The 57,671-nt window shown below is 53.8% G+C and carries 54 protein-coding genes, 1 pseudogene and 1 riboswitch (1 of these 56 running past the window's edge); of the genes and pseudogenes, 33 read left to right on the forward strand and 22 right to left on the reverse strand.

What is annotated here, in order from left to right:
- On the reverse strand, positions 1-219 hold a 219-nt coding region (locus J2Z70_RS18875; RefSeq protein ID WP_209875852.1), incomplete at its 3' end, for a hypothetical protein.
- Between the two features lie 17 nt (positions 220-236).
- Between J2Z70_RS18875 and J2Z70_RS18880 the strand changes: the two genes are divergently transcribed.
- Positions 237-410: a hypothetical protein gene (locus tag J2Z70_RS18880; protein ID WP_209875854.1), complete on the forward strand. Its 174-nt coding sequence runs from the start codon at positions 237-239 to the stop codon at positions 408-410.
- Between the two features lie 32 nt (positions 411-442).
- On the opposite strand, the gene J2Z70_RS18885 is transcribed toward J2Z70_RS18880, so the two are convergent.
- The 4 genes from J2Z70_RS18885 to J2Z70_RS33345 form a co-directional block, all read right to left on the reverse strand.
- Positions 443-2,602, reverse strand: a complete 2,160-nt coding sequence (locus J2Z70_RS18885) for a glycosyltransferase (RefSeq protein WP_209875856.1) — start codon at positions 2,600-2,602, stop codon at positions 443-445.
- 517 nt (positions 2,603-3,119) lie between these two features.
- Positions 3,120-4,937 (reverse strand): glycosyltransferase, encoded by a 1,818-nt coding sequence (locus J2Z70_RS18890; protein WP_209875857.1) that lies wholly within the window; start codon positions 4,935-4,937, stop codon positions 3,120-3,122.
- Entirely contained in the window at positions 4,937-7,006 is a 2,070-nt protein-coding gene (locus tag J2Z70_RS18895) for a glycosyltransferase family 2 protein (RefSeq protein WP_209875858.1), read from the reverse strand. Before J2Z70_RS18895 ends, J2Z70_RS18890 begins: the two co-directional genes overlap by 1 nt.
- Before the next feature lie 162 nt (positions 7,007-7,168).
- Complete coding sequence (locus J2Z70_RS33345; RefSeq protein WP_245368357.1) at positions 7,169-8,752, reverse strand: DUF6385 domain-containing protein; 1,584 nt, start codon at positions 8,750-8,752, stop codon at positions 7,169-7,171.
- A 272-nt stretch (positions 8,753-9,024) separates the two neighbouring features.
- Here J2Z70_RS33345 and J2Z70_RS18905 point away from each other — a divergent pair, with 272 nt between their 5' ends.
- The 3 genes from J2Z70_RS18905 to J2Z70_RS18915 all read left to right on the forward strand — a co-directional run bounded on the left by J2Z70_RS18905 (position 9,025) and on the right by J2Z70_RS18915 (position 11,010).
- Positions 9,025-9,561 carry a hypothetical protein gene (locus J2Z70_RS18905; protein ID WP_209875859.1) on the forward strand — a complete coding sequence of 179 codons (537 nt, stop codon included), beginning with the start codon at positions 9,025-9,027 and terminating at the stop codon, positions 9,559-9,561.
- Between the two features lie 23 nt (positions 9,562-9,584).
- Positions 9,585-10,163 (forward strand): hypothetical protein, encoded by a 579-nt coding sequence (locus tag J2Z70_RS18910; protein ID WP_209875860.1) that lies wholly within the window; start codon positions 9,585-9,587, stop codon positions 10,161-10,163.
- A 175-nt stretch (positions 10,164-10,338) separates the two neighbouring features.
- Positions 10,339-11,010, forward strand: a complete 672-nt coding sequence (locus J2Z70_RS18915) for an alpha/beta hydrolase (protein WP_209875861.1) — start codon at positions 10,339-10,341, stop codon at positions 11,008-11,010.
- Positions 11,011-11,189: 179 nt separating this feature from the next.
- Here the strand turns inward: J2Z70_RS18915 and J2Z70_RS18920 are convergent, their stop codons facing one another.
- On the reverse strand, positions 11,190-12,218 hold the full coding sequence (locus J2Z70_RS18920) for a LacI family DNA-binding transcriptional regulator (RefSeq protein ID WP_209875862.1): 1,029 nt from the start codon (positions 12,216-12,218) through the stop codon (positions 11,190-11,192).
- Positions 12,219-12,334: 116 nt separating this feature from the next.
- Between J2Z70_RS18920 and J2Z70_RS18925 the strand changes: the two genes are divergently transcribed.
- Complete coding sequence (locus tag J2Z70_RS18925) at positions 12,335-14,035, forward strand: alpha amylase N-terminal ig-like domain-containing protein (protein WP_209875864.1); 1,701 nt, start codon at positions 12,335-12,337, stop codon at positions 14,033-14,035.
- Positions 14,036-14,094: 59 nt separating this feature from the next.
- Here the strand turns inward: J2Z70_RS18925 and J2Z70_RS18930 are convergent, their stop codons facing one another.
- A complete protein-coding gene (locus tag J2Z70_RS18930; protein ID WP_209875866.1) occupies positions 14,095-15,204 on the reverse strand; it encodes a M23 family metallopeptidase in 1,110 nt (369 codons plus the stop codon).
- 233 nt (positions 15,205-15,437) lie between these two features.
- On the opposite strand from J2Z70_RS18930, the gene lipA reads away from it, so the two are divergent.
- Both lipA and J2Z70_RS18940 read left to right on the forward strand, forming a co-directional pair.
- On the forward strand, positions 15,438-16,343 hold the full coding sequence (gene lipA, locus J2Z70_RS18935; RefSeq protein WP_209875868.1) for a lipoyl synthase: 906 nt from the start codon (positions 15,438-15,440) through the stop codon (positions 16,341-16,343).
- Positions 16,344-16,681: 338 nt separating this feature from the next.
- Positions 16,682-17,359 carry a YutD family protein gene (locus J2Z70_RS18940; protein ID WP_209875870.1) on the forward strand — a complete coding sequence of 226 codons (678 nt, stop codon included), beginning with the start codon at positions 16,682-16,684 and terminating at the stop codon, positions 17,357-17,359.
- Between the two features lie 148 nt (positions 17,360-17,507).
- On the opposite strand, the gene J2Z70_RS18945 is transcribed toward J2Z70_RS18940, so the two are convergent.
- From J2Z70_RS18945 to ylbJ, 4 genes are all read right to left on the reverse strand, one after another.
- The gene (locus tag J2Z70_RS18945) at positions 17,508-18,959 is read right to left on the reverse strand and encodes a S41 family peptidase (protein WP_209875872.1); all 1,452 of its coding nucleotides are present in this window, start codon (positions 18,957-18,959) and stop codon (positions 17,508-17,510) included.
- A gap of 34 nt (positions 18,960-18,993) precedes the next feature.
- A complete protein-coding gene (locus J2Z70_RS18950) occupies positions 18,994-20,172 on the reverse strand; it encodes a stalk domain-containing protein (protein ID WP_051477765.1) in 1,179 nt (392 codons plus the stop codon).
- A gap of 172 nt (positions 20,173-20,344) precedes the next feature.
- Positions 20,345-21,142: an NAD kinase gene (locus J2Z70_RS18955; RefSeq protein WP_036722084.1), complete on the reverse strand. Its 798-nt coding sequence runs from the start codon at positions 21,140-21,142 to the stop codon at positions 20,345-20,347.
- 132 nt (positions 21,143-21,274) lie between these two features.
- On the reverse strand, positions 21,275-22,546 hold the full coding sequence (ylbJ, locus tag J2Z70_RS18960) for a sporulation integral membrane protein YlbJ (protein WP_209875875.1): 1,272 nt from the start codon (positions 22,544-22,546) through the stop codon (positions 21,275-21,277).
- 439 nt (positions 22,547-22,985) lie between these two features.
- On the opposite strand from ylbJ, the gene J2Z70_RS18965 reads away from it, so the two are divergent.
- Both J2Z70_RS18965 and J2Z70_RS18970 read left to right on the forward strand, forming a co-directional pair.
- On the forward strand, positions 22,986-23,369 hold the full coding sequence (locus J2Z70_RS18965) for a globin domain-containing protein (protein ID WP_036722077.1): 384 nt from the start codon (positions 22,986-22,988) through the stop codon (positions 23,367-23,369).
- Positions 23,370-23,386: 17 nt separating this feature from the next.
- Positions 23,387-24,103 (forward strand): DUF2225 domain-containing protein, encoded by a 717-nt coding sequence (locus J2Z70_RS18970; RefSeq protein ID WP_036722075.1) that lies wholly within the window; start codon positions 23,387-23,389, stop codon positions 24,101-24,103.
- A gap of 120 nt (positions 24,104-24,223) precedes the next feature.
- Here the strand turns inward: J2Z70_RS18970 and J2Z70_RS18975 are convergent, their stop codons facing one another.
- Positions 24,224-24,454: a hypothetical protein gene (locus tag J2Z70_RS18975; RefSeq protein ID WP_036722073.1), complete on the reverse strand. Its 231-nt coding sequence runs from the start codon at positions 24,452-24,454 to the stop codon at positions 24,224-24,226.
- Positions 24,451-24,642, reverse strand: a complete 192-nt coding sequence (locus tag J2Z70_RS18980) for a YycC family protein (protein ID WP_036722071.1) — start codon at positions 24,640-24,642, stop codon at positions 24,451-24,453. Before J2Z70_RS18980 ends, J2Z70_RS18975 begins: the two co-directional genes overlap by 4 nt.
- Before the next feature lie 105 nt (positions 24,643-24,747).
- On the opposite strand from J2Z70_RS18980, the gene J2Z70_RS18985 reads away from it, so the two are divergent.
- Both J2Z70_RS18985 and J2Z70_RS18990 read left to right on the forward strand, forming a co-directional pair.
- Positions 24,748-26,547, forward strand: a complete 1,800-nt coding sequence (locus J2Z70_RS18985; protein ID WP_209875877.1) for a M3 family oligoendopeptidase — start codon at positions 24,748-24,750, stop codon at positions 26,545-26,547.
- 353 nt (positions 26,548-26,900) lie between these two features.
- Entirely contained in the window at positions 26,901-27,314 is a 414-nt protein-coding gene (locus tag J2Z70_RS18990; protein ID WP_036722066.1) for a hypothetical protein, read from the forward strand.
- Positions 27,315-27,428: 114 nt separating this feature from the next.
- On the opposite strand, the gene J2Z70_RS18995 is transcribed toward J2Z70_RS18990, so the two are convergent.
- Both J2Z70_RS18995 and J2Z70_RS19000 read right to left on the reverse strand, forming a co-directional pair.
- Positions 27,429-27,662 carry an alpha/beta-type small acid-soluble spore protein gene (locus tag J2Z70_RS18995; protein WP_036701727.1) on the reverse strand — a complete coding sequence of 78 codons (234 nt, stop codon included), beginning with the start codon at positions 27,660-27,662 and terminating at the stop codon, positions 27,429-27,431.
- A gap of 102 nt (positions 27,663-27,764) precedes the next feature.
- Positions 27,765-28,736 (reverse strand): aldose 1-epimerase, encoded by a 972-nt coding sequence (locus tag J2Z70_RS19000; protein ID WP_209875880.1) that lies wholly within the window; start codon positions 28,734-28,736, stop codon positions 27,765-27,767.
- Positions 28,737-29,183: 447 nt separating this feature from the next.
- Here J2Z70_RS19000 and trpS point away from each other — a divergent pair, with 447 nt between their 5' ends.
- On the forward strand, positions 29,184-30,173 hold the full coding sequence (gene trpS / locus J2Z70_RS19005) for a tryptophan--tRNA ligase (protein WP_036722062.1): 990 nt from the start codon (positions 29,184-29,186) through the stop codon (positions 30,171-30,173).
- A gap of 1 nt (position 30,174) precedes the next feature.
- Here trpS and J2Z70_RS19010 read toward each other — a convergent pair whose 3' ends face one another.
- Together J2Z70_RS19010 and J2Z70_RS19015 are read right to left on the reverse strand one after the other, a co-directional pair.
- Positions 30,175-30,366, reverse strand: coding sequence for a hypothetical protein (locus J2Z70_RS19010; protein WP_036701722.1), 192 nt, complete (start codon positions 30,364-30,366; stop codon positions 30,175-30,177).
- A 230-nt stretch (positions 30,367-30,596) separates the two neighbouring features.
- On the reverse strand, positions 30,597-31,601 hold the full coding sequence (locus tag J2Z70_RS19015; RefSeq protein ID WP_209875881.1) for a metal-dependent hydrolase: 1,005 nt from the start codon (positions 31,599-31,601) through the stop codon (positions 30,597-30,599).
- Between the two features lie 206 nt (positions 31,602-31,807).
- Between J2Z70_RS19015 and cyoE the strand changes: the two genes are divergently transcribed.
- Positions 31,808-32,740 carry a heme o synthase gene (cyoE, locus tag J2Z70_RS19020; protein ID WP_036722057.1) on the forward strand — a complete coding sequence of 311 codons (933 nt, stop codon included), beginning with the start codon at positions 31,808-31,810 and terminating at the stop codon, positions 32,738-32,740.
- Between the two features lie 31 nt (positions 32,741-32,771).
- The gene (locus J2Z70_RS19025; protein WP_036722056.1) at positions 32,772-33,389 is read left to right on the forward strand and encodes an SCO family protein; all 618 of its coding nucleotides are present in this window, start codon (positions 32,772-32,774) and stop codon (positions 33,387-33,389) included.
- 107 nt (positions 33,390-33,496) lie between these two features.
- Here the strand turns inward: J2Z70_RS19025 and J2Z70_RS19030 are convergent, their stop codons facing one another.
- A complete protein-coding gene (locus J2Z70_RS19030) occupies positions 33,497-33,856 on the reverse strand; it encodes a DNA primase (protein ID WP_036722053.1) in 360 nt (119 codons plus the stop codon).
- A gap of 110 nt (positions 33,857-33,966) precedes the next feature.
- A complete protein-coding gene (locus J2Z70_RS19035; RefSeq protein ID WP_209875883.1) occupies positions 33,967-35,145 on the reverse strand; it encodes an MFS transporter in 1,179 nt (392 codons plus the stop codon).
- 253 nt (positions 35,146-35,398) lie between these two features.
- Between J2Z70_RS19035 and J2Z70_RS19040 the strand changes: the two genes are divergently transcribed.
- The 14 genes from J2Z70_RS19040 (at position 35,399) to J2Z70_RS19105 (ending at position 51,451) form a co-directional block, all read left to right on the forward strand.
- Entirely contained in the window at positions 35,399-35,842 is a 444-nt protein-coding gene (locus tag J2Z70_RS19040; protein WP_036722049.1) for a hypothetical protein, read from the forward strand.
- 51 nt (positions 35,843-35,893) lie between these two features.
- On the forward strand, positions 35,894-37,033 hold the full coding sequence (locus J2Z70_RS19045) for a transglutaminase domain-containing protein (RefSeq protein ID WP_209875885.1): 1,140 nt from the start codon (positions 35,894-35,896) through the stop codon (positions 37,031-37,033).
- Between the two features lie 150 nt (positions 37,034-37,183).
- Positions 37,184-39,250 carry a peptidoglycan D,D-transpeptidase FtsI family protein gene (locus J2Z70_RS19050; protein ID WP_342593031.1) on the forward strand — a complete coding sequence of 689 codons (2,067 nt, stop codon included), beginning with the start codon at positions 37,184-37,186 and terminating at the stop codon, positions 39,248-39,250.
- Positions 39,251-39,283: 33 nt separating this feature from the next.
- Positions 39,284-41,398: a peptidoglycan D,D-transpeptidase FtsI family protein gene (locus J2Z70_RS19055; RefSeq protein ID WP_209875887.1), complete on the forward strand. Its 2,115-nt coding sequence runs from the start codon at positions 39,284-39,286 to the stop codon at positions 41,396-41,398.
- Between the two features lie 93 nt (positions 41,399-41,491).
- The gene (locus J2Z70_RS19060; protein WP_209875892.1) at positions 41,492-42,271 is read left to right on the forward strand and encodes a Cof-type HAD-IIB family hydrolase; all 780 of its coding nucleotides are present in this window, start codon (positions 41,492-41,494) and stop codon (positions 42,269-42,271) included.
- Between the two features lie 19 nt (positions 42,272-42,290).
- Entirely contained in the window at positions 42,291-42,776 is a 486-nt protein-coding gene (locus J2Z70_RS19065) for a DUF456 domain-containing protein (RefSeq protein ID WP_209875894.1), read from the forward strand.
- Positions 42,777-42,802: 26 nt separating this feature from the next.
- Positions 42,803-44,431, forward strand: coding sequence for a putative polysaccharide biosynthesis protein (locus J2Z70_RS19070; protein ID WP_209875896.1), 1,629 nt, complete (start codon positions 42,803-42,805; stop codon positions 44,429-44,431).
- An 86-nt stretch (positions 44,432-44,517) separates the two neighbouring features.
- On the forward strand, positions 44,518-44,862 hold the full coding sequence (locus tag J2Z70_RS19075) for a thioredoxin family protein (protein WP_036722030.1): 345 nt from the start codon (positions 44,518-44,520) through the stop codon (positions 44,860-44,862).
- A gap of 108 nt (positions 44,863-44,970) precedes the next feature.
- On the forward strand, positions 44,971-45,906 hold the full coding sequence (locus J2Z70_RS19080) for a COX15/CtaA family protein (protein ID WP_209875898.1): 936 nt from the start codon (positions 44,971-44,973) through the stop codon (positions 45,904-45,906).
- A gap of 61 nt (positions 45,907-45,967) precedes the next feature.
- On the forward strand, positions 45,968-47,740 hold the full coding sequence (locus J2Z70_RS19085; protein WP_209875900.1) for a UbiD family decarboxylase: 1,773 nt from the start codon (positions 45,968-45,970) through the stop codon (positions 47,738-47,740).
- Positions 47,741-47,766: 26 nt separating this feature from the next.
- Positions 47,767-48,513: a Cthe_2314 family HEPN domain-containing protein gene (locus J2Z70_RS19090; protein WP_036722024.1), complete on the forward strand. Its 747-nt coding sequence runs from the start codon at positions 47,767-47,769 to the stop codon at positions 48,511-48,513.
- Positions 48,514-48,605: 92 nt separating this feature from the next.
- A riboswitch (SAM riboswitch) is annotated at positions 48,606-48,741 on the forward strand.
- 100 nt (positions 48,742-48,841) lie between these two features.
- A complete protein-coding gene (locus tag J2Z70_RS19095; protein WP_209875902.1) occupies positions 48,842-49,858 on the forward strand; it encodes a methionine ABC transporter ATP-binding protein in 1,017 nt (338 codons plus the stop codon).
- Positions 49,858-50,517: a methionine ABC transporter permease gene (locus J2Z70_RS19100; RefSeq protein WP_036722016.1), complete on the forward strand. Its 660-nt coding sequence runs from the start codon at positions 49,858-49,860 to the stop codon at positions 50,515-50,517. Before J2Z70_RS19095 ends, J2Z70_RS19100 begins: the two co-directional genes overlap by 1 nt.
- Before the next feature lie 58 nt (positions 50,518-50,575).
- Positions 50,576-51,451: a MetQ/NlpA family ABC transporter substrate-binding protein gene (locus tag J2Z70_RS19105; RefSeq protein ID WP_036722014.1), complete on the forward strand. Its 876-nt coding sequence runs from the start codon at positions 50,576-50,578 to the stop codon at positions 51,449-51,451.
- A 182-nt stretch (positions 51,452-51,633) separates the two neighbouring features.
- Here J2Z70_RS19105 and J2Z70_RS19110 read toward each other — a convergent pair whose 3' ends face one another.
- A complete protein-coding gene (locus J2Z70_RS19110) occupies positions 51,634-51,882 on the reverse strand; it encodes a NifU family protein (protein ID WP_036701687.1) in 249 nt (82 codons plus the stop codon).
- A gap of 82 nt (positions 51,883-51,964) precedes the next feature.
- Here J2Z70_RS19110 and J2Z70_RS19115 point away from each other — a divergent pair, with 82 nt between their 5' ends.
- On the forward strand, positions 51,965-52,219 hold the full coding sequence (locus J2Z70_RS19115; protein WP_209875904.1) for a YuzB family protein: 255 nt from the start codon (positions 51,965-51,967) through the stop codon (positions 52,217-52,219).
- A gap of 26 nt (positions 52,220-52,245) precedes the next feature.
- Here J2Z70_RS19115 and J2Z70_RS19120 read toward each other — a convergent pair whose 3' ends face one another.
- Positions 52,246-53,307: an NAD(P)/FAD-dependent oxidoreductase gene (locus J2Z70_RS19120; RefSeq protein ID WP_209875906.1), complete on the reverse strand. Its 1,062-nt coding sequence runs from the start codon at positions 53,305-53,307 to the stop codon at positions 52,246-52,248.
- 78 nt (positions 53,308-53,385) lie between these two features.
- Entirely contained in the window at positions 53,386-54,492 is a 1,107-nt protein-coding gene (gene mqnE / locus J2Z70_RS19125) for an aminofutalosine synthase MqnE (protein WP_209875907.1), read from the reverse strand.
- 380 nt (positions 54,493-54,872) lie between these two features.
- Here mqnE and J2Z70_RS19130 point away from each other — a divergent pair, with 380 nt between their 5' ends.
- The 4 genes and pseudogenes from J2Z70_RS19130 to J2Z70_RS19145 all read left to right on the forward strand — a co-directional run.
- Positions 54,873-55,232: a HesB/IscA family protein gene (locus J2Z70_RS19130; RefSeq protein WP_036722005.1), complete on the forward strand. Its 360-nt coding sequence runs from the start codon at positions 54,873-54,875 to the stop codon at positions 55,230-55,232.
- 171 nt (positions 55,233-55,403) lie between these two features.
- On the forward strand, positions 55,404-56,003 hold the full coding sequence (locus J2Z70_RS19135; RefSeq protein WP_209875909.1) for a hypothetical protein: 600 nt from the start codon (positions 55,404-55,406) through the stop codon (positions 56,001-56,003).
- Between the two features lie 260 nt (positions 56,004-56,263).
- The gene (locus tag J2Z70_RS19140) at positions 56,264-56,926 is read left to right on the forward strand and encodes a GntR family transcriptional regulator (protein ID WP_036722000.1); all 663 of its coding nucleotides are present in this window, start codon (positions 56,264-56,266) and stop codon (positions 56,924-56,926) included.
- Between the two features lie 21 nt (positions 56,927-56,947).
- A pseudogene (locus J2Z70_RS19145) lies at positions 56,948-57,671 on the forward strand (amidohydrolase); it runs 436 nt beyond the window's last position.

Below are 57,671 nucleotides of genomic sequence, written 5' to 3' on the forward strand. Positions count from 1 at the left end.
TGAGGTCGCCTCATTTCGGTTTGGTTTGGTCGTACTTACCATTACCCGAAATGGCGGCCTTTTTTGTCCCTTTTTTTGGGAAATCAACACGCTTATATAAAATGCAAGAATTGCCCCCGCTAAGCGTTTGGAGGATGAAAAATCCTGCTTTTTATGCAGTAACTTTGAAATGTAGCCGGGATGAGCAGGGTAATGTTGTATTTTGAGCAGGATTTTCACTGGGAGGTTGGAGACGAATGCAAAATATTCATGATAATGAAATTATTTCTTATAAGGTTGATTTGCAAAAGTCAAAAATTACATTCCAAACATTGGGCGGCAAAGACAATTCAGTTCCCGTCATGATTGAGTTCATTGATGTCTTGGCGCATATGTTTGAAACGCAGTTGCAAGGGAGTATTAATGAGTAAAGCTTTGAAACCAAGCGGAGCTTCAGACATTGTTACCTCCCGTCATCCCCACCCTGAAGCACCGACTTCACAAGCAGCAGCCACGGAATGCTGCCAGTAGCGGCGATGCTCCCCTCCGTGTGAACCTCCGCTGCAAGCAGCAGCATGTAATAACTGAGGCCAGTGATTGCGGCAGCGCTGCCGGATTGCAGTAGCGTCTGTTCATCGTCTGACGTAAGCTGTGGAGCTTGCCCGCAGGATTGAGCTATGGCTGCATAGAGCAGCCATTCGGCAGCATCCCCGGACAATCTATGGTGCTGAGATTGCCCGGTATATTCCGCACACCACTGTAATCTAAATGAAGCAGGTGCATGCAGAATTCCTTGCAGCAGCGGCAGGGGAAGTCTGCTCCAGAGAAAGTGTGCAGCGCCAAAGGGCTTGCCAAGCAGGAGCAATGTGTCCCAAGCGCCTGCTTGAAGCAGCAGTTGTGCTGCGTAAGAAAAATCTGTAGAGCTAAGCGGTGTGTCTGCGCGGTGTTCCGAATCGGCTAAGCTGCCGATATCGGGGGCCGGGAAGGAACATTCTGCCGGAACAGAAGGGTCTTCTTGTTCTTCGGCTTGGCATTGTGGCAGCCTGGAATGGCTGGTTTCAGCATGGAGGGAGGCGACTTGGTGCTCCTGCATGCTGTTAGAGCCTGCCCGATGCTCCGCCGGGCAGGGCTGCTGCCCCGCCAGCCGGCGGTGCACGGCTGCAAGCCCGGGCGGCAGCTCCGCCAGCCGCCCCAGGCCTTGTCCTGCCGCGGCGATCCCGCCGCTGCGGCAGGACAAGGCCCACAGATAGCCGGATACCCACGGGTTATCCGGCGCGCCTCTCTGCATCCGCGCAAGCTCAGCGGATGCGGCCCCGGGCTGTTCCGGGTCGCGGAACAGCGTCCACAGCAGCACCTGAAGCACCTGCCGGATATCCTCCGGCAGATGCGGTGCTGCGAGAAGCGCCGCCAGCCACGGGGCGGCGCGGGCATTGAGTGCGGCGGGCACCAGCCGGATCAGCACTCGCCGGGGCAGGGCAGGGAGCAACTGACGCGTGAACACCGTCAGCTGCTCCGTTTGCCCGGACAGCAGGCACAACGTGGCCAGCTGCTCCCAGGCGGTTACGTCATCAGGCGCGTAGCCGATCGCCTGTCTGTAATGCTCCATTGCTTCCTTGTAGAGGAACAGCCGCTCGCAGACCCGCCCGGCGGAAAGGCGGGTGCGGTAGGTTCCGCTGCCGGAGGAGGAAGGGTATTTATGTGCGGTATCCCCGCTGTCCAGCGCCTGCTGGAGCAGAGGGTATGCCCGCCATACCTGCCCTTGCTCCAGCAGCAGACCCGCATAGCTCTCCAGCAGATCAGTGAAATCGGCGTACAGCCCAATCCCGGCCTGATAGACAGACTCCGCGTCCGCAGGCCGCCCGCCCGCTTGGAGGGCAAAGGCTGTTTTGAGATACAGGTCGGCGGTATAGCCGGAGTCGGGCTGAGCTTCTTCCAGCAGTGGCAACAGCAGGTCCGCCGCAGCCTGATATTGCCCCTGCTGGTAATATTCCGTGCCCAGTGCGTACCGCAGAGGAACGCTATCCGGTTCAAGCCGCAGAGCAGCGTGGATCAGCTGCAGATTGCGGCTGGCTTTATTTTTGCGCTGAAGCTCATCATCCAGATAGCCGTAATGGTGGACAGGCAGACGGGCATAAGCAATATGTCCTCCGGGGAGGCTCCAGATGCTGGAGGCTACCTCTTCATGAATGCTGCCGCGAAAACAGATACGTACATCGTTTCGGAAGAGTCTGCACACATTGTCTGTCACGTATTCGCGCCCGGAGGCATCACCTACATAATGAATAAAAGGCAGGAAATACCCGTACGCATGCTCCGATTCCAGCAGAAGCTTTAACTCCTCTGGCTTCCAGTCAGCAAGGGCTTCATCTGCATCCAGCACCAGAATCCACCCATAGGAGGCCAGCTGTAGGGTATGATTACGGGCTTTGGAGAAATCGTGTTCCCAGGGCAGCCTGATTACCCGGGCACCGAACCTGCCGGCGATAGCCATACTGTTATCCTCTGATCCGGTATCCGCGATAATAATCTCCGAGACCATACCCTGAACAGACAGGAGGCATTGCTCCAGATGTTGCGCCTCATTCCTTACGATCATGCAGAGCGAGATCCCGGGAGTATCCATGGTCTATACGCTCCTTTCTAACAGTATCTGATTGAAAAAGCGGGAGTGCAAAGCAAGCGGGTATACCCCTTATGGACTGGAGAGCCGTTTTTTCAAAAAAACAGCACTTTTTACGGAGTTGCGGACTCAGAGGAACCTATTATCACTCTAACCGATGATTTAAGGCAGCATATCCGCCTTTAAGCGCCGTGGAGTCCGTAACTCTTCCCAGTCATGCGTTTTCTGCAAAATAAACGCTCCTCAGTCCGCAACGCCCAGGCAACTGACACTCTGCTGAATAAAAACGGACTATGCAGGGATAGTTGCAGAACGTACACCTAAAACGAGCGATAAGGCACACTTTCATTGGATAACTGTAGTCTGTACAACTAAATCTGCCCAAAAGGGGAGAGGGAAGAATCAACGGATGTTTAAATGTACGAAGTACAACAAAACCGGAAATTGGCGAGCAAACAGGCGTTTTAGTTGTACCAAATACAATTAAGGCTTATCGCAACTCCGATCATCTGATGACATACTAATCGCTTGATCTGGGAAGCGGAAGAGTGAGACGCGCAGCCGCAGCAGCCGGTGAATATATGGCCGAAGTTACGAGCGCAGCCAGAACCTTGTCAGCCAAAAGAATCAAGGGCTGCACAGCCGCAGCAATAGCAGATAAGGGGAGTGAGGTGTTCCCGTCCGCCGGGTTAACTGCAGGATGATTTAGCAGCCCGGTGATATCATCGTAGCCCAGCTCAGCTGCGGAAGCTGCTTCCGCCCGCTGCAACAGCTTCAACAAATCAGCGCTAGGCGGCACCTCAAGCGCTGCATCATCTACCGCTCCAGCACCTACCCCAGCATCGATCTCACCCGCACTCTGCGCCGTAGCATCCACCGCTCCCGCATCTTGCAACACGCTATCGATCTCACCCGCACTCTGCGCCGTAGCATCCACCGCTCCCGCATCTTGCAACACGCCATCGATCTCACCCGCACTCTGCGCCGTAGCATCCACCACTCCCGCATCTTGCATCACGCCATCGATCTCACCCGCACTCTGTATCGCCGCATCCAGCTCTCCCGCCGCCACACCAGACCCCACACCGCCCTCAAGCATATCAGCCGCCGCTGTGTAACAGCCATCCCTTACCAGCAGGCGCAGTAGCTCCTGGCGCTGCTCCGTCAGGATGCCGGGCAGCTGCCCGGCCAGCCAGCCGTGAAGCTCAGGTTCGCGGCCCGTGCATTTGAACAGGCGCGTGAGCCGGGGAATCAGCAGCCAGGGCTCCGGCTGGAGCTGGGCTGCCCTGGTGAAGCAGGCTGCCGCTTCATGGTCTTCGCCGATCTGCTGGCAGACCTGCCCCAGCAGCGTGTGGGTGAGATAGGTGCCTAACCCGGATTCTGTATGATAGAGGGGAGGGGAGGCTCCGATCTGCAGTGCCCTGCATAGCGCAGCCTTGGCTTCGGCTAAGGCTGATACCTGCAGCAGCAGCGCACCTTTGAGATGGTGAAGATCGGGATAGTCCGGGAAGAGCGAGCTTCCCTGCCCGCAGGCTTCCAGCGCAGCCGGGTAATCACCGGTTACCGCCAGGCAGCGGACTTTGTATTTATAGAGCAGATGAATATAGCTGGTGCCCGGCTCGGCCAGGTTCAGCGAGGTGCCGATATGCTCCAGCGCCTGCCCGTAATCGCCAAGCCGCATATATTCAACCGCCAGATTGAAATGCTGAAAAGCATCTCCGGGACTCTCCTCCAACTGCTGCTTCAGCAATCCGAGATTACGGCTGATTTTATCTTTTCGCTCCACAACTCCGTCGGCATAGCCGTAGTGATGAACAATCACGGTGCTCATATGCATCGCGGCCGCCGGGGTCTCCTGCACAATGGAAGCCGCAATCTGCTCATGAATAATGCCGCTGAAGCGATAATTCGGGCGGTTCTTGAACATACGGAGGATCGGGTTAACCGTAAGGGTCTGCGAAGCGCGCTCCATCCCCTGATGATTATGAATCCGCACAAAAAAAGCCTCATACTCCGTATGCTTCGCGCACACCAGCAGCTCATCCCGGCTCCCAGGCTCCAGTTCCTCGTCTGCATCCAGCACCAGAATCCAGGTACCCTGTGCCAGGGCCAGCCCGGCATTGCGTGCGGCGGCAAAATCCCCGTTCCACGGGTAATCGATGATCCGGGCACCGAAGCTGCGGGCAATGGATCGGGTGGCGTCGGTGGAGCCGGTGTCCACAATGATGATTTCATCCGCAGCCCCGCGCGCACTCCGCAGACAGCGGGCCAGGTTGTCGGCTTCATTTTTGACAATCATGCATAAGGAAATCAGCGGTTGGTGTGGTTTCGTGGTCATTAGCTCAGACCTGCTCCTCTCTGCCGTTGGGTGTAATTCCACTTCGTATGCCAAGGGGTGCGGCGCAGCACCGCGATGGATTGAGCCACCGCTGCACTGTCCTCCTGAAGCGGGCCATGAGGCGGTTGCCCCTTCCCCTGTAGTCGTTCTACAGCTTCTGCGAGACGCTGCTCCGCCAGATGAAGATAACAGAGCGCCAGTCCGGTGCTAACTGCATCGTCTGCAGGGGATTCCCCCAAGGCCAGCCGGTACCAGCTGGCAGCTTCCGCATAATGCCCTTTATCTATGAGAAGTTCTCCGAGATATCGCAGGGTTGCCCCTGAAGCTTCCTTGCTGCCTGCAAGGCCAATGAACAGTTCCCCCGCCTCTGCACGCCAGCCTTCCTCATAGAGCGCCTCTGCCAGAATGCTTGTATGCGCTGGGAAGTGTTCAACGAGCCGCTTGCCCAGCGCGATGAACTGGTGCTTCACAGCAAGCCGGATGACCTCGGCAAGCAGAGGGGATTCCCCGAAGGCGGCGAACTCCGCTTGCTGCACGGCAGCATCTGACGACAACCTTGCATCGATCTCAAGCAATTCGGAACGCACTTCCGCAGGTGATTGCAGCCAGAGCTCCTCTTGCAGCTTCTCGCCCAGTTCCCATGTCACCATGGCTTCAAGGAGCCATAGCTGCCGCACCGTTTCTGTGTTCAATCCTCCGGCTGAGAGCTGTAGAGTGCCGGCCCGCAGCTTGTCGGCTGTCTTCCTGAACGAATGATATTTTCCGGTAATAATCCAGGAAGACAGCAGGAACAGCAAGGTGTCCTCCTCCAGCGGGCAGACCGCAGGCGGCAGCTCTGCAATTGCCTTATAAGCGCCCAGCCGATATAAAGTACCGATAATTGCGGTTCTGGCAGCACGCTGTGCTGTGCCGGTCAGCTGTATCAAGAGTGCGGCGATCTCTCCCTCAGGCACCTCCAGCTCCTGAAAAGCAGCAGCGATCCCCTCCAAAGTGGGGAGATACAGGGAGTGCTGTTGAAGCGCACGATGGTACAGCTGCGCGGCCTCCTTTTGCTTCCCGAGCTGCTGGAAAATGGCCCCCATCCGGTGCAGCGGGCGGAAGCTGTCCATGCCCTGTTCAGTGACGTATGCTCTGCCCGGAGCCGGGGCAGAGGAGGTATCTATGGCGTGCTGGTAAGACTGGACGGCGCGCTCATAGAATCCTTGGCTCTCCCAGGACTGGCCCTGCATGTAATGCAGGTCGGGATAATCTCCATAACGTGTCAGCTCGCGGGTCAGCAGGCTGTCGACCGCTTTCACATGACCGGTGGCCAGATCGATTTTGCACAGATCGCGAATGATCGAGGGACGGTAAGAAGCCTGAAGCGGAGCGAGGGTAAGACTCTGGCGCAGCAGTTCTCCGGCTTCCTCCAGCCGTCCGTCCTGACAGCAGGTGACTGCCAGATTATAACGGCTGAACACATCGTCAGGCTCTTCCGCAAGCGCAAGCCGCAGCAGGTGCTCGTTGCGGCTGATTTTATGCTTGGCGCTCATGACCAGGGGCAGGTAGCCGAAGTGAAGAATCTCTATTGGACTGGCCTCGATGGCGGCGGACCCATGTTTTGTGAGAATAGAGGACTCTACACTTTCATGAATTCTCCCGCAGAAAAGATAGCCCTGCCCACCCCGGAACAGCCGCACAGGATGGTGATACAGACGATCCTCGGGCCTGCTTCCCAGCAGGTTCTCTATGCGCACCGTGTACGCTTCGGCTGTGCTGCCTCCGAGAATCTCCTTGATTGAATCTATGGAAGTCTGAAGGATTTCATCTGCATCCAGGACCAGTATCCAACTGCTGGCCGCATGGGAGAGACCGGTATTGCGTGCGTCTGAGAAATGGTGGTTCCACTGGGCTTCAATGACCGTTGCCCCGTATCTCCGGGCGATTTCCACGGACTGGTCAGTGGAGCCGGTATCGACCACGATGATTTCATCGGCGCCCTGCAGACTAGCTAGGCAACGTGGGAGCAGCTCGGCTTCATTGTTGACTATGAGCTGTACTCCTAGTGTAGGTTTGGCAGATTGATTCAAGATCGTTCCTCCTTCGCGGGCCTTAATTCCTCCGGGTATTTTGCAAAATTAAGAATGTATATGCGTTGCTGCCGTCTTATGTAGATGCGGAATAACGCACAGCCAAGAGTACATGGGTATCCATGCACTCTTGGCTCCTGCATCGTATGACGGAAATTATGCTTACGTTCCTTGTGCATCAAAAATAACATTAAGCGTAGAAGCCGCACCCGGCGTGGCGGATTGATAGGAGAGGCGGGTGTATTTCAGGAACCGGGCAGGCACAATAACGTCTACAGAACCTGCTGGCAGCGGATTGTCTCCGGTCGTATCGACGAAATAGTTGGTTCCGTCTGCACTGATCTCGACCCGTGTATTCACCGGATTGGCTCCGGTATTCACAATGAAGTAGGAATAGGTGCCAAGGACACTGGTATTGTTGGCCGGCAGCGGCGTATAGGTATCCGAGGTTGCAATTGCCGTTGTAGGAAGCTCAATGAAGCTGCGCTGGGAAATAGACGTTACGCTGCTCAGCGTACCGGCAGTGATAGTCGCACCAAGCACGCTAGTAATCGTACCGTCTAAGAGGTTGGTCACCGTACCAGCAGATGATAGAGTACCGGCGGTGATAGTCGCGCCAAGCACGCTAGTAATGGTACCATCCAACAGGTTAGTCACCGTACCAGCAGATGTTAAAGTACCAGCAGTGATAGTCGCGCCAAGCACGCTAGTAATCGTACCGTCTAACAGGTTAGTCACCGTACCAGCAGATGATAGAGTACCAGCAGTGATCGTCGCACCAAGCACGCTAGTAATCGTACCGTCTAACAGGTTAGTCACCGTACCAGCAGATGATAGAGTACCAGCAGTGATGGTCGCGCCAAGCACGCTAGTAATCGTACCGTCTAACAGGTTAGTCACCGTACCAGCAGATGATAGCGTACCAGCAGTGATAGTCGCGCCAAGCACACTAGTAATCGTACCGTCTAACAGGTTAGTCACCGTACCAGCAGATGATAGCGTACCAGCAGTGATAGTCGCACCAAGCACGCTAGTAATCGTACCGTCTAACAGGTTAGTCACCGTACCAGCAGATGATAGAGTACCAGCAGTGATAGTCGCGCCAAGCACACTAGTAATCGTACCGTCTAGCAGGTTAGTCACTGTACCAGCGGATGTTAATGTACCAGCAGTGATAGTCGCACCAAGCACGCTAGTAATCGTACCGTCTAACAGGTTAGTCACCGTACCAGCAGATGATAGAGTACCAGCAGTGATCGTCGCACCAAGCACGCTAGTAATCGTACCGTCTAACAGGTTAGTCACCGTACCAGCAGATGATAGAGTACCAGCAGTGATGGTCGCGCCGAGCACGCTAGTAATCGTACCGTCTAACAGGTTAGTCACTGTACCAGCGGATGTTAAAGTACCAGCAGTGATAGTCGCGCCAAGCACGCTAGTAATCGTACCGCCGAGGATGTTGGTCACTGTACCAGCCGATGTTAATGTACCGGCAGTGATAGTCGCGCCAAGCACGCTAGTAATCGTACCGCCGAGGATGTTGGTTACTGTACCAGCCGATGTTAATGTACCGGCAGTGATCGTTGCGCCAAGTATACTAGAGATGGTGCCGTTCAAAATGACGGTGGTCAGGTTCCCGCTGGTATCCGTAGTTAGCGGCCGGTCGATCAGGGTCGAGGGGTCCCGGCCAAAAATAAGTGTGCGCAAATTATCCGGATTGGCTTGAAATGAACTGAAATTTGGCAAATGGAGTCATCCTTTCTGTGGGCGATTTCTGCCGTCAGCCTGCTCATGAAAAGACCCAAACCGTCGTCTGGGTCCATAAGCATGTATAGGCTGCCGGGTTAATAGAGAGAAGCATGAGTTGGACAGGACCATTCGAATGGTGTGATATTAGGATATGGAGCTTTTAAGAGAATGACTGGGTTAGCCCTGCAAAAATACGCAGCCGCCAAACAACCTGCCGGACAGCTTCGCATACTATGAAAATATGCTAGACCGACAGAAGGAGTGAGAATATGCCGAATGAGACTGTATTTAATCAGAATAGCCAGCCGCTGTATACCGAGCAGGTTAACACCTATATTGCACCCGGGATCGATACTCTGCCTGAAGCGGGAGCCGCGATGTCAGGTTTATTGTTTGGGATTCCTTTTGCCTCCACGGTGGGTACTTCAACCCCGCTTGTCATGCAGATAGCTAATCCCGGCGGCAGCGGACGTACCTTGTATATCTCCCGCATCATCGCAAGCACGGGAACAGCGTCGGTCACCTTAACTTTGCTGCGTAATGCAACGGTGAGTGGATCAACGGTCACTCCGGTCAACTATAATTTCGGGAGCTCGGTCACAAGCGTCGGCACTGCCCGGACCGCAACGGCTGCGCCTACAGGTTCTCCGGCAACATTAATGTCGATGCTGCTGGCCATAGGTCCGGTCATCCTTAATATGGATGGCAGGATTATCCTGCCTCCCGGCAACTCTCTTACGATATCAGTAACCATTGCGTCAGGGAGTACTGCGGCAACAGGCAACATCAGCTGGTGGGAATTTTAGTACGGAAGAGGAGGAGAAGAACCATGCCCAACAACTATGTAATCAATGACAATGACCAGCCGGTCTATGTGGAAATGACGAACACCTTCCGTGCCCCGGATATCAGTGCCCCGCCAGAGATCAGCGCTTCGCAGGCCGCCGTATTATTCTCGGCGAATGCCTCGAATTCAGCAACGATCGTGCTGTCGCTTCTCTCGGCTGTTATTTCAGTCCGCATCAGTAATCCTTCGGGCAGCGGGCGGACCTTGTATCTGTCCCGGATCAGCGGCAGCATCGGCGGGACTTCAGTGCTGACCTCGATCTCAGGCAGCTTTACAATCGTCAAAGGAGGGACGATTTCTTCGCCGTCAACGGTGACGCCGGTGAATAATAATCTGGCCAGCGCGGCAGCGAGCAGCATGACAGTCCAGTCCTCCACCGCAGCTATTTCCGGGGGCACTGTGCTGGCGAATGTTCAGATTGCGCCGGGAGTGTTCAACCCGGCTTTTACCGGCAGCATTATCGTCCCTCCGAACAATGTCATCAGCATCAGCGTAAGCTCCTCAAGCGCGGCAGTCGGGACGATTATATCTGCGTTAAGCCTGAACTGGTGGGAGAGATAGCAAGCTGGTGCTTAAGCGCCTCTATAGATGTTTCAAGCTAGACATTATCCTTCTATCTCTCGCTGAAACACTACCGCCGCTAAAAGGACGCCGACACCGTGCCTACTTGACTTCAGGGTGGCAAAGGTTTATTTTTCTATAAATGGATGAATTAGAGGATTGGGGAGGAGGAAGCATGGAGACTTGTCTGTTTATACACGGCTTCACCGGAGGTGAATACGAGATTTCTCCGCTTGCGCAGTTTCTGGAGCGCAGCGGCTATGTGTCCAGAATGTTTACCCTGCATGGACATGGAGGCGGCAGAAGGGAACTGCTTGATTCAAGCCGGAGGGACTGGCAGCTAAGCGCCGAGGAGGAGCTGAAGCAGCTATTCTCAAGCTCCGACAAAGTACATCTGATCGGCTTCTCTACCGGAGCGCTGATTGCATCTCGGCTATCCGTTCAGTATGCTTCCAGGATTCAGTCGCTCACCTTGTTGTCAACCCCGGTGTATCCGCTCAACCCGGCCGAGATTCTGCGCACACTGGTCCGCCCGGAGATGCTCCGGAATTATCTCAGCAAATGGGGTTCTACACCCATGAGAGCCACGCGGGAGTTCCAGCGGCTGGTGCGTGAGAGCTTCGAGGTCTATCCGCAGCTGGATGTGCCGACCTTGATTGTACAGGGCAGGCGGGATCATCTGGTGAAATTCAAAAGTGCGGACTATCTCCGGCAGACGATTCCCCCGGAACGCAGACAGGTGCTGATTATGGAGCAAAGCGGACATATGGTCTGCCATAGCGCGGAGAGTCCCGCCATGATGGATGAAGTGCTCCGGTTTATCCGCCGCGCCGGCGATTCCGGGTAGACGAAGAACCCTTCCAGGGCTGGAAAGGGTTCTTCGGTCTGTTGCTGCTTCTATGATTATACGTTGACATTGAGGAGGGGGCGTGGTATTTTCAGCTTAAGGAAACCGGTTTCCTATTGAAAAGGATGATTACCGTCCTCCCGCTATTCTTCTATTCCATTATTGCGTGATTCCGTTAGTTATTCCGCAGCAGCTCCGCCGCTTCGCTTGGAAGATAACCGGGGAATCAACTCCGGCTCCAGCAGTTGTCCGCTCACGGCAGCCTCTTTGTTATCCAGCTTGTCCATTAATAATCGTCCTGCGGATGCGCCGAGCTGGAAGGTATCCATATCGAGTGAAGTCAGCGGAGGAGTGGTGTAGGGGGACAAGGGATATTCATCGAACGTGGCAATGCCCAGCTGTGCAGGAATGGAGATATTCAATTCCCGTGCGGCCTGCAGCACGCCGTAAGCAGAGAAGTTACTCATGCAGACGATGGAGCCGGGGGGATTCGCACTTTGCAGGAGCTGCTTGGCTGCCTGATAGCCATCCTCCTCCACCGCCCGGCCATTGATGATCCAGCCGCTCTGCACAGCCATTCCCGCCTCGCTGAGTGCCCGCTGATAGCCGGCTGCACGGCGCAGGAAGAGCGGCTCATCCTTCTCGCCGCCGATGAAGGCCACAGACGGGTAGCCCTGATCCAGCAGATGCCGGGTCAGCATGAATCCGCCCAGCTCATTGTCGCAATCGACCCAGATTCCCGGAGCGTTGATCTCACCGATGGAGATATAGGGGAACTCAAGCCGGTTCAGCTCCGCGCACAGCTCAGGAGTCAGCACCGAGGTGTTGGCAATAATGCCGTCCACCCGCTTATTCAGCACCAGCCTCTGCAGGAAATGCCCCTCCGCATGGTCATGCTGGATATTGGCAATGGTCAGCTCATATTTCAGAGGACCAATGATGCTCTCCACCCCGCCGATAATGTTATAAAAGAACTGATTGAGAAACTCGCTTTCCTTGGACATATCAATGAGGATAGCTATCGTATTGCTGCTCTGTCTGGCAAGTCCGGTGGCGATGCTGCTTGGGGTATAGTTCATCTGCTTGATGATGTCCCGGACCCGTGCCTTCGTTTCCTCGGATATTTTGGGAGAGTCGTTCATGACCTTGGATACAGTGGATTTGGCGACACCCGCTGCCTGGGCGATATCCTTAATAGTAACTTTCATAGCTTTCCCTCCCGTCCTTACGGTATGGTACGCCCTAATGGCGAACCTTGTTCTACCTGTCATAATAACACAGTTGCTGAGACTGCTCTATGCGGCATAAAAGGAGACTATACAGTATGCTTACCCGGTTATTCGTATATCACACAGCGGAGGACCCTTTTGCCTTCCCGGCAGGCCCCCGCCTGCTTAAACTCAGACTATTCGTGCAGAGCGGACAGTCCTTGTCCTGCACGGTTGTCCACGCTGACCGTTATGATTCACCCGGCCATGAGCTTCCGCAGGAGATGGAGCGGATCGGCTGTGCCGGAGCATATGACATTCATGAAGCCCTTATTCCGGCCGAGACTGGAAAATGCCGGTATCTGTTCCACATCGGGAATCCCGCAGGTGAATACCTATGGTATGGGGAGCGGGGAAGCTCGGAGAACAGGGACCAGGCGGGTGCCTTTCAATATGCCTATATTCACCGCCCGCAGGCTATTGCGCTGCCTGCTTGGAGTTCAGACGCGGTGGTCTATCAGATTTACCCCGAGAGCTACCATCAGGGGACGCTTCAAGGCATTACAGACAAGCTTACATACTTGCAAGAGCTTGGCGTGACTGCTATTTATATGACGCCAATCTTTGAATCGCCTTCCGGGCATAAGTATAATACTTCCGATTACTATAAGGTAGACCCTGGATTCGGGACGCTTGAGGATCTGAAGATGCTGGTCGGGACTGCCCACCGGCTGGGAATGAAGGTTCTGCTGGATGCGGTCTTTAATCATTCCGGCGATACCTTTTTTGCCTTCCGGGATGTGCTGGAGCATGGGGAGGCTTCGCGCTACAAGGACTGGTTCTATATCCATTCCTTCCCGGTCAGCGGGGCGCCGGCTCCCGGCTATGAGACCTTCGCCAAGGCGGAGGCGAGTATGCCTAAGCTCAATATGGATCATCCCGAGGTAGCGGATTACATGATGGACGTAGCCAGGTATTGGGTGCGGGAAGCGGGGATCGACGGCTGGAGGCTGGATGTGGCCAACGAGGTGACTCCGGCCTTCTGGACAAGACTGCGGCGGGAGCTGAAGGCGGAATTCCCGGACCTTCTGCTGATCGGCGAGATTATGCATGCTTCCGGGCCCTGGCTGCGGGGAGACCAGTTCGACGGCGGGATGAATTACCTGCTGCGGGATGCGGTGCTGGAGTTTTTTGCAGCGCAGTCTGCGGGGCCGTCGCGGTTCATGGAGCAGCTGCTGCACCAGGAGGCCTTGTACAATGATCAGGCCAATTCGGCGATGTTCCAGCTGCTGGGCAGCCACGATACGCTGCGTTTCCTGACCGCCTGCAAGGAGGGGGGCCGGGGCTGGGACCGGGAAGCTACGGCAATGAGCCGGATGCGGCTGGCTGTCTTTTTCCAGATGACTTATATTGGGCTGCCGATGATCTATTACGGGGATGAGGTTGGAATGGAAGGCGCTACAGACCCGCATTGCCGGCGGCCGATGCTCTGGGAGGAGCAGGCTCAGCATACCGGACTGCTGGACTGGTACAAGCGGCTGATCTCGCTGAGAACAGAGCATGAGGTGCTGCGCCGTGGGGCCTTCCGCCCCTGGTTCACAGATGAGACGCGGAGTATCCTTGGCTATGTCCGGCGCAGCGGGCAGGATCGGATGGGGCTAATTATCAATAACTCCCCCAACCGCTACCATCTGGAGCTGCCCGCCTACCGTTCGGACACCAAAGTGCTGACTGAGCTGTTAAGCGGACTCACCCTCCGCAGCTCAAGCAAGCTTCTTGTGGAGATCGAGCCATTTGGCTGTCTGATGCTGCACTAACTGTAACCTCTGTCCACGGTAAAAGAGTAACGGACTCTGAGGGGCGCAGCAAGCGGGTGTTATTTCTTCTTTTTGTTTTGTCTCAGCAGCCGGAATTCCTTGTTCTCCCATTGCTTGAGCAGCGGATAAGGATCGAAGGCCCACTCCGTAATGCCGCGGTCACGGTAGATGCCATAATGCAGGTGGGGCGGGAACTTGCCCTGTGTGCCCGGGCTGCCATAGCCGGAGCTGCCGACCCAGCCGATGGTCTGTCCCGGAGTGACAATATCCCCGCGCAGCAGGGACTTCTCATACCCCATCAGGTGGGCATAATAATGGTAGCGGTTCTCGATATCGCGGATACCGATGCGCCATCCGCCGTAGCGGTTCCAGCCCTTGGTCTCGACAATGCCGAAGCAGGTGCTGCGCACCGTCAAGCCATGCGGCGCGAACAGATCCGTGCCTTCGTGAATGCGCGCGCCGCCCCAACTCCGCCCGGTTCCCCAGGTGCTGCGGTAGGCATAACTGGTCCCGATTGGCAGCGGAAATGCACTGCCGGACAGGTCCAGCCGTCCGAAATGCTCATATAGCTTGGCGAACTGGGAGACGCGCTGGGCGGCCCGCCCGTTGTGATAATACTCCCAGATCCCTATATTGAAGTCCGTAGCGGAATCCCCGTACTTGAGCAGGTGGCGGGCCATGCTGTAGAGCACATCGGCATCGCTCTCGGGATCGGCGATGCCGTCTCCCGAGCCGTCCAGCCCGAAGCCGCCGAAAAAGCGGATCGACTCCGGCTGCTTGTCGTCCTGATCCGGATTCAGCGGACCGGACCATACGGGCGCCGGAATCATAATTCCGGTAAGCCTTGGCTTAGCCGCTGCAGAAGTGCTATCTGCGGCGGCTGTTTTTTTGCTTTTCCTGGCGATGGACCGTTCATACTGATCGATGGCAGCGAAGCGGTACCAGGGAATGCCAGTTGCCGCACCCATCTGCTCAAAGAGCTGCTTGCGGTCAGCGGCGGCAGTCTCTTTGCTGTCTGCGGGAGCAGGACTGCCCGAGCTCAGTTCGGGAATTGTATGATAACGGGCAGCTTGGGTACTTTCGGCAGGACTACCGCTCCAGAGCAGGGCGGCGGCAGACATACACATCAAGGTTCTGCGGGTGTAGGGGCTCTTTATTAAGGCCAGCATGATCTCATCCTCCTGCGTTTGGGCGCATGAATTGCATATAGGTTTGCGGAAGCGGCACTCGGGCCAGATGCTTTTCTTTAGATTGAAGCAAAAGGACTTTTTTTATCCATGACTGCTCCAAGGTTCACAAAAACAGGCAAAGGACTACTTCACATGCTATAATATGAGGCAGCAACTTTTGACTGTGAAATAAATTGACATGACATTCAGATCGAAAGCGGGGTCTCATCACTTTGACTAATCGAACAGCCAAACAGCCCAAGCCAGACTGGATCAAAATCAAGTTAACCACCGGTGAGGAATATCAGGAAATCAAGGGTATGATGCGCTCGAAGACGTTACATACCGTATGCGAGGAAGCACGCTGCCCGAATATTTATGAATGCTGGGCTAACCGCACGGCGACCTTCATGATTCTGGGGGATATTTGTACGCGCGCTTGCCGCTTCTGTGCGGTGAATACAGGCCTGCCGACCGAGCTGGACCTGCTGGAGCCGGAACGAGTGGCAGAGGCTGCCGAAGGCATGCAGCTTAAGCATTGTGTGGTTACGAGCGTGGCCCGCGATGATCTGAAGGATGGGGGTGCGGCGATTTTTGCCGAGACTGTGTCCGCGATCCGTAAGCGCCTTCCTCTATGCAGCATTGAAGTACTGATTCCTGATTTTCTGGGGGACCGCACGAGCTTGGAGACCGTGATGAACAGCCGTCCGGATATCCTGAATCACAATATCGAGACTGTGGAGCGGATGTCCGACCGTGTCCGGGCCAGAGCCAAGTACCGCCGTTCCCTGGAGCTGCTGCGCCGGGCCAAGGAGATGAAGCCGGAGATTCCGACCAAATCAAGCATTATGCTTGGCGTCGGTGAGGAGTGGGATGAGATTCTGCAGGCGATGGATGACCTTAGAGCCGTAGATTGTGATATATTGACATTAGGACAATATCTTCAGCCTTCGCCGAAGCATCTGAATGTGGAGAAATACTATCCGCCGGAGGAGTTCGCGGTGCTGAAGGAAGAGGGCTTGAAGCGCGGCTTCAGCCATGTGGAGGCCGGCCCGCTGGTGCGCAGCTCTTATCGTGCCCATGAGCAGGTGAAGTCTGCTGCCGTGGCCCGTGAGGCGCGTTCCGTTTCACAGGCATAGGTAGGTCTTTTAGTCTATTTGCGTTGGGTTCGATTTTATAAAAACTTGTGTAAACAAGTTTGCCGCGAGACGGAGTCACAGTAGATAGGGTTTGGTTTTTAATGTTTTTAGATTTTAAGGTTTAGGTTTGTTTTTAAAAGGGGTTGAAGGGTCGAAAGAACCAATGCCGCGATAGCCGGCGAGGTTCTTGGGTGACGTTTGCACCCCTTCACGTTGATGGAGTCATGGAGAGGGATTTTGAAATTGTAGGAGCGGCAGCGGCCGGAAATTCAAAATCCCGCGCAATGACGGCTTATCAACGCCCCCCTAGATATTATTGAAAGGCAGGCGACACACGCTTGATCGTTATAGGTGGAAAAGGTTACGAGCTGATGCTCGATCATAAGGATGGCTGGAACCCTGAGGCTTTTCGCGGAAGATACAGCGAAGTGCTGGACCGGTACGATTATATCATCGGTGACTGGGGCTACAGCCAATTGCGCCTCAAAGGCTTTTACCGGGATAATCACCCTAAAGTGAACCGGGACACGGCCATCTCAGGTATGGTGGATTATATTAACGAATACTGTAACTTTGGTTGTGCGTACTTTGTGCTGCATAAGCTGAAGGAGTCCCCGCAGGAGGGAAGCTTCAAGGATATTCTGATCAAGGAAATCCCGGAGCCGGAACTAGACGAGGATCTGGAGCAGGATGCTGAACAGGTGGTAACGGTAAAAGAACACCGGGAGCCGCAGACGAAGGGTGCAGTCCGGGAGCATGTTACCAAAGACAGACCGGTGCGCGAACACCAGAGCCGCAATCACCGCAACAAAGAAGGCCAGGGCAAGAAGAACCATAAAGAGTTCCAGGGCAGAGGCCAGCAAGGCCAACCGAATAATGCCCGGCAGAACAGAGAACACAAAGACAACCATTCCAACCGGTCTAACAAGCAGGCGAATCAGAATAAGCAGGATAGACCGGAGAAGCAGGACAACCAGAGCAGACAGGATAGTAACCAGAACAAGCAGGACAACTAGAACGATAGCCAAGGGGACAGCATGTCCCCCCGGTTTCTCAATGTAACTCAAAAAGCCTCTTCAGCACATTAGCTGAAGGGGCTTTTTCTAATTCTATGGGCGGGCGAGAGGGCACGGGCCAAAGGTATGCGAAAAACCTCTGACGATTCTATTTCACAGCTAATTTCAGCTGTTTCAGTGAAGTATTGTAGCTCCATACGAGCGCAGGGAACTTTTTCTTGAAGGCATTCAGCTCGATGAAGGACTCTCCGTCCTGGAACAGCGCCTCCTTGGAGGCCAGGGTGAACCCGAATACGTTACCGGCGCCGGTTATCAGCATTACCTTTTTATTCTTGGCATCCCAGGAGACCTCATTCTCCACTAGTGCGGCGAGGACACGGGAGGCAGCATACACCTTATCGCCCTGCTTGATCAGACCTACATTTCCGGCAAAAGCAGTGCCGTTGATATCCAGGATATGATGGTCACCAGACGCGACAATCTCTTTCATGCCGGCAATTTGCAGAGCGGTAATCAACTGGGCAGTTTTGCCCTTGACCTCGATATCAGGCGCAAGCCCGATATGGTTGAAGTCCTCCTTGTTCGGAGTCAGATACTTCATGGTGGTCAGCTTCAGCTCGCCGCCGCCGGACATGGGAATCAGGCTCTGAATCCGGGCCTTTCCGTATGAGCGTGTGCCTACAACTGTAGCCAGCTTGTTGTCACGAAGTGCACCGGTTAAGGCTTCGGAGGCGCTGGCCGTATATTCATTGGTCAATACGACCACGGGCACGCCGATCTTGCTGCCGTTCGTAATTGCGACCGGCTTCAGTGTACCGGTCTGATCGGAGGTGTACATCATAATGCCGGAATCCATGAACTTTGAGACGATATTCTGGGCGCTGTCCATATATCCGCCCGTATTATCTCGCAGATCAAGAACCAGCGATTTCATGCCGCCTGAACGCATTTTGTCCAGCGCTGCGGAGAATTCCTCATCGGCAGTCTGGGTGAAGCCGTTGATGGAGATATAAGCAATTTTAGAGTTAAGCATCTTGCTGGTCACGGAGCTTGTAGCAATTTCACTGCGGGTTACCGTATAGGATTTGTTAGCTCCGTTTCTCTGAATCAGCAGAGAGACCTTCGTGCCCGCTTTGCCGCTCAGCTCATCGCCGTTCGTATCAGCCACCCGCACCCCGTTGATCTTGAGAATGGAGTCGCCGCGCTTTAGCCCCGCGGCCTCGGCCGGTGAACCGCTCATGACCTCTTCAATATATAGCTCTTTGGCCGTATACATCAGCCGGACACCTATGCCGACATATTCCAGATCGACCTGATGACCGAAGTCAGCAGCCTCCTCCTTCGTGAAGTATTGGCTATAAGGATCTTCCAATGTGCCTACCATACCGTCAATTGCACCGCGGATAAGTGTATCCTGGTCCACACCCTCAACGTTGTAGTACTCCAGATATTGCATAATTTCATTGATGATCTCCGTCTTCGAGGCTTGCGCAGCTTCTGTAGAGGCAGCAGCATCTGCCGCTGAAGCAGCAGGGGCCCAGGCGATGGATAGTGCCAGACAGCCGCTTAAGAGTGCGGTAACGATTTTGGCTGATTTCATGAGTTCATTACATCCTTTAGATGAATTTTTGAATTTAGGACTGCGCGTCGAAGCCGATATGATAAGTAGTATCGATCGTCCAGGCACCGCTCTCCGGCTTCGAGAGCAGGAGGATCAGAGACTGGGTATAGGTCTCCTTCGATTCACCGTCCGTAATCACCACTTCCGTATAGACTGCGGCTTCATAGTCAGTGTAATAGAAGACATTGGAGGAAGACACCGCATAGCTCAGATCGTAGGTTTTGAAATAATCACGCAGCTCCTCTTTGTAAGAGTCATCCTCTTCCTTATCATACGAGGTCATCACGGCAAGGACTGCATCTGCATTGCGGGCATTCATACCCTGGTAGTATTTGCTTAGCGTATCCTTAATTCCGGTCTGATCGCCCTGTGGAAGCACAGCGGGCTTCATGCCTTGTTCGCGCGTCAGCAGCACAGAGGATTCCTGCAGCTCCATTTCGGAGATCTTCCACGCGCCGTCTTGACGGATCAGTGTATATAAATATTCGTACTGCTCATCCGGAGTATAATAACCGCCGGTTCGTACTGCTTTTTCGACAGTATAGACTGTAGCTTCATTACCTGTAACACTGAGGACTTTAAGACTCTCAATCGTGTTCTTGATGTCATATAGCTCGAACTGGGAATTCATATTGCTTACAGCTTCTGGTTTGTCTGCCCCTGCATCGACAATCGAATAGAAGCTGCTGGCCTTCTCTTCATTATAATATTGGTTAGCTAATTGAATGATAGCCTTGATCTCCTGCTCACTGGAGGCGGAGGACGGCGATACGGTGATCTTCACGCTGCGGCTGGCTGCATCCCAGACCGCTGTGCCCCCGGTGGCTTCGGCAATGAAGCGCAAGGGTATGTAAGTGGTCCCGGCGTTCGATACAGGAGCGACTGTAAGCTGCTTGACGGTTCCATTGACGCTGGCCCGCTTGCTGCCTACCTTAAGGCTGATATCCAGCCCTGTTCCGGTGCCGGTTACCGTACCCGTCTTGGAGTCCCACAGCACCTGCAGGCCAAGCTTCTCAAAAACAACGCGGAAAGGCACGAGCACCGTATTATTCTTCAGATACGGAGTCCCTGCTGTGAAGGCAAGATTGCTGCCGTTAATATACACCTTAATGGGTTTGTCTGCGGCAAAAGCGGGAACCGCCAGCACAAGGGCCAGCAGGCTGATGCCTAGCAGGGATACTAATTTCTTCAATAGATTCGCTCCTTCAAATAGAAAACTTTGTAAAATAGAACCATTATACCATTTGGAAATTCCGTCTGTCTATTTATTCTACGGGATAATGCCAGGCTCAGTAGAGTTCCCGTCAGCCGGCATGATAAAGCCGGAGATCGGGAGCATCTCCGGCTTTATCGGCAAATACTAACTAGACCAAGAAGGCCTCCCGGACACGGTTCCAGAACGGGAAAGGGCGGTAACGGGCGAAGCTGATTTTTTTGTCAGCGACCTGAGCACGTACCGAAATCAGATCATCCACCGGAATATTATTATGGTCAATGGTCAGCAGCAGGCGCTGATCCTTGCGCGAGAAGATATCGCAGTGATGATGCTTAGGCAGCATTAGCGGCGAGCCCATGGTGCGGAATACCCGGTTATTAATGGAGGCAATTTCAGCAATCTGCAGCGCCTCGATCGAGGGGTGTACCATAGCGCCTCCCAGACTTTTGTTATAAGCGGTACTGCCGGAAGGTGTGGATACACACAGGCCGTCCCCGCGGAACATCTCAAAGGTCACATCATTAATATCCACCTGGATCACAACCGTCCCGTCCACGCCCTTAAGGGTGAATTCGTTCAGGGCAATGTGCTTGCTGGAGCCGGATTTCTTATGTATTTCCAGTTCGAGCAGCGGGTACTGTACGATACGGGGTTTATGCGGCCCAACCTCTCCGCACATGTAATCAATTAAGGACGGCAGCTCTTCGGCCTGCCAGTCCGCATAGAAGCCCAAATGGCCGGTATGCACGCCAACAAATGCGAGGTTCGGGATCTGATCGATAAACGTATGAAAAGCGTGCAGCATCGTGCCGTCACCGCCAATCGAGATCACGATTTCCGGTGACTTGGCATCCAGCTCCAGATTCCGGCCTTGCGCCAGCTTGTGAAATTGCTCCGCTAGTTGGATGGATAATTCATCTCCGCGGTCCAGAACATAATATCTCAAGGTGTACAGGCTCCTTTGTGTAATTCAGTCATACACCGATCATAATCAATCTTGACCCGGAACACAATATTAGCGCTGTGAAAAGCCGGAATCCGCTTCAGTGCTGCATCAGCAGAGCCGTGACATATCGAATTAGCTGCGGTGCGCATAAGATTGCCGCCACAGCTTCCCGAGCACAAAGACTACCAGAGACAGGGCCAGCATGACTGCGAGCAGAAGGCAGAGCAGGCTGATGCTGCTGATTAGAGCGGCTTCAGGAGCGGCCAGCCCGGAGGCGGCGGGTAGTATGGACCACTGACCAGCCAGTCCCGAGCTGACTACCGGCTTCCAGAGCAGGAGAAGCAGAACCGCTGAGAGGAGGGCATGCATCAGGCGGGCGGCCATGAACGGGAGATAGCGCAGTCCGGTACCGTTCAGGATACTGGCGACCTGTGCATGAACCGACAAGCCGCCCCAGGAGAGGATGAACGCTGCCGCCGCAGCCTTGAATTGCAGCGGCACGCCTCCGGCAGCTTCACCAGCCGACCGGGCGCCGAGCGTCACTTCGAATAAGCCGCTGACCAAGGCGGCTGAGAGCTCAGGCGGGAAGCCGGCCAGCGACAGCAGTCGTCCGGTCATGCTGAACAGGGCGGACATTACGCCGGCACGGGCGAGCAGCTCCATCAGCACATTGAAGAAGACAACCAGGCCGCCGACAACAATAATAAGCTGGAGTGAGGAGGTAATGGCACTCTTCAGCAGCTCGCCGAGACTTCTGCCGTCTACCCGGCGCGCATGTGCCATCGCGTTCAGGGCAGTCCGCAGCCTGCCGGGGCCTTGTCCTTCCGGAGATGCAGAAGAGCTGGCTGAATGGGGGAGGGCGGTGTTCGCAGCTGCTGCTTCCGGCCTGCCCCGGCCATGGAAGGACATCAGCAGACCTACGATGAGCCCTCCTCCGTAATGGGCAAGGGCAAGCACAAGCCCCAGAGAGGCATCGTGAAAGAATCCGACAGAGACCGCACCCAGCAGGAAAATCGGGTCCGAGGAGGTCGTGAAGGCGACCAGCCGCTCGCCCTCAATTCTGCTAATCATTCCCTGTTCGCGCAGCTTGGCGGTTAATTTCGCGCCGACAGGGTATCCTGATACATATCCCATCGCTGCTACGAAGCCGCCGCTGCCGGGTATATTGAAGAGCGGGCGCATCAGCGGATCAAGCAGAGCGCCGAAGAGATGGACGATGCCGAAGCCCAGCATAATTTCAGAGATGACGAAGAACGGGAACAGCGAGGGAAACAGCACATCCCACCAGACGGCGAGCCCGCGCAGCGCCGCATCCAGGGAGCTTGCGGGATGGACCAGCATCAGCAGCATACAGCCCGCCAGCACGATCCCGAGCAGCGGGCTTGCGATTTTGTTCAGAGTCATCGGTTTCTCGCCTCCAGTTCTATGCTTAGTTGTATGCCGAAAGCTGGACAAACAGCACAAAAAAACGAGGAAAACGGTTACATTTACCGGTGCTTTTTCATTGAAATTATGGTATTATAAACTTAATTAATGCACATCTTGTTGAGATAGATTTTCAGGGATGGAGTGATGGTGATGAGTGTAGTTGCCGGAGTGCTCGTTTGTGCTTTTGTATATGTGATCCGGGTCTCCCTTGTCCCGCCTGGTGATGAAGATTTTAGAACATACTGATTAGCTTACGAGCGCTGAACTCCGGTTTGGCGCCTTTTTTTGTTCGAATTTTTATTTTCATAGGCTTAGCAGGCATGTCTTAAGGCAGGGATAACTGTGCAGCCTGTTTTTTGGTATAATGATAAGCAACTGCTTATCAGATTAATATGGAAGAAGGCGAAACCTCCAAATGAATCCGAAAGAGAGCCTGTATGACAGCCTGGGAGGCGCTGAGGGAATTCACCGTCTGGTGACTGTGTTCTATGCCAAGGTGCAGCTTCACCCGCAGCTCAGTCCGTTATTCCCTGAAGATATTACTCCGGTGCTGGAGAAGCAATATCAGTTCTTGAGCCAATTCTTTGGAGGCCCTGCCCTGTTCTCCGAGCAGCACGGCCATCCCATGATGAGAGCCAGACATATGCATGTCCCCATCACTCCTGCTCTGGCGGAGGATTGGCTCGCCTGCATGAAGGCGGCGCTGGAGGAGATTGGTGTGGAGGAGTCCCTGCGTACGTTTGTCCTGAGCCGGCTGGCGGGTCCCGCCCATCATTTTGTCAATATGCCCCATGAATAAAGTGTAGTTGTGAAAGGATGAGGGCACCCGTGCCGGAATTAATACCGCTTTACTCAATCAAGGTTACCTGCTGTAACTGTGAACATGAATTTTCAACCTCAAGAGTACGTCCCAGCCTTAAGAAGGCCATCCGCCGCGATGCGGACTTCTGCTCCTATTACAAGGCGGAGAATCCCGATTATTATGTGGTTCGGGTCTGTCCAAAGTGCGGCTTTGCCTCCACGGAGAATTCTGCAGACAAGCTGGCTGACTGGCAGCGCAAGTCCTTCGATGCACAAGTAGGAAGACGGTGGCAAGCCCGCGACTTCGGAGAGAAGCGTAGCTGGGAGGAGGCGCTGGAGACGTACAAGCTGGCGCTGATCTGCGCGCAGAGCATTAAGGACAAGGAACGTATTATAGCCAGCCTGCTTCACCATATTGCCTGGCTGTACCGTTATCAAGGGGATTCGGTGCAGGAGCAGCGTTTCCTGGCCTATTCGCTGGATGAGTATGTGAAAGTGTTCGAGAATGATTCATCCGGTGGTAATGATGCGCGGCTGATGTATCTGATTGGTGAGTTGAACCGCCGGATCGGGGAGTTCGCCGCTGCTGTGCGGTGGTTCTCAAGGGTCATTAATGACCAGCGGATTACGGACGCGGCCATGATCCGGGCTTCGCGCGAGCAATGGGCTATTCTGCGTGAGCAGATGCGCGGGCTGGACGTTGATCCGGACGGGCTTCCCGCAGGTACATAGAAGGCGGAGTGAGGGTGTTAGAGTGTCTATCCGGTATACCGCAACGCAAAAAGGCGTAGAAGGGATGCCTCTTCTACGCCTCTGCCCGCTTAAGCGGGGCGAACTGCCGGACAACCGCGTTTAGCGGACCGCCCGGTCAAACAACAGGTAGTCATTGTCATTATCAATGACGGTGGGACTTGCACTGCAGCAGGGAAAGACCAGCAGCTTTTTTTTGCCGTCACGCACGTGCTGCAGCTCCCGCGGCTTCATCGGCAGAAGAACATTCTCATGGTCGCAGAAGGGGCAGTACTGCACGTACATGTCGCCAAGAATAATGTCATAAGGCCAGGTATGGCTGAAGGGGATCATTGCTTGTCCTTCTCGTCAGAGGGAGCAGGCACGCTGCCTTCGGGGGTCTCGCTAGCAGCTTTCTTGGATAATTCAGCGATCTTTTGCAGCAGGATATGTTGGGGCATATGCATCAGGTGTTCCAGCGGAACGCCGAGTTGTTTCGATAAGGTAATGGCCGTCTCCGGCGATATTTGCAGTGGCTTCATCAGGATGCCCTCCTTACAATTAGTGGAGTATCATGATTCACTTTACCATGGCTGTACCGCAAATACAAAGAAAACTACTCTATAACGAAGGAATGGTGAGTATATATGAAACAACCGTTATCACTGACATGGGAGCTGGAATCGATTTTTCCGGGAGGCTCGGCCTCCCCGCAGTTTGAGAGCTTCCTGAGCCAGCTCGAATCCGATATTGAGCGCCTGCGCGCACAGGTGGCTGCCGCTGCCGCACCGGCTGACGCGGCTTCAACGAAGGGGCTGGACCAGGTCATTGAGCTGCTGCAGAGCTGTGCCGGACGCCTTACACAGGCCTCGGAATTCGCCGGTTGTCTGGGTGCGCAGAATCAGCTCGACAAAGGGGCGGTGAGACTGTCCTCCAAGGTAACGGGGCTGCGCGCCGGTTATGAGGGCATCAGCTCTGCCTTCGATAACGTGCTCCGGCAGACCTCTGACGCGGTATGGGCCGAGTGGATGGCCCGGCCGGAGATTGCCCCGCTGAATTTCGTGCTCAGTGAGAGCCGGAATCTGGCCCGTGAGAAGATGAGCCCGGAGCTGGAGAGCCTGGCACTTGAGCTTGCAGTTGACGGCTATCATGGCTGGAGCGAGCATTATGAGACGATTGTCGGACAGATCCAGATTCCTTGTGAAGAAGACGGGGAAGAGAAGCTGCTCTCTGCCGGGCAAGCCTTCAACAAGCTGGCGGATGAGAATCCTGAGGTCCGCAGTACGATGTTCCGCAAATGGGAAGAAGCCTGGGGCGGGGCGGCCGACTATTGTGCAGATACCTTGAATCATCTGGCAGGCTTCCGCCTGAAGCTGTACAAGGGCCGCGGCTGGGAGGATGTGCTGAAGGAGCCGCTGGGCATCAACCGTATGTCCCGTGAGACCCTGGATGTCATGTGGGATGTAATCACGAAGAGTAAGCCTGCCCTGGTATCTTATCTGAAGCGCAAGGCGGAGATTCTGGGTCTGGAGTCACTCGCCTGGGTCGATGTGGATGCGCCAGTCGGCAAGTCCTCCGGCAAAATTCCCTATGAACAGGCAGCCGCCGACATCGTGACCCAGTTCCGCAAATTCAGTCCGAAGCTGGCGGATTTCGCCGAACGCGCCTTCGACAAGGATTGGATCGAGGTCGAAGACCGGGCCGCGAAGCGTCCGGGGGGCTTCTGCGTCTCCTTCCCGGAGAGCAAGGAATCCCGCATCTTCATGACCTACAGCGGTACGCCGTCCAATGTATCCACACTTGCACATGAGCTGGGCCATGCCTATCATTCCTTCCTGCTGGAGGACCAGCCGCTGTTCAACCAGAACTATGCGATGAACGTGGCGGAGACGGCTTCCACCTTCGCGGAGGTCATTGTGTCGGATGCGCAGGTGAAATCTGCGACGGACAGTGAGGAGAAGCTGGCGCTTCTTGAAGCGAAGATCCAGAACAGTGTGGCGTTCTTCATGAATATCCATGCCCGCTTCCTGTTCGAGACCCGCTTCTATGAGAAGCGCAAGGCAGGTCTGGTAAGCAGTGAGGAATTATCTGCGCTGATGGAGGAAGCTCAGAAGGAAGCCTTCTGCGGGGTTCTTTCCGAATATCATCCTCATTTCTGGGCGTCCAAGCTTCATTTCTATATCACAGATGTGCCGTTCTACAACTTCCCGTATACGGTAGGGTATATGTTCAGCACCGGTCTATACCGGCTCGCGCTTGAGGAAGGGGCTTCCTTTGCCGGTAAATATGACAGCCTGCTGCAGGATACCGGAGTGATGACGCTGGAGGATCTGGTGTCGAAGCATCTGGGCGTTGATCTGTCCAAGCCGGATTTCTGGCAGGGGGCTGCAGATTTAATCGTTGCCGATATTAATGAATTCCTGGAAATGACGGAACAACGCGGCTAAGAATTTGTCGAAAATGAGACGAATTGCTTTTTTACAGTAAAATGATGGCGGTTGAATATGGTGTGAATGTGCAAAGACCCCGGTTAAGGGGTCTTTTTATGCTGTTTATTTGTCGATAAATGGCGACAAAAGTTTGTATATTGCTATTAATACTAAATAATTTGCGCATTTATAGGGATTATAACCCAATTATGTTGAATAATGTTGTGCGTGTTTAATTAGTACCCTATAATGAGCCTAAAGCCTTATATAAGCGCTGCTAGACCCACAAAATTCAAACAACTGCTTACGAAGCAAGTGTTGTGTGAGGCAGAGCCATGAGGCTGCATCACCCACAAGACTTTTAGGAGGAAATGCATGTGAGGACGGAACAATTATCGCTTGCAAGACAGATGGATCTGGTATTTCATGAGCTGCAGGAGGAATTGTCAGGACTGAATTCAGGGACCGTATTTGTACAGATCAGGAATAATATCATCGGCAAGTTCGGGGTCCGCCACAATCCGCTCGCCGGACGCAGCGGAAGCTTCGCAGCCGGGCAGGAGGGGCTGACTTCAGGCCAGCAATCCTCATTCCGCGTCATGGCGCTGGAGAGCCTGAAATATAAGAAACGGTGGACACATGGAGAGATCAGCTATGAATTTGCTGTACGCCAGGGGATGGTGGTGGTGGATGCCACGCTGGAGTCCAATTACAATATGGCGAATCTGATGATCCGCTATCCGCGCAGCAGCCACGGCGATGTCTCGGATCAATCCTTCGGCTGATTCTATATACATATAGAAAAGCCCCCCTGCGCTTCGACGAGAAGCGCGGGAGGGCTGTGAAGCTGCTCGGTCTATGCCTCACGGCTTAGACGGTTTGTAAAGATAAGGTAGCGATTACGAACGACCGGACAGTTGTTGCTCTGCCAGTTGCACCAGACGTTTGGTGATATATCCTCCCAAAGAACCTGTTTCGCGGGAAGTATAGTTCCCATAATAACCGTCAGCCGGGATAGTTACTCCAAGCTCTTGTGCTGCTTCATATTTCAACTGCTGCAGCGCTGCATTCGCTTGAGGAACGACCAGGTTGTTAGAACGGCTACCACGACTTTGTTGACCTGCTTGACCCATGTGTGCTCACCTCCTTCGCCCGTTGTGAAGATAGTATGAGCGCGGGAGGGAGAATTCATGCACGGATGTTGAAGTTTTATAGGATGGTAATTATTATGAAATTTATTGTTCCGGGTAGATCATCTGCAGGGTGCCCCCCAGCACCAGCGTCTGTCCGGGTTCAAGCGTGATCAGCCCGGTAGCGGAGGCGTCCTGCTGGAGATTAGGCGCATCCGGGAGCCAGGTGAGCGGTTCAATGCACAGGAACTGGTCGGCCTCGCCTTTGGTATAGAGAATCCAGTGGCGGAAGAAGTCAGTATCGGCTGAGTAACGCAGCCCGTATCCATCATCGCGCATCAGCATGGCCTCGGCAGGCTGGCCCTCTGCTATACGCAGGACGGTATCCAGGTCCGCACCTTGAAGATTCAGCCGGGTGTGCAGGCTCGTAAGCTCTCCGAGCGGCAATAGCTGTCCGGTAGGCAGGAGATCCTCACTCAGCTCGCAGACGGCTCCGGCAGGAAGGGTAACATTCCAGCGGGACGGCGTTCCGTCAAGCATGAACCAGGTATGGTACCCTGCGCCAAAAGGAACACGCTTGCTGCCGAGATGAGTGACCTTGAGCGTCTGCTGCAGCCGGTCATCCTGAAGCCGGAAGGTCATTTCAAGCTTCAGCGGCTCAGGGAATTGTCTGATCCACTCCGGATCATCTGTGGTTATGAACTCAGTGGTGACCGCGCAGCCGAACTCGTCCTCCTCAATATCACTGACACACCAAGCCTGAGCGCGGTGCAGCCCGTGAATATGATGTTCTCCCGCATTCCGGTCGAACTGGTAGCTTGTGCCGTCGAACAGGAAGCTTCCGCCGCGTATGCGGCCAGGCGGCACAAGAAGCGGAAGGCCGAAGTGATAAGGCTTCTGCATATATGATGCCAAGTCGCTTTCTTCAGGCTGACGGAGGATCTGCCGCTCCATGGTGCGGTCCCATAATGAAATTACGTTATTACCCAGCCTGGGCAGAAGCGTGACTTCCAGTTCCCGGCTATGCAAAATATACGTATCATAACCGTTCCATTGCCCTTTGGTCACCTGTTTCATAAGAGATATGCTCCTTTGATAAGCTGTAATCGGATTACATACACACGAATACCTTTATCATACCAGATTTATCCGGCGGAGGTTAGGGATTTGACAACTTCTCCGGGCCGATCTATGATGGAGGCATCAATTAACACAAGTAATGCGATGACAGGGACAAGTAAGCATGGACTGTACCTCCAGAAAGCCGGTGGCTGATGTGAACCGGTGGTGCACCTCTGACTGAATGGACCCTTGAGCGCCGCGCTCGAACAGGCTGCAGAAGCCCTAAGTAGACCGGCCGTCTCTTCCCCGTTAACGGAAGCCAAGGCTGTTTGCATAGATCCCTCCGGGGACTCCAGGCAGCGAATAAGGGTGGTACCACGGTCTCACGTCCCTTGCGGATGTGGGGCCTTTTTGCGTTCCTTGCACCAGCGGACAATTATAATGATGATGGAGGATAAGAGGATGGCTAAAAAAGTATTGTCGGGCATACAGCCCAGCGGTTCACTCACACTCGGTAATTATATCGGGGCAATCAAGAATTTCGTCAAGCTTCAAAAGGAATACGAATGTTACTTCATGGTGGTCGATCTGCATGCCATTACGGTAGCCCAGGACCCCGCAGCCCTGCGCGAGAATTCGGAATCTGTAGCCGCGCTGTATCTGGCAGCAGGCATTGATCCATCGATCGCGCATGTCTACATGCAGTCCCATGTGCCGCAGCATGCCGAGCTGGGCTGGATTCTGACTACGCTCACTGCCATGGGTGAGCTGGAACGGATGACACAGTTCAAGGATAAGTCGGCCGGCAAAGAATCCGTAGGCGCAGGTCTGTTCGTCTATCCGTCGCTGATGGCCGCCGACATTCTGGTCTACAATGCGGATCTGGTACCGGTAGGCGAAGACCAGAAGCAGCATCTGGAGCTGACACGTGACCTGGCGGGACGCTTCAATCACCGGTTCGGTGACTTCTTCACCGTCCCTGAGCCTTACATTCCGGAGGTCGGGGCGCGGATCATGTCCCTGGATGACGGCACCAAGAAGATGAGCAAAAGCGATCCCAACCCCGGCAGCAGAATCGGACTCCTGGACCCGCCTGATGTAATCCGCAAAAAGATTAGCCGGGCCACAACGGATTCCGGCCGTGAGGTTATTTTCGACCCGGCGGCTAAGCCGGAGATCAGCAATCTGATGAGCATCTATGCCGAGTGCTCGGGAATGAGCCTGCAGCAGATTGCCGACAAATATGAAGGCCAAATGTACGGCGGCTTCAAAAAAGAGCTGGCTGAAGTGGTCGTAGCGCTGCTGGAGCCAATCCAGCAAAGATATCAGGACATCCGCAGCTCAGGGATGCTCAGCGATATTCTGGCTCAGGGTGCCGAAAGTGCACGTATAAGTGCCGCCCGTACCCTGGAGGGCGTGAAGGAACGGATGGGCTTCCTGCCTACCCGTTAAGTTAAGGGGTAGGCTGGTTGCTCTCTGCCTTGCGTCTCAGCCTGGCCTTGACGATGAAGCCCCAGCCGATGTTAAGCACGCACAGCGCACCGAGCAGCAGCGCCAGCCAAATGTTATAGCTGATCGAGATGGAAGCTGCTGTGAGGAGTAGAATTGAAGAGCAGGCGAACCACAGTGACAGACCTTTACCCATATGTTCCAGCCTTCCTTTCTGCTTCAAATAATGTACAAGTGAATCCCGGTGTGCCTCGCAGCATGCCGGGATTTCACGTAAAGTGAGCGTATAGGCTTTGACCTGTAACCGCTTTGTTGTTGATTGTGCCTTATGCGGTCCCGGACGTCAAGAGGGTTGCCCTGGGCAGCCAATTCCTTCCTGGCTTCCGGGGCAACCCTCTCCATGGTGATCATCGTTTGCAAATCATACTACAGCTTGACGGTTCCCGGATCAACGGCGAAGCGCTCATCCAGCTTCTCGCTGCTCAGCCAGCCGACATAAGTATTCAGCGGTTTATACTCATGGTCCATGACCAGCACAGCCACGAACGGGAATTGCTTACGGTGTAAATAACGGACATCTCCCCAGCGTACAATATAACCAGAGGGCAGCTCCTCCACCTCCGCGACAGCGTACGAGGTGAAGTACAGGAAGGCCTGAATATCCGGATGGGATTTGGAACGCTCGACAGCGGGGTGAGTGGAGCACACCGCATGCTTGAACCATTCCAGCCGTCCGCTGTTCAGCAGCCCGACATTGTAGCTTCCGTCCGGCTTAGCTTTGACCAGATTCCACCGCGTTGGCGAAATGGTTGGGATCACATAGTAACGGTCGCCTGCATTATGGTGAACATCCTTGTTCTTGATGTTACGGGTAATGCGGGCATGAACGAGGGTCCGCCAGATGTAGTACAAGACGATGCAGACATACAAGGTGATGAACAGGGGAGCGGGCGGCACCAGTCCGCTGATCCAGAGAATAATCGCCGCTGCATGGCTGCCGAAGATAAACGGATCGAAGATATGGATGATGTTCCAGGCGATCCATTTCTCGGTGAACGGGCGTGCGGCCTGAGTCCCGTAGGTGTTGAACAGATCGGAGAATACATGGACGGCAACGCCGATGAAGCTCCAGAGTGCGATATGGCTTAAGGTGCTCAGGTCCGTGAAGCCGAACAACGGCCCGATGACCACGGTGATCAATGCCGGCCACAGCAGTAAGAAAGGCAGGGAATGGGTGATCCCCCTGTGATTGCGGATGTATACCGCGTTATCCTTCAAACGCAGGGCGGTATCGGCATCCGGTGCCTGAGAAGCCAGTACAGTAGCTACCATCACCGCTCCGGCAAGCGTTCCATTCGAAGCGACGAGCGGATCGACGAAGGACAGACCTGCAAGTCCAAGTCCCATAACAAAATGTGTGGCAGTATCCATTAGTCAGATCTCCTTTGTACGGAAGTTCTCTATTAATAACTACCCATTATTGAGCTAAGTTATTTAAGGACGGGAAAATAAATATCGTCACGTAATTGTCGAATTAATGAACATCTTGGTCAATGATTGTCAAAGTCTTTCCCAGTTTGCTATGATAAAGTTAATAGCGGAGTGTAAGAAGTTCCCTAGAAGGAGGAACCCGATACGTGGACAATCAATTGAGATATCAAGCTTCTTCTGATTCCGCATCAATGTCTGCCAAGTCTCCACCGGAAGGTGCAAGCTGGCGCGACTTTATTACCGTTACGAAGCCCGGCATTATCCGCTCCAATCTGATTGCGGCATTCGCAGGCTACTGGGTGGCATCAGGCTGGGATGTACAGTATGGCCGTCTGATTTTGACTTTGCTCGGCACCATGCTGGTCATGGCTTCAGCCTGTGTCTTCAATAATTATTTTGACCGCGATTTGGATATGAAGATGGAACGGACCCGGGAACGCGGGCTGCCTACAGGAAGGCTGAAGCCGACAACGGTACTTATCTATGGCATTGGGCTCGGCATTGCCGGGCTGGGCGTGCTGTTCGCCTTCTGCGGCGTACTAGCCGGATTATTCGGCATAGTCGGCATGTTCGTATATGTTGTAGTGTACACCCTTTGGCTCAAAAGAACCTCCACCTGGAGCACCTCGGTAGGTGCGATCTCGGGAGCCATGCCTCCTGTCATCGGCTATGTGGCTGTTACAGGAACAGTGGATCTCGGCGCCTGGCTGCTGTTCGCAATGCTCTTTTTGTGGCAGCCGCCCCATTTCTGGGCCCTTGGCATCCGCCGCAAGGAGGAATACAGAGCAGCAGGATTTCCGCTCCTTCCGGTTGTGAAGGGGACGCGCCGCACCAAATTCCAGATGATTCCTTATGTGGCATTGCTGCTACCGGTGCCTGTGCTGATGTACGCCTATGATTATGCAGGTATATATTATCTGATTGTATCACTGGGACTGTCGGTGGCATGGCTCTACTTAACTCTAATCGGATTCAAGGCAAAGGATGATGAGGTATGGGCGAAGAAAAGCTTCCTCTTCTCCATTAATTATCTGACGTTAAGTCTGATTGCCCTGGTGCTGAATACCATTCACGTGTAAGTATTCTTAGGATAGAGGGGGAGGGCGTCCTGTGCAGACCTTGAAGCGCTACAAGTGGACCTGGCTGCTGCTGCTGATTGCAATAATTATGGCTGGCTATCTGGCAGTCCAGTCCTTTGGGTTCGGTGAGAAGAAGCTGCCTGTCATCGGTCAGGTACAGGACTTCTCTCTGGAGAATGTGGACGGGAAGCAGATCAGTCTGGCGGATACGGCAGGCACAGCAAGGCTGGTCTATTTCTTCTTCACGGTCTGTCCCGATGTATGTCCGATTACCACCTATATGCTGTCAGAGACTCAGGATATATTGGTTAAAGACGGCAGCTTCGGCAAAGACGTTGAATTCGTCTCGATATCTTTCGATCCGAAGAATGATACAAGGGAAGCGATCAAGGCCTTCGCCGACAAGTTCCATGCCGATTATAACGGCTGGTACTTCCTGCGGGGGGATCAGGAGCAGGTACGCAAGCTGGCAGCGGAGTCCTTCAAGGTGCTGATCTATGGCACGAGCAAGGATGATTTCGCCCACGCGAACCTTATTGGCCTGGTGGACAAGAACAACCGGCTCCGGGGATTGTACGATGCCGGGGATACGGAGAATGTAACGCCGGAGTTCCTGGCCAGAACGGTTAAGAAGCTGGCCCGTGAATAGCACAGGAACGCAATAAACGAGGGTGTCCGTGGAGCAGTGGAGCTGCTGCACAGGACACCCTCGTTTTGTGGTGAAAGGTTAAGAATGTATATGCTTCATGCGATGAATTATCCTTCTATACCCTGCGGATACGGCTGGGGGTAAATAATGAAATCTTCAAGTCCGGCCTTCTCCAGCTGGGTGATGTTATATTCATCCGGAGTCCCTTCCACGCCGGCATAACCCTTGCGGGTATACATATGAATGGCATCGGGAAAGGCATCACGCAGGACTGCACGGATTTTTTTGCCTGAGCTGTCATTGTCCATGTACAGGTAGACTTCCCCGTCCCGGATGGTATTCCGCAGGGATTCCAGCTTCAGGGTATTCAGCGTACCGAAGGTGCACAGAATGTCGACCTCTGGTTCAAGCAGCCGCCTCAGTCTGCTGCGGTCGTTCTTGCCTTCGACAATAATGGTGATGGACATATGCAATCAGCCCCCGGATCTTAGTTGTTATGACGATATTGTACCTAAGCTGCGCTATTTTTAACAGCTTGGCGGAACAATATGTATTCATTCCCCGGGAAATGTCGCATTCAGGCGGCCGGGCTGTTCCAGCCGGGAGCGTAGGAAGAGAGACGGCCGGATCTGCCCGGAGGCAGCAGCATAAGGGCTGTCATCAGCAGCACGAAGGCGATGAAGTACGGGGACACGTACTCCCTTAGCTGCCCGGCAGCGACGGGTCCGGCGAAGGCCCCGAGGGACATGGCGATGGATTGCAGTGAGAAGGTCCGGCCCAGCCGTCCTGCGCCGCCCAGGCTGATGAAGAGGGAGGCCATAGCCGGGAACAACACGCCTTTGGCAGAGCCGAGCAGGAAGAGAACCACTCCGGCCGGGATGCTGCGGAAGGCAGCCAGGGTGAAGAAGCAGAGAGCCATCCCCAATAAGGCAGCGGCAATCCGGATGCCCGGCGAGAGGCGGTTCAGGAAGAACAGGCAGAGGGTCGCCAGCGCTCCAAGGCTGAGCAGGGAGAGCAGAATTCCGGTAGAGACCATTCCGTCTTGTCCTTGTGACAGCGGAAGCTCGAAGAACAGTACGCCCTGGGAGCAGGATACGAAGAAGGGCAGCAGATAGTAACGCCTGGAGACAGCAGGCTGGCCGGTAGCGGCCGCCCCAGACGGCAGATTCTCCTTCACCGGGAGTACTGGCCCCGGCAGGGCCAGGGCCGGATTATGCTTCGGCACACTGAAGAAGGCCATCACACCGGTGAAGATCAGGAGCCACCCCAATGTACTGAACGTGCCGGAGTAACCGGCTTTGGCGACGATGAAGGCTCCGGCGGCAGGGGAGACAACCGAAGCTAGCGTGTGAATAATTCCGTTGCCTGACATGTATTTACCCTGGGTCGCAGGGTCAGACGAGAGCGAGGCCAAGAGGGTCATACAGGCAGGGGAGAGGAACGCCAGAGCGAACCCGCTCGCTGCCCGCAGCAGGAGTAGATGCCAGGGCAGCTGGGCATGCGCCTGCAGAAGCAGGATCAGACCTGCTACAGTAAGGGCGAATACGATATAGCGGCGGCTGCCGTTGCGGTCTACAAGTACACCGGCCAGCAGATTGCCCGGGAGGTGGGTCAGGGAATACATCCCCATCATCCAGCCGATGAAGGCCGGGCCCGCTCCCAGGGACATGGCAAAGGGTGTCAGGATAGGGTACTGGGCATGTAAATCGAAGAACGCCAGGAACATGAAGAGGTACAGCCACATTGCAGTTTTCACGGATAACACCTCCAGATTAGCGGCCAGCCGCTGATGACGGAACGGATTCCAGCAGAGGGAACAGCCTACTTGTACTTTACGTGCGGCAGCGGGGGCTTATACCATTTTCTTGGCAAGCCCCTGTATGCAGTTCTGCATTCCGGCAACCATGAATTATAAGGGTCATTCATGTATAATAATTAATATTAATGAAATGTCTGACGGGACAGCGTCCCGGAGTGGCGAAATTTGCGATTGGGGTGTTGTGAAATTGATGAATCCGGAAGTGTGGTCACAGTTTATCAGAGAGAATTGGCTTGTTATTGTTATTGCGCTTGTCCTGCTGTTCGCAGTCGTTAACATCGTTAAGACTATGCTGAAATGGGCTATCGTCGTCGTTATTGTGGTGGGGTTATTCATTTATAGCGGGGTGACCATGGATCAGATCGGTAATGCCGTTAACAAAGTGGCGGACGGGACAGTCAGCACGCTGAAGAATGAGGCGCAGGAGGTTATGCTCAAAGAAGCGCAGGAGGCGGTCTATACCTCTGGCGGTGACGGCACCTTCACCATCACTACTCCTAATCTGGAGGTGAAGGGCTCCGCTGCAGAGGACAAGGTGGAAGTGGTCTTCCGCGGAGTCAGCCTCGGGAAGTGGAGCGTTACGGATACAACCAAGACCTTCATCGACGAAGCCCGGAAGCAGGCGGGCAAGTAATAGTGCAGCGGGCTCAGGGTTACCTGCAGCAGCAGAAGGAGGAGTGATTCATTGAATACCTGGATAGAAAGTCTTCGTGAAGCCAATATCATCTCCATTGTTCTGCTGCTGATCGTCCTCTTCTCTGCACTGCAGGGCTGGGGCCGGGGCTTCCGCAGAGCAGCCGGAGGGTTGTTCGGCATGCTCGGATCAGGAGTGCTTGCGGCAGCTTCGCTGGTGATGGCGATTCCCGCAGCCGTATACCTCTCGCCTGCTGCCGGGAACTGGGCTTCCGGCATTACTCCGCCGGAGGACAAGCTAAGCCAATGGCAGCAGCTATATTATACCGGTGCCTCTGTACTGGCGAATTCACCGGTAGTGCGGTTTCTGTTGCTGCTCTTGCTGTGCTATACCTTGATTCGTCTGCTGCTGGGTCTGCTGTTCCTGCTGCTGCCGTTTCGCCTGCCGCGCCAGTCCGGGAGGGGTTCGGGGCGGATCACAGGCGCCAGCCGGCTGGTCGGGGCAGTGCTTGGCACCGCCGCAGGGCTTACCCGGGCCATGGTGCTGGTCTTTGTCCTGTTCATCAGTGTCGCTCTGAACCCGGACAGCGGCTTCAGCCGCTATGTGCAATCATCACCGGTCTACAGCCAGAGTGCGGAAGCGGTATTTGAGCCGCTGGCCGGTGAACAGGTCAGAGGCAAGCTTCCGGTACTGACCAAGGCGGTAGCCGCCGAGATGAGTGACATTCTCCGTCGTAAATATGAGGTGATTGACCATGATATTTCGGCGGATATTGCCGGTGCAGCCGCAGAGATTGCCGGACAAGCAAGCGGCGATGAAGAGAAGGCCAGGCTGCTCTATGACTGGGTAGGCTCGCGTATTGCCTACGACTATAACAAGGCGAAGAATTATGAAGAGAGACGGATCTGGCACGAGCAGACCCCGCAGGATACGATGGATACGCGGCTTGGGGTATGCATTGATTACGCGCGGCTCTATGCCATGATGGCCCGCTCGCAAGGTCTTCAGGTGCGTGTCGTCACCGGCAAGGGCTATGACGGTCAAGGCGGTTATGGCCCGCATGCCTGGAATGAGGTCTATATCAGCAGCAGCGCAGCCTGGATTCCGCTCGATTCCACCTGGGCCAGCAGCGGTAACTGGTTCAATCCGGGGGATTTCGACTCCACGCATATCAAGGAGAACATCCTCTGAGAAGGAAGCGGACGCTCTTGTATCTATGGTACAATAACAGCGGGCAAGTGGAAACTGCTGTGTCGTCCTTTCAAAGGACGGTACCGTTAGCTCTTGCCCGTGATCTGACGGATAAGCAGTACTGCAAACCATACAAGGAGAGGACTTGCTGTGAGATGGTTCGGTAAGCCGGGCTCCGGCCCGGGTGATGGAGAGACCCGCAACTACCTGAGCTTACGCATAAATCTGTTTTTCTTCGGCACTTTTTTTATTTTTGTGATCATTATGATCCGGCTTGCGGGACTGCAGTTTGTAGAGAGTCCCGAGCTTAGCGAGGTGGAGGCCAGCCGGGAGACCAAGGATGTTCCGCTTGCAGCGATCCGGGGGACTATTCACGCGGCGGGCGGGGAAGACATCGCCCATTCCACACCGATTCAGTCGCTATTCGTTACGTTAACCCAAGAATACACCGCGAAGGTCAAGAATAAGAACACCGGCTTATATGAACCCACCGCTGAAGCCAAGGAGAATACGAAAGCGCTGGTGGCGGGGCTGTCATCCGTTTTTGAACAGTATGGGGATCCCTCTGCGAAGAAGCTGCTCAAGGAGGATATCCTGCAACTGCTGGACCTTGATTACAAGAAGTCACTGGGGTATGTACCGCGCAAGATCAAGGCCGGTCTTACGATGAAGGAAGTCGCCCATCTGATGGAGAACAGGCAGCGTTATCCCGGGGTGTCAGTGGTGGAGGAGAGTATCCGCCATTATGACAAGGACACGGTGGCTGTCCAAACGGTTGGTTATATGAAGCAATTCCGTTCTACAGAAACAGGATATAATTTATACAAAAATATCCGCAGCGCCATGAAACAAACGGGTGCGGACCCGGGACTTAGTTACAGGGAAGATGAGTTCGTCGGCATCTATGGTCTTGAACAGCAATACCAGCGCGAGCTTAGAGGGAAGAACGGGTATCAGACGATCTCAGTCAATGCCCAGAATATGGCCGAAGAGGTTATCGCGTTGGTCCCGCCCGTCAAGGGCAACGATATCTGGATGACGATTAACAAGCAGGTGCAGATGAGCACAGAACAGGCGATTATGGATCAGCTCAACTGGCTGCACCGCAACCCTGTACAGGGGAAGCTTCATAAGGATGCGCTCACCGGCTATGCCGTTGCGATGGAAGTCGATACAGGCAATGTAGTGGCAATGGCGAATATGCCGGACTATGATACGAATGTCTGGAATGCCGAGAGGCTACCGCCAGAAGAGTGGGCCAAAATTGAGGACTATTATCAGAACGGGACGATTACCGATATTTCCTCCGGTATCTCCGGCAACGGACTGAAGTCATTGATCTTCCTGGGTTCCACGATTAAGCCGTTAAGCGTCCTGATCGGTCTGGAAGAAGGCTTATTCACTACCGGTGATACTTACATGGATAAAGGAATTGGTTATTTCGGTAAGAATAACAGCTCCTCGGTCAGGAATTCCTCTGGCCATGTCCTGGGCCCGCTTAGTCCAGCGAAGGCGATTCAGGAATCCTCGAATGCTTTTATGGTAGAGTGGGTCGGTAATGCCCTGTACAAGAAGTATCCGGGAGAAGGCATTGCCATATGGGACAAATATATGAAGGCATTCGGCCTTGGGGTGTCTACGCAAAGCGGGCTTCCGGGTGAAAGTGCCGGAGTTGCCGATTATCTTGATCCGAAGAAGGCAGGCTCTGCCCAATCAGCGCTGGTACTTGCCTCCTTCGGCCAGAAGGGGAAATACACCGCACTGCAGCTTGCCCAGTATACGGCAACACTTGCGAATGAAGGTGTGCGGATTAAGCCCCAGCTCGTCAGTAAGATTACAGATCCCGATGGGAAGACGGTTAAGCAATTTGGACGGGAAGTCCTGGACAGCATCTCGTTTCACCCTTCTTACTGGAAGGAGATCAAGCGCGGGATGAATACTAAGGTTAAGGCGTTTGACGGATTCCCGTATGACTTCGCCCGCAAGACAGGAACCTCTGAGATGGAAGCCTTCGGGGCCACCCGAGACAACGGGGTATTCATTGCTTATGCTCCGCGTGAGCATCCTAAGCTTGCGGTGGCCGTGATTATTCCGGAAGGCGGCTTTGGAGCGAACAGTGCCGCACCGGTAGCCCGCCGGATTTTTGAAGCCTATGACCAGGAGTATGGACTGGATGGAGTCCCTAAGAAGAATGTGCCAGAGTCAAGGGTGGATTAAACGGTTTATTTTGATGTAGAGGAGTGAAAAACTGTGGGTGTTTTCCGAAAGCAGGCCTCCCCCCCGGAAGAGAAGGACAGCAAGAGCTCGCTTGGCCTGCGGCTTAACGTGTTTTTCTTCAGCACGTTTGTTATTTTTTGTGTCATTATTATTCGTCTCGCAGTTATTCAATTTGTGGAAGGGCCGACGCTGACCGAGGTAGAGACCAGCCGGGATACCAAAAGTGTCCCGCTCGCCTCCATCCGCGGAGGCATCCGCGCAGCTGCAGGCGAGCAAATTGCCTACTCTACCTCCGTTCAAACGCTGTATGTTACGCTTACGAAGGAATATACAGCCAAGGCATTGGATAAGGAGACGGGGATCAGCTCGCTGAAGCCGGAGGCAAGAGCCAATGCGTATGCGCTGGCGAATAATCTGGTTGCGAAATTTAACGAATATGGCGACCCGAACGGCGAGAAGCTGACCGTTAATGAAGTGATTAATTCTCTGGATTTATATTTCAAGAAATATTCGGGCTATATGGCCCGCAAGATCAAATCCGGTCTGACCACCAAGGAAATCGCCTATTTCATGGAGCACAAAAGCGAGTTCCCCGGTCTGGAGATCGTAGAAGAAGGCGTGCGTCATTACGACAAGGATACCGTTGCCGTGCAGACGGTCGGCTATATCAAGCCCTTCAAATCCTCCAACACGCTCAACATCTACAAGAATATTCAGAGCGCGATGAAGAAGATCGGTGCAGATCCCGGCCTGAATTATAAAGACGATGAATTCGTCGGCTTCGACGGTCTGGAGCTGCAATACCAGCGGGAGCTGCGCGGCAAGAACGGCTATCAGGTCATCTCGGTGAATCCGCAGAACATGGCCGAGAAGGTGGAAGAGGTAGTGCCGCCTGTCAAGGGTAATGATATCTGGATGACGATTGACAAGAATGTTCAGCTTAAGACGGAGCAGGCCATCACCGAACAGATTAATTGGCTGCACCGCAACTCTGTACAGGGTAAGACTCATCCTGACGCCAAGACAGGCTACGCCGTGGCGATGGAGGTCGATACCGGCAATATCGTGGCCATGGCCAGTATGCCGGATTACGATACCAATGTCTGGACAGCGGAGAAGCTGGATTCAGATACATGGAACAAGATCATGGGCAATTACCAGAACGGGACAATCACCCCGTATTCTTCCGGCCTGTCCGGTCATGGATTCGGCTCCACTGTACTGCTCGGTTCCACCATTAAGCCTCTGACGGTGCTGATTGGTCTGAATGAAGGCTTCTTCAGCACTTCCTATACGTACACAGATAGAGGCATTGCCTATTTCGGTAAGGATGATAAATCCTCTGTCCGCAATTCCTCCGGGCACGTATACGGACCCATGCGACCGGCTAAGGCAATTGAAGATTCCTCTAACGTGTTCATGGTGGATATGATCGGCAAGAAGCTCTATGAGAAATACAAGGGTGAGGGCATTAATATCTGGGATAAGTATATGAAAGAATTCGGCCTGGGCGTATCTACGCAGAGCGGTCTGCCTAATGAATACCTGGGACAGATCAACTACACAGATACTAAGGCAGCGGGCAGTGCGCAAGCCGCGCTGGTCTATGCCTCCTTCGGACAGCAGGGCCGTTATACGGTGCTGCAGCTAGCCCAGTATGCCTCGACGCTTGCGAATGAAGGGGTGCGGATTAAGCCGCAGCTTGTCAGCAAGATTACGGATTCATCGGGCAAGGTGGTCAAGAAGTTTGAGCGCGAGGTGCTGGATGAAGTGACGACCTTTGACAAGTCCTATTGGAGAGAGATTAAAAAGGGCATGAACAGTAAGGTCTCCGCATTCGCAGATTTCCCTTATGATTTTGCCCGTAAGACAGGGACCTCACAGCAGCTGGGAAAAGGACAATTACGCGATAACGGGGTATTTATTGCCTTCGCCCCGCGTAATAATCCTAAGTTAGCGGTGGCTGTGGTCATTCCGGAAGGCGGCTTCGGCTCCAACAGTGCCGCTCCGGTTGCGCGTAAAATTTTCGATGCTTATGATTGGGAGTACGGACTGGACGGTGTGCCTAAGAAAAGCCTGAAAACAGCGAACTCAAATGACGGCGCTGCTTCCGGTGACAGTGCCGATAATACTCCTGCAACAAACTGATGATATTATAATCGAGTAGGAGATGGATCTGCGTAATACCAAATATACGGTTGCCTTCAAACGAAAGAGCAACCAAGAATGGAGGGGTGGCAAATGACTGCCAAATACCGCCTGCTAGCATTGGATATGGATGGAACCCTACTGAACGACGAACAGAAGATTACCCCGCTTACGGTGGAATGGATCAAAAAAGCGATGGAAGCCGGCGTACATGTCTGCCTGTCTACCGGACGCTCCTCGCGCAGTGCGATGCCGTATGCTGAACAGCTTGGCTTGAACACTCCGATGATTATGGTCAACGGAAGTGAAGTCTGGCGTGCGCCTCATGAGCTGTATCGCCGGTCCCTGATGGATGTTGAACTGGTCCGGGAGATGCACAAGATCGCTGAAGAATTCGATATCTGGTTCTGGGCCTACTCCGTAGATGAGGTGTACAACCGGGATAGCTGGGACGGGGAGATTGACAGCAGGGAATGGCTGAAATTCGGCTATTCCACCGAGGATAACGATATCCGTCATAAGCTGCTGATGCGCCTGCAGGAGCTGGGCGGGCTGGAGATCACCAACTCCTCGCCGTTCAACCTGGAGATTAATCCGCTTGGCGTCAATAAGGCTTCAGGCATCCTTGAAGTATGCAAGCTGCTGGGCATTCATATGTCCCAGGTTGTTGCCGTAGGCGACAGCCTCAACGACCTGGCAGCGATCCAGCAGTCCGGCTTCGGAGTGGCCATGGGTAACGCCCAGGAAGCTGTCAAGCAGGAAGCGGATGCGGTAGTAGCTACGAATAATGAAGACGGGATCGCGGAAGTGATCCAGAAGTACATCCTGACAGAGGCCGGAACCTCGGCCGGACGCATATCGAAGCGAGCTTAAGATTAAGGAGTTGAGGGAATTGACAATTCTGGGCTGGATTCTGATCAATGCTTTATTCGCGATCGGGCTGGCGGGGGCGGTATATCCGATTCTGCCGGGGGCGCTTGCGATTTACCTGGCTTTCTTTGTATATGGCTGGTTCTTTTCCTTCGACTCCTTCGGTCCCTGGTTCTGGATTGCCCAGACCCTGATCGTTGTCGTTCTGTTCATTGCCGACTACGTGGTCGGGGCCTGGGGCGTCAAGAAGTTCGGTGGCTCCCGCGCCTCCGTGATCGGCAGCACCATCGGTCTGATTGCCGGTCCGTTTGTGATTCCGGCATTTGGCCTGCTGATTGGCCCGTTCGCAGGTGCCTTCATCGGCGAGCTGATTGCCGGCGAGAAGGCCGGTAAAGCGGTTAAGGTCAGCTTCGGCGCTCTGCTGGGGCTGTTCAGCAGCACAGTCGTCAAGATTATTCTGCAGATTGCTATGATCGTCCTCTTCTTTATCTGGATCGGGCGTTACTAAATTTATTGTGAAGAAGGCGAAACAGCTTGTCCACCAAGAAAGAATCCTTTGTCAAAGGCACGCTTATTCTGGCGGCAGCCGCACTGGTGGCCCGTGTCCTCGGGCTTGCCCAGCGGGTGCCGCTGGAGCATTTATTCAATGAAGTCGGTAACGCTGCGTTTACACAAGCCAACAACGTGTATCTGCTGCTACTGCCGCTGGCGACAGCGGGAATTCCCAGCACACTTAGTAAAATGGTGTCCGAGCGCTATGCGCTGAACCGCCCGCAGGAAGCACAGCAAGTGTACCGGGCGGCGCTGATTTTTGCGGCTGTCGTTGGTGTGCTTATGAGTGTGGCGCTCTACATAGCTGCTCCTTATTATGCGGAATCCAGCAAGGTTCCCGAGAGTACATTGGCCATACGGGCGATTGCCCCGGCGCTGCTGCTATTCCCCGCGATCGCGATGATGCGCGGGTATTTCCAAGGGCGTAACAATATGATGGCCGGCGGCATCTCACAGATTGTTGAGCAGATTGCCCGGGTATCCACGGCCATTCTGCTTGCCTTCATTCTGCTGCGTCAGGGCTACAGCAACACCTGGATGGCAGCAGGCGCATCCTTCGGGAGTGTGCTCGGCAGTATCGGCGCCTTCGGCGTGATGCTGTATTATGCCATGAAGCTGCGCCGCAGCGAGGAGAAGGTCGCACTGTATGAATCGAGTGAGGCCCGTATCCCTCTGCTGAAGATTTACAAGGATATTTTCAAGCTATCCATACCAATTGTATTGTCTTCCGTTACGGTGCCTGTAGTGAACTTCATTGATACAACCTTTATTGTGCCGCTGCTTAGCGGACAAATCGGCTTGAAGGAAGCTACGTGGACACTGGGGATCTTCGGCAGCCGGGCACAGAGCGTGGCCGGGATTCCTCCGGTCTTGTCGATCGCCCTAAGTGCATCGCTGATTCCGATTATATCTGCCGCCTTCGCCCGCAAAGATGAACAGCACCTGCAGCGTCAGGTCACACTCGCCATGCGGGTGTCCATTCTGACCGGCACACCGGTTGTGCTCTCCCTGGTCGTGGCTGCTTATTCTGTGAATGGCCTCTTGTTCAAGACACTCGATGGAAGCGGAATTGTAGCCATGCTGACGCTCGGCACTATTTTCCAGATTACGATGATGACCACGAACTCGATCCTGCTTGGAATGGGCAAATCGCGGATATCGATGTATTATGTACTTGTTGGTATCCTCGTGAAGTTTGGCTCCAATTTCCTGTTCAGCCAGTGGTTCGGCATCTACGGCATTATCGGCTCTACGGCATTGTGCTTCATTGTCATTACACTGCTGAATCTGCGGATGCTCAAAAAAATCGTACCCTTCTCCATTCTCGGCAAACGCTGGGGAGGCTTCTCCATTGCGGTTCTGGCCTCGGCAGGCATCGGCTATGGTCTGAATGAAGCAGGCCTGTTGATGACTGATCTGATGCCGGCCCGTCTGGCCTTCCTGATTACCTGTCTGGTGGTTGGAGCGGCAGTCGTGATTGTGTATCTGGTTCTCCTGATCATTCTGGGTGTACTCAGCAGCCAGGAGATTGCCGGTTATCCCCGTCCGCTGCGCAAGCTGCTGGGTCCTTTGATGAAGTTGCAGCCAGCCCGTGTACGTGCCGGTGAATAATGATGTTTGACTTATTCCGTACATTTTGCTTCACTTAAAGAGCAAGCTTCTTGTGTAACTTTCTGATAGAAGGGAATGGTCAATAAATGGACAAAATCAGCTCGCCTGCCCAGTTCCAGGTGGCAATTCAGTCTCCGCGCCTGACGGTGGCAGTCTTCAAGGCAGATTGGTGTGTGGATTGCAAATTCATTGATCCGTTCATGCCGGATGTGGAACAGAAATATGCAGAGCGTCTTACCCTGGTCGAAGTGGATGTCGATGCCGTAGGCGATGTCAGCCAGGAACAGAATATACTGGGCATTCCAAGCTTTGTCGCGTACACCGATGGACGGGAACTGGTCCGGTTTGTGAACAAGCTCCGGAAGTCCCGGGAGGAAATCGAGAAGTTCCTTGATACGGCGCTGGACGTTTATCTCAGCATTCACAAGTAATTACGCAGCACCGCTTTCGCCCTATCCGAGCAGAAGCGGTGCTTTTTTTCTAATAATTTAAGCATTTATATGTTTCATACTCATTCCTATACAATACGGGTGATACTATTGACGACACTTCAATTAAAATGGCTCAGCTATCTGACCTGTCTCATTATGTTCATGGCGCTGTTTGGCGGGGTTGTGGTGACTAAGACCGGCTCGGGACTGGAATGCGGAAATCAGTGGCCGCTGTGCCACGGGAAGCTGATTCCGGCCTATACCATCGGCTCTCTGATTGAATATACCCACCGCTTGTTCAGCGGCCTGGCTGGCCTGCTGTCCCTGGCTTCCATGGTTGCCTTCTGGCGTTATGCCAGGCACCGCAGAGATCTGCTGGCCTATGCCCTGCTGACCCTGATCTTCGTCATCGTTCAAGGCGGGATGGGAGCGCTTGCAGTAGTGAAATCGCAGTCGGCTGCGGTTATGGCCCTGCATATGGGCTTCTCGCTGATTGCCTTCGCCGGTTCGCTGATGCTGGCGCTTGGGACCAGACGGACATTCGCTCCAGGAGCGGAATTCAGCACAGGAAGTCCCAAAGTCCGCCCAGCCTTCCGCAACTTAACCTGGGTTACTGCAGTATATTCATATATCGTGGTCTACATCGGGGCCTACGTAAGCCATACCAGCTCCCAAGGCGGGTGCTCCGGCTGGCCGCTGTGTAACGGACAATGGATTCCGGAGATGAGCGGCGGAGTAGGGATTGTATTCATTCACCGGATGGCGGCGGCGATTCTGTTCCTGCTGACGGCTATACTTGGGCATCTGGCCTTCTGGAAGCATAAGGAGCTGCCGGAGCTGAGGGCTCTGGGAGTAGCGGCAGTTCTGCTATGCCTGATGCAGGTATTCAGCGGAGCCGCAGTAGTATACACATTGAATAATGAAAGATTGTACATATTTGCTGCGTTGTCTCATATCGTGCTGATCTCCGGACTCTTCGGGGTTCTGTGCTACATGAGTGTAAGGGTCTGGCAGTTAAGCGGAGCCGGCAGGGGCAGCAAGTAATAAGTAAACGGCAACGGTGGACGGGATAAGCATAAGGTCCTGTTTGAGGAGGAACGCTATAGTGCGATACGGTAATTTACGACAATGGATTGAGCAGCTCCGTAGGGATAAGGATCTGGCAGTGATAGATACCCCTGTTGATCCTTATCTGGAGCTTGCCGAAATTCACCGCCGGGTGGTGGAGGAGGAAGGCCCGGCACTGCTGTTCACGAATGTGCAAGGAACACCGTTCCCGGTCGCTACGAACCTGTTCGGTACAGTTCAGCGCGTCAACAAGGCCTTTGGGACAAGACCGGAGCAGCTGCTGAAGTCGCTGACAACGGCGATGGATCAGCTGATTCCGCCTTCAGGTGCCGGCTTATGGCGGGAGAAGACGGTGCTGCTGGAGCTGCTGAGGGCAGGAACCAAGAATATACCGCAAGGAGAGGCTCCGGTACTCGGCGTCTGCAGCAGTAGCGATCCGCTGAAGGAGCTGCCCCGGATTACGGCCTGGCCTAAGGACGGCGGGGCGTTCATCACGCTTCCTCTGGTCTATACGGAGAATATCACCAACCCCAAGGATCATAATCTCGGACTGTACCGGATTCAGATGTATGACGACAGCACCACAGGTATTCACTGGCAGATTCACAAGGGCGGCGGCTTCCATCACTCGCAGGCAGAGCTTCTCGGCGAGACCCTGCCGGTGTCTGTCTTCATCGGCGGTCCGCCGGCCCTGATTGCAGCGGCAGTGGCACCGGTGCCTGAACGGATTCCGGAGCTGATGCTGGCTTCGCTGATGCTGGGCGGCAAGCTTCCCATGGTGCAGGACCCCTTGGGCGGGCACCGGATTCCGGCTGAGGCGGAATTCTCCATCCGGGGACGCGTGTCTCCGCTGGAGCGGAGAGCGGAAGGGCCTTACGGCAGCCAGTCCGGCTACTATTCCATGCAGCATGATTTCCCGGTCATGCATGTTCAGCGGATGTGGCACCGCAAGGATGCCATCTACCCGGCGACCATCACCGGCAAGCCGCGTCAGGAGGATTATTATCTGAAGGATTATTTACAGCGGCTGCTCGCTCCAGCCTATCCTATGCTGATTCCTTCGGTCAAAGCGCTCTGGTCCTACTCCGAATCCGGTTCGCACTCATTGACCTCAGCGGTCGTTAGGGAGAGCTATCCCCGTGAGTATATGGTGTCAGCGTTTCGTATCTTAGGGGAAGGTCAGCTCTCCTTAACCAAATTCCTGCTGCTGACTAATGTGCAGGTGGAGCTAACGGATTTCCCCAAGCTGCTGGAAACGGTGCTTGAGCGCTTCAATCCGCAATCGGATTTGACGATCTTTGCCAATACCTCCATGGATACACTGGATTATACCGGACGTAAGCTGAATCATGGCAGTAAGGCGGTGATGGCGGGCATTGGCAGCCCGGTCCGTGAGCTGCCAAGGACCTATACAGAGGGTCTGCTTCCATCAATCACCGCCGCTGTGCCTTATTGCGGAGGATGTTTAGCCGTTTCCGGTGCATCCTATGAAGAGGACCCGGAGCTGCCGGAGCGGCTGGTGGCTGCCTTCAAGGAGAGGGAGACCGCCTGGCCGCTGATTGTGTTGGTGGATCAGGCAGAAGAGGCGGTAAGCACGCAGACCTCCTTCCTGTGGACCGTATTCACCCGCTTCAATCCGGCGGATGATATCTATTCGGCGGCCGGGGTACACCGGGGCAGCGTCAGCTATACACTGCCGATCATTATAGATGCCCGGATGAAGCCGGGATACCCGGGGGAGCTGGCTCCGAGCGAGGATATTGCGAAGCGGGTAGACCGCAACTGGAACCGTTATTTTCCTCTGGCGTAGAAGTGAATTTTAAGGAGGGTCAAAATATGCTGCGGACGTTACTTGGAGAGCCGCCCCGCGTGAACAGCGGTGTGCTGGCTGAAGCTATGGAGTCCATGGCGAAGGCAGCCTCCATGCTGCGCAAGGAGATGGCGGCACATGAAGACCATGACCATGAATACCGCAAGCTGGAAATCTGGACACGCGGCCTGATCTCCTCTCTGGATGAGCTGGAGCAGAGCTGGTTCGCAGCAGCCTTTTTCCGGAAGTCAGTGATCGCCGGTTATATGGACGATATGTCGTCCACGGAGCAGGGGGAGTACGCCAGATATGTGTATTTCTACAAGGATGGCTTCATCCGAGTCTTCTCGCTGCTGGACAAGCTGGGCACGGTGCTGAATAATCTGTACAATCTCAATACAGGCAAGGTGAAGACGCATTTCTCTTATTTCACGGTGCTGAGGCAATTTCAGCTGCTTCACCCGCATCATCCGCTGGCGGAGAAGCTGGAGCGAATCAGGAATTCCTACCGGGAGCCGGTTGAGAATTTGCGCAAGCGGCGCAACGCTGAGATCCATTACATGAACGCGGAGATGACCGACGACCTCTGGCAGCGTCACCAGGGATTGCATGACAAGATTCGTCTGGAGGATCTCGACAGCCACCTGGAGGATTTGAAGCAGAGCCTGGAGATGGTATGCCAATCACTGGCCGCCGCATACAGCTACGGGAATGAACAATGGCACAAGAACAAAGCGGCCCCAGGCCCGAAATCCGGACAAGCCCGTCCGTAAAAACTTACCTTTGACAAAAATCTCGAAACTGAATTATACTTAGGCATACATTAACTTCTGACAGGATACGGAGTCTATAACTTCATACTATGATCTTATCGAGAGCGGCGGAGGGATAGGCCCGATGAAGCCCGGCAACCGGTTTGAATACAGCCTTACGCTGCATCCAAATGTCATGGTGCTAATTCCTACAATGCCGCCGGATTCGGGGGTTTTGGCAGATGAGAAGGCATTGTCATTATACACACAGGGCCTCTTGCGATCTGCATGGATCGTAGGGGGTCTTTTTTGCAATGATGGAAGCTAGAACAGAAGGGGGACGCAGCGGTTGATAGAATTGAAGGATATAACCAAGGTGTATGGCAAAGGCAGTAAGCAGGCAACTGCACTCTCTGCGCTGAGCCTGTCGATTAAGAAGGGGGAAATCTTCGGGGTGATCGGTCACTCCGGGGCCGGCAAAAGCACGCTGATCCGCTGCATTAATCTGCTGGAACGTCCGACTGCGGGCGAGGTGTGGGTGGACGGTGTCGAGCTGACAGCGCTCAGCCAGGGACAGCTGCAGGAGCAGCGGCGTAAGATCGGAATGATTTTTCAGCATTTCAATCTGCTCTCATCGGCTACAGTCTATGATAATATCGCGTTTCCACTGCGGCTGATTGGAGCCGGAAGGAACGAGATTGAACAAAAGGTCAAGGAACTGCTCGCCCTGGTTGGATTGGAGGAGCATTGGAATAAGTACCCGGCTCAGCTATCCGGCGGACAGAAGCAGCGTGTCGGAATCGCCCGGGCGCTGGCAAGTGATCCGGATGTTCTGTTATGCGATGAGGCGACCTCGGCGCTTGATCCGCAGACCACAGACTCCATTCTGCGCCTGCTGATGGATATCAACAGCAAATTCCATCTGACCATCGTGCTGATTACCCATGAGATGCATGTCATTCAGAGCATCTGCGACCGTGTTGCCGTGATCCATGGCGGCGGTATTGTGGAGCAGGGAGAAGTGGCCGAGGTCTTTCTGAAGCCGAAGCATGAGGTTACCAAGGAATTCATCCGCAGTGAGACCCAGTCGGACGGACCGCTCCGGCAAGCGATCGATGCTGTGCAGCCAGGTTACACGAAGTCGGTCAAAATCACTTTTCTCGGGCAAAAGACTTACGGGTCGACGCTCTCACAGGTGGTTCAGGGAACCGGGGTTCACTTCGCCATTCTTCATGGCACCATCTCTACGATCAAGGATGTTCCTTACGGCCAGCTGATCGTCCGGTTCGAAGGACCTGAGGGTGCGGTCGAAGCCACGCTCACTGAGCTCATAGCGCAAGGTCTTGATGTGGAGGTGATTTTGTAATGGACTTTAGCACAATCAATTGGGAAGAAATGCTGGAAGCTACGATTGCTACACTCAAAATGATCGCTATTTCAGGAATATTCACAATAATCCTTGGTTTACCGCTTGGAATTGTGTTATATTTATGGGGCAAGTCAAATAACGTTATTATCAGGGTGGTTTACTCGGTATTATCCTTCGTTGTGAATATCCTGCGTTCGGTTCCTTTTATCATTCTGATGGTTGCCCTGATTCCGTTCAGTAAGGCCATTATGGGCACTTCGATTGGTGTGCTTGGAACGATTCCGGCACTGGTGATCGGCGCAGCGCCTTTCTTCGCCAGACTGGTGGAGACGGCACTGCGGGAGGTTGACCGGGGAATTATTGAAGCAGCGCAGGGCATGGGAGCGTCCACCGGGCAGATCGTGATGCGCGTGCTGCTGCCGGAGGCTCGTCCGGGTCTGCTTGCCGGTGTAACCATTACTGTTGTGACCCTTGTCTCGTATACCGCAATGTCCGGCATGATCGGCGGCGGCGGACTGGGTGACCTGGCGATCCGCTACGGATATTACCGCTATGAGAAGGAAGTCATGCTTATCTCGGTAGCGCTGATGGTGATTCTGGTGCAGCTGCTGCAAATGGCCGGTGACCGGCTGGTAAGACATTTTACACGGAAATAAGGTACGTCCACATATAGCCTTATTCAATAAACCATATGGATTAGAGGGGGATTTACAGATGAAAAAAGTACTGCTTACATTCTTCAGCCTGACCTTGATATTGGTGCTTGCCGCTTGCGGAAACAACAAGGCGAATAACACCACGAATTCTGCTGCGACAACGGCACCTACAGAAGCGGCTGCTGCAGAGCCGACTACAGAGCCTGCTGCGGACCCGGTAACCCTGGTGATTGGTGCTTCTCCTGTACCGCATGCGGAGATCCTCAAAGCGATTGCCCCACTGCTTGAAGCCCAAGGCATTAAGCTGGAGATCAAAGAATTCACAGATTATATTCTTCCCAATACACAGCTTGCCGAGAAGCAGCTCGATGCGAACTTCTTCCAGCACAAGCCTTACCTGGATGATCAGAACACCAAGAACGGCACAGATCTCGTATCTGTAACTGCTGTTCATGTAGAGCCATTTGGCGCCTATTCCAAAAAGATCAAATCGATCGATGAATTGGCAGAAGGTGCGAAGGTTGCGATTCCGAATGATGCAACGAACGGAGGCCGCGCCTTGATTCTGCTGGCCAAGAATGGTCTGATCAAGCTGAAGGATGACACCAATATTGCTTCCACCAAAGCGGATATCACCGAGAACCCTAAGAAGCTTGACATCATTGAGCTGGATGCAGCCATGCTGCCCCGTCAGCTGGATGAAGTGGACCTGGCGCTGATCAACACCAACTTCGCACTGGATGCCAAGCTGTCTCCTACGAAGGATGCGTTGTTCATCGAAGGCGGAGATTCCCCGTATGCTAACCTGCTGGTAGCCCGTCCTGACAATAAGGATTCCGATGCCATTCAGAAGCTGGCAGCAGCGCTGACTTCCCCGGAAGCGAAGGAATTCATCGAAAAGCAATATGACGGAGCAATTATCCCGGCATTCTAAGCTTAAGCCTAGGGAAGCGGAATAATCTAATGAGACCAGAAGAAGCCCGTAGCCAGAAATGGCTGGCGGAGCGGCTTCTGGTCTTTTTGAATCGCCGGGTGGTTGATCCTACAGACGAAATCCTCTATAATAAAAAAAATCCCGGCCTCTTAGCGGAGGCCGGGATGGTTTATGAAACGGGATTAGAATACCTGAACGACTTCTTCCACGCCTTCTACTTCTTCAATCAGGGCGCGTTCGATCCCGGCTTTTAGCGTGATCGTGGAGCTTGGGCAACTGCCGCATGCACCCATAAGCTTCAGCTTAACGATGCCGTCTTCAACATCAATCAGTTCCACGTCACCGCCATCGCGCTGCAGGAACGGACGAAGTTTATCAAGGACTTCCAGTACTTCATCGTACATGGTTGCGCTTTGTACATTCTCACTCATTTCTCAATCACTCCTTTCGTATGTTTATTATAGTACAAAAAGTTAAAAAATAAAATGGTTAAGGCAGAATAGGGAGATCATCATGAGACCAATTATAGAATTCTGTGCCAGCAACATCGGCCACGGCACTGAACCGCTCAAGCTTAAGCTGGAGCAAAACCCTGAATATGATGTAGTGGAGTACGGCTGTCTGAACAACTGCGGAGAGTGTTATCTCCAGCCGTTCGCCATGGTTGACGGGGAGATCATTACGGCTGATTCCCCCGCTGCTCTGGAAGAGGCCATAGAAGCCGCTATACGAGAGGCAGAGGCCTGGGACAACCTGGAGATAGACTAAGCCGCCTGGATTCAAGCCGGGATTCTTTAGCCGAAATGGCGTTTGGACATCCACAGGACGCCGCTCTTCAGCAGGCGCGGGACCCGGCCCATGACGGAGCGGCGGCCCATCAGGCCGAAGCCGGCATTTTTACCGAGTGAACCGAGGGTTCCCTTCAGCTTAATCTTATGCAGCTTCGGGGTTTCTCCCCGCCATAGCGCCTGAATAATCTGGCCCACCTGTTCGCCCTGGGCACCCGCCGCCTGTGCACTGGGGGCGAAGGGCAGGCTGGCACAGTCCCCGATCACATAGACCTCCGGATATTCAGCGATATTGTAATATTCCCCCACAATGAGCCTGCCTCCGCGGTCCTTCGGAAGCTCAAGCTGCTGCACGACCTTCACCGGCTGAATCCCTGCAGTCCATACCGTCACATCTGCCGGAATAGCTTGGGTGCCATTGAAGATGGCATCCTTCTCGACATGAGAGACCGACACCCCGCCAATCGTCTCCACCTGATGCTCACTGAACCATTCCTCGACATATCTGGACAGCTTGGCCGGAAAAGAAGATAAAATACGTTCCCCCCGGTCCATCAGGGAGATATTCAGATCCGGCCGGCTCTCCCGCAGCTCCGAGGCAATCTCTACGCCGCTCAGTCCCCCGCCGACAATATTGACGGTTCCATAAGGCTTCACATCGTTCAGCCGGCGGTAGGTTTCCCGGGTTCCGGCGAAGCTCTGAATACTGCAGGTGTATTCCTCGGCACCCGGAATGTTATGGTAATTATCCGTACAGCCGAGGGCAATCGCCAGGATATCATAGGCTACCGGCTCCCCGGAATCGAGCAGGACCAGCCTGCTCTCCAGATCAATGGAACCCACCTGCCCGTAACGTACGGTCAGGCGGGGGTGCACTGGGAATTGAATCCGCAAATGGTAATCGGTGGCGGTGCCTGCGGCCAGTGCATAATATTCGGTCTTGATCCCCTGATACGGCATCCGGTCCACCAGGATGATTTCCACATCAGGAGGGAGATGATTATCCAGCAGTTGCTGAATGAGGGCAAGACCGCCGTAGCCGCCGCCCAAGACAAGTAGGGTTCTCATGCCAACTGATCTTCCTTTCGGGTACATAATGGACAAGGCAGTTCTGCGTTCACTGGCTGAGGTAAGCTTGTTCTGTTCTTATTCGTATACCTTGATCTCGTTATAGAAGGTATCCCGTTCTACAGGAATCCGTCCTGCGCCCTTCACGAGCCAGATCAGCTCATCCCGGGTCAAGCCCTCCGGTGTCAGCGCGCCGGCAGCGTGGCTAATCCGTTCCTTCAGGATCGTTCCGTGCACATCGGAAGCGCCGAAGTTCAAGGCAACCTGGGTCAACTGGGGCCCGATATTAATGAAGTAGGCCTTGATATGATCGAAATTGTCCAGCATCAGGCGGCTGACGGCAATGGTCTTCAGATCCTCATTTGCGGAGTTGCGGCGCATAATGCCCGCATTCTTGTTCTTAGGCTGCATGGACAGCGGAATGAATACCATGAAACCGCCGGTCTCGTCTTGCAGGTCACGAATTTGCAGCATATGGCGGATGCGGTCTTCACGGGACTCAATCGAACCGTACAGCATCGTGGTATGGGTCTTCATGCCAAGGTGATGGGCGGTGCGGTGCACCTCGAGATATTCTTCGACATTGGCTTTGTCGACGCGCATTTTTTTGCGGTACTGGTCAGACAGAATCTCTGCCCCTCCTCCGGTAAGGGTCTTCAGTCCGGCGGCGCGCAGCTGCTCCAGCACTTCACGGATACTAAGTCCGCTGATGCGGGTGAAGAAGTCGATCTCTGCCGCTGTATAAGCCTTGAGAGTCACCTCGGGGAAATGCTCGTTCAGAGCACGCAGCGAATCAACATAGTACTGGAAGGGCACATTATCATTATGCCCGCCTACAATATGGAACTCGCGCACGCCGGGATGAATATGCTGCTGCACATACTCCACCATCTCCTGGCCGGAGAGGGTGTAAGCCCCTTCTTCGCCTTCATCCTTGCGGAAATTGCAGAAGGCACAGCGGGATTCGCAGACATTGGTGAAATATAGACTCATGTTCTCGATAAAATAGACTTTATTCCCGTTTTTTCGCATGTTGACTTCATTAGCGAGTTGCCCGATCGTTAACAGATCGTTGCTCTCATATAAATAAACGCCGTCTTCCAAATTCAATCGTTCTCCGCCGCGAACCTTCTCAATGATGTTCGCCATCCGGGCATCCGTGTGGGGTGTAATAAGGGTAGACATATAAGTTCCTCCTGAAGGTTGGCGAGGCAATTGCATCGCATAATCGTGTACCTGAGCATATCCGGCAGCAGCCGGCATTATAAATAGAGGTTAACTGCAACCCCCGTGACAATTTATCGAAAATTTATCGCTTTTCTCATTATAAACTTCTCCCGTAGGGTGAGCAACCGCCAGAAACTGCAGGTCTTCCGGGATAAATGGCTTACCTGCGCCCGGTTTACGACTTGAGGGCAGAAGAATAGTGGAGTATACTGATTGAAAGAGCCGATGAAAATGATATACATCATACTCATTCTTTTCCCGGCAAGGCATTGATTTCATTACGTACAGCCTGAAGGCTGCTTGATTCCAATACAATGAACCCTAAGGAGGTTGTTATTATGATTAACATAAGTGAGACAGCGGCAGGCCAGCTGAAGGCCATGCTTGCGGAGCAGGAAGTGCCGGATATGTTCCTCCGTCTGGGCGTAACCGCCGGGGGCTGCAGCGGATTCTCGTACGCAATGGGCTTCGATGATACCGAGACTGAGCAGGACATCTACATGGACGTTGCAGGTCTGAAGGTAGTCGTCAGCAAAGACGATATCCGTTACCTCAACGGCCTGGAGATCGACTTCGAGGAATCCGGCATGACCGGCGGCTTCACCATCAATAATCCCAACGCCAGCGCTACCTGCGGCTGCGGCTCCTCGTTCCGTACGAAGGAAGAAGCAGGGAACCCGGCGGCGGAGCCTTGCTAAACCTGTAATGCTGAATTATTGATAAAGTAAGCGTGGATTATGGATTTCGAGACCTCTTAATTTGTATGGTGCAAACTGTACTTAATTAGGAGGTTTTTTTATGTTGAATTAAACCACTATATGTTAAAATATGGTGATGAAATAATTAATGGAGCTATGAGGAGGGTAAAAATGATACGAATGCCATTTGAACGTCCAACAGAGCATTATGATGAACGGATTATTGATATCGATCAAGAAATTTGCTCTTTGATCAAGAAGAGAAAGGAAGTCTCGGATAATAATCCAGGATTTCCTCCGTTAGAGTATATTTCTAAATGGTCAGAGCAACTTGGGCTTTATGAAGGATTCTTGATGTCGTTATTTGGAAGTATGATGAATGAAGAACAATATAAACCAATGATTGAACCAGCCGGATTTAGACAACACATTGCAATTCTGAAGTCAGTTGTGAAAGGGGAGCGTTTCTATACTCTAACGTCCTTACGACAATACAGTAATGCAAGTGTATTAACACTAAATATAGATTGGGACGATGAGCCGGAAGTTGAATCCAACTCTCATCAACATAGGCATTACGAACTAGATATTAACGGCCAATATGATTGCCGAATGATTAATGGTGGAAGCAGATCAGATCATGCATCATATAAATATGTAGTCTCTCCACCCTTACCTGATGAGATTTCAGGAATTCAATTTAGGTTCAAAGAATACAGTCACCCGTTCAAGATGGGTGAGGCAAGTGATGAGATAGTATTTGAACTTTAGTAAGGTGAATAGCCCTCCACACCTATTAGGTGTAGGAGGGTTATTTATTTGTCCAATTAGTGTCAATTCGCAATTCCCCTATAAAACATACTTGACTAGTGGGGATAATGGGATTATAGTATGAAAAAAGCTTGATTGCACAGAGAGATTTTCAACCGATACTTTCATTTTATCTTGAATCTCTCTCCTCTTATTAATTGTATACAATTATACAGTTGACCGGGCGACCCGCAAATGAGTGGCGAGGAGCAATGAAATCTATGGAAATGCGTTCACGAAGATTGTCGAAGGATAATACCTACTATGCACTTAAGCAAAAAATAATAGATAGCGAGCTGGAGCCGGATCAGGCGGTTAACGAAGAGAGCCTGGCGGCACTTCTCGGGGTCAGCCGGACTCCGTTACGGGAAGCGATTCAGCGGCTGGAGAATGAGGATTTCCTGGTGCGCCAGCCTAACGGCAGGCTGCGGGTAGCCCCTTTAACGATTAAGGAGGTCGAAGAGATCTTCCAGATCCGCAGTATGCTTGAAGGCCATATCGCCAGAAGCGCTGCCAGAAACGCTACCATCAAGGATATTCAGCGGTTAACGCTGATTCTGGAGAAGCTGAAGCAATCCTTCCAGATGGGGGATCAGCAGGATGTTGTATCCTATGGCTTCGAATTCCATGATTACTTGTGGGAGATCAGCGCGCTGAAGACTTTTGAGAAGGTGCTGAACCAGCTAAGAGACCGTTCCCTCCGGTATTGCCGTTATGTCTCTCTGCACGGGGACTGGAATACGCAGGCGGATGAGGAGCATCTTGTGATTCTGCAGAGGATTGTAGCCAGGGATGAGGAGGGGGCGGAGCGGGCGATGCGGGAGCATATCTTAAGCAGCCTCGCGACTGCACTGGAGCGGATTAGAGGAATTGAACATACGTAATGAAGGGGGAAGAACAGGAATATGAGACCACAGCATGAGACGGAAGAAGCACTGGCAGCCCGGCTAACCGAAGTGCGGAGGAACCTGCACCGTGAACCGGAGCTTAGCAATCAGGAGTACAGAACCACGGAGAAGCTGCGTAAATGGCTGACTGAAGCGGGAATACGTGTGCTGGACCTTCCTCTGAAGACCGGGCTGATCGCAGAGGTGGGGCAAGGTGATGGCAGCATAGTAGCGATCCGTTGCGATATCGATGCCCTGCCGATTGAGGAGCAGACGGGCCTGCCGTTCGCATCAGAGATTCCGGGAGCCATGCATGCTGCGGCCATGACTTCCACACCGCTGTGATCCTGGGCGCGGCCAGCCTGCTGAAGCAGCGTGAGCATGAACTGCCGGGCAAGGTCAGAATCCTGTTCCAGCCAGCTGAAGAGACGGGACACGGTGCGGAGGATGTACTGGCATCCGGCGGGCTAAGCGGGGTGGAGGCCATCTTCGGATTACATAATTCACCGGACCTGCCTAACGGGGCGTTCGGCACAAGAACGGGAGCTTTAACGGCGGGGGTGGACCGCTTTGAGATTACGGTGCAAGGGGTCGGCGCTCACGCCGCTACACCGGAGAAAGGGGTAGACACCATTGTGACTGCCGCGCAGATCATTACGATGCTGCAAACCGTAGTCAGCCGCCTGAATAACACGCAAGAGCCGGTCGTGCTCAGTGTGACCCGGATCAACGGGGGCTTCAC

This window comes from Paenibacillus silagei (assembly GCF_017874735.1).
Classification (GTDB): Bacteria; Bacillota; Bacilli; order Paenibacillales; family Paenibacillaceae; genus Paenibacillus_AQ; species Paenibacillus_AQ silagei.

Bases quoted from the DNA above. Each gene is read 5' to 3' on its own strand.
- mqnE (WP_209875907.1), bottom strand. From the start codon at position 54,492: ATGTCTACCCTTATTACACCCCACACGGATGCCCGGATGGCGAACATC.
- J2Z70_RS18995 (WP_036701727.1), bottom strand. From the start codon at position 27,662: ATGGGTCAAGCAGGTCAACAAAGTCGTGGTAGCCGTTCTAACAACCTG.
- J2Z70_RS19100 (WP_036722016.1), top strand. From the start codon at position 49,858: ATGGACTTTAGCACAATCAATTGGGAAGAAATGCTGGAAGCTACGATT.
- J2Z70_RS19090 (WP_036722024.1), top strand. From the start codon at position 47,767: ATGCTGCGGACGTTACTTGGAGAGCCGCCCCGCGTGAACAGCGGTGTG.
- J2Z70_RS19135 (WP_209875909.1), top strand. From the start codon at position 55,404: ATGATACGAATGCCATTTGAACGTCCAACAGAGCATTATGATGAACGG.
- J2Z70_RS19010 (WP_036701722.1), bottom strand. From the start codon at position 30,366: ATGGGTAAAGGTCTGTCACTGTGGTTCGCCTGCTCTTCAATTCTACTC.
- J2Z70_RS18930 (WP_209875866.1), bottom strand. From the start codon at position 15,204: ATGCTGGCCTTAATAAAGAGCCCCTACACCCGCAGAACCTTGATGTGT.
- J2Z70_RS19040 (WP_036722049.1), top strand. From the start codon at position 35,399: ATGAATCCGGAAGTGTGGTCACAGTTTATCAGAGAGAATTGGCTTGTT.
- J2Z70_RS19000 (WP_209875880.1), bottom strand. From the start codon at position 28,736: ATGAAACAGGTGACCAAAGGGCAATGGAACGGTTATGATACGTATATT.
- J2Z70_RS18985 (WP_209875877.1), top strand. From the start codon at position 24,748: ATGAAACAACCGTTATCACTGACATGGGAGCTGGAATCGATTTTTCCG.
- J2Z70_RS18990 (WP_036722066.1), top strand. From the start codon at position 26,901: ATGCATGTGAGGACGGAACAATTATCGCTTGCAAGACAGATGGATCTG.
- J2Z70_RS18890 (WP_209875857.1), bottom strand. From the start codon at position 4,937: ATGACCACGAAACCACACCAACCGCTGATTTCCTTATGCATGATTGTC.
- J2Z70_RS18915 (WP_209875861.1), top strand. From the start codon at position 10,339: ATGGAGACTTGTCTGTTTATACACGGCTTCACCGGAGGTGAATACGAG.
- J2Z70_RS18885 (WP_209875856.1), bottom strand. From the start codon at position 2,602: ATGGATACTCCCGGGATCTCGCTCTGCATGATCGTAAGGAATGAGGCG.
- J2Z70_RS19110 (WP_036701687.1), bottom strand. From the start codon at position 51,882: ATGAGTGAGAATGTACAAAGCGCAACCATGTACGATGAAGTACTGGAA.
- J2Z70_RS19030 (WP_036722053.1), bottom strand. From the start codon at position 33,856: ATGTCCATCACCATTATTGTCGAAGGCAAGAACGACCGCAGCAGACTG.
- J2Z70_RS19075 (WP_036722030.1), top strand. From the start codon at position 44,518: ATGGACAAAATCAGCTCGCCTGCCCAGTTCCAGGTGGCAATTCAGTCT.
- trpS (WP_036722062.1), top strand. From the start codon at position 29,184: ATGGCTAAAAAAGTATTGTCGGGCATACAGCCCAGCGGTTCACTCACA.
- J2Z70_RS18975 (WP_036722073.1), bottom strand. From the start codon at position 24,454: ATGATCCCCTTCAGCCATACCTGGCCTTATGACATTATTCTTGGCGAC.
- J2Z70_RS18920 (WP_209875862.1), bottom strand. From the start codon at position 12,218: ATGAAAGTTACTATTAAGGATATCGCCCAGGCAGCGGGTGTCGCCAAA.
- J2Z70_RS18980 (WP_036722071.1), bottom strand. From the start codon at position 24,642: ATGAAGCCACTGCAAATATCGCCGGAGACGGCCATTACCTTATCGAAA.
- J2Z70_RS19115 (WP_209875904.1), top strand. From the start codon at position 51,965: ATGAGACCAATTATAGAATTCTGTGCCAGCAACATCGGCCACGGCACT.
- J2Z70_RS18905 (WP_209875859.1), top strand. From the start codon at position 9,025: ATGCCGAATGAGACTGTATTTAATCAGAATAGCCAGCCGCTGTATACC.
- J2Z70_RS18880 (WP_209875854.1), top strand. From the start codon at position 237: ATGCAAAATATTCATGATAATGAAATTATTTCTTATAAGGTTGATTTG.
- J2Z70_RS19060 (WP_209875892.1), top strand. From the start codon at position 41,492: ATGACTGCCAAATACCGCCTGCTAGCATTGGATATGGATGGAACCCTA.
- J2Z70_RS18910 (WP_209875860.1), top strand. From the start codon at position 9,585: ATGCCCAACAACTATGTAATCAATGACAATGACCAGCCGGTCTATGTG.
- J2Z70_RS19130 (WP_036722005.1), top strand. From the start codon at position 54,873: ATGATTAACATAAGTGAGACAGCGGCAGGCCAGCTGAAGGCCATGCTT.
- J2Z70_RS19120 (WP_209875906.1), bottom strand. From the start codon at position 53,307: ATGAGAACCCTACTTGTCTTGGGCGGCGGCTACGGCGGTCTTGCCCTC.
- J2Z70_RS19140 (WP_036722000.1), top strand. From the start codon at position 56,264: ATGGAAATGCGTTCACGAAGATTGTCGAAGGATAATACCTACTATGCA.
- J2Z70_RS18970 (WP_036722075.1), top strand. From the start codon at position 23,387: ATGAGGGCACCCGTGCCGGAATTAATACCGCTTTACTCAATCAAGGTT.
- ylbJ (WP_209875875.1), bottom strand. From the start codon at position 22,546: ATGACTCTGAACAAAATCGCAAGCCCGCTGCTCGGGATCGTGCTGGCG.
- J2Z70_RS19015 (WP_209875881.1), bottom strand. From the start codon at position 31,601: ATGGATACTGCCACACATTTTGTTATGGGACTTGGACTTGCAGGTCTG.
- J2Z70_RS18945 (WP_209875872.1), bottom strand. From the start codon at position 18,959: ATGAAATCAGCCAAAATCGTTACCGCACTCTTAAGCGGCTGTCTGGCA.
- J2Z70_RS18965 (WP_036722077.1), top strand. From the start codon at position 22,986: ATGAATCCGAAAGAGAGCCTGTATGACAGCCTGGGAGGCGCTGAGGGA.
- J2Z70_RS19105 (WP_036722014.1), top strand. From the start codon at position 50,576: ATGAAAAAAGTACTGCTTACATTCTTCAGCCTGACCTTGATATTGGTG.
- J2Z70_RS18925 (WP_209875864.1), top strand. From the start codon at position 12,335: ATGCTTACCCGGTTATTCGTATATCACACAGCGGAGGACCCTTTTGCC.